Here is a 57,671-nt window from a genome sequence, read left to right as displayed (position 1 = left end):
AAAAATGCAAAAAAAAACCAGCCCCCTTTAACAGGGGCTGGCCGCGAGCGGTCAAGACCGACTCAAAGCTTGTTGAACAGGCTCAACTGGGAAACCTTGGCGAAGGCCAGTTGCGCGGCCTGCAGCATGGTTTGCTGCAAGGTCAGACGCGTCAGTACTTCCGCCGGGTCGGCGTTCTTGATCGAGTTAGCCGTCGATTCGTTGATCAGGCCGGCGCTGGAGTTCTGGTCCGTCTGCATGTCCATCACGTTACCCCGGGCACCGATCGCGCCACGCGCAAGGTCGACCTGATTCTTGCCGTTGTTCAGGTTGGCAATGGACGAAGCTACCGTGTTCTCCAGAAAACGTTGGGCGGTCGGGTTGCCCTGGGTCGGTGCTTCGAGCGCCGAACGCAGCTGACTGATGGTGTCGAGTACGTTCTGGGTCTGGTGCGTATTGACCGCGATATCGAACTGATCACCCGGATTGAGCACGCCGGGAGGCGTGCCGCCACTCAGGGTAAAGTCGACACCGGCCGCTGTCGCCACTCCAGCCACCACGGTCCCGGAGGTTACCGGCGTGCTGCCGCTGGTCAACGGACGGGCGTACAGGTCGAAGGTCCCGGGACCGGTGAACTTCAGGACCGCCCCGCCTTCGGGGAAAAAGCTGTTGTAATCAGCGGCATTGCTCACCGCTGCATTGCTCACGACAACCGTCGATACGTTGCTCGGGGCACGGTTGCTGACGAAGCTGTCCGGCTTGGCCGACAACTCAAAACTGTGAGTGGCGATGAAGCCATTGATGTTGGTGGCGTTATCGCCAGCCTGGGGGGTGATGTCCAGCTTGAACGTCACGCCGCGGAAGTTGATGTCGGAGCCGCCCTTGGCATCCGGGTCGAACACCCCGCCGCCAGTCGCCTCGGCGGTCCTGTCGGCGCCGGTGGCATCGGTGATCACGAACTGGGTGCTGCTGGTGAACTGCAACTTGTAAGGCTCGCCGCCGCGAAAGTTCGCATCGAAGGCCGGACCGGAGTTCACCAGGCCTGGCGACAGCCTGACGCGCCCGTCATCGACGGGCGGCGTGAGCATGGTGGTCGAGCTGCGAGCAGCGTTGATCGCCTGCTGGAAAACGTCCCAGCCGGTATCGTTAAGGCCCAGCGACATCGAGTCACCGATCTTCAGCTCCAACTGAGTCTGGTCACCCTGATAGCTATAGGTGCCGTCACTGTTGCGCACAAACGGCTGGGTATTGTTGCTGGCGCCAGAGAAGATGTACTTGCCGTTGGCGTCCTTGCTGTTCATCAAGCTCAGCAATTGCTCTTCGGACTGCTTGAGTTCTGCGGCAATGGATTTACGGTCATCGTCATTCAACGAACCGCCACCGGCACGTATCGCCAACTCGCTGACTTTTTGCAGTACGTTGTTGACGCTGTCCAGCACGCCCTCTTCTTGCGCTTGAGCCGTGTTCAACGAATTGATGTTGGTGGTGTACTGACCCAACATGGCTTTTTGCTGCTCAAGTTGCAGAAGGCGGGCCGCGCCGACCGGATCATCCGCTGCGGTCTCAAGCTTGACGCCGCTGCTGGCCTGCTCGGCGGTCTTCATCACGTTATTGAGGTTGCGAGAGTAGTTGGCAGCCGTCGTGGCGTAATACTGTGCTGTAGAAATGCGCATGTTCTACGGCTCCTTAAAGGGCATTGATCAGAGTGCTGAAAATTTCCTGCGCAGTCTTGATGATCTGCGAAGACGCCGTGTAGTACTGCTGATACTTGGTCAGGTTACCGGCCTCTTCATCGAGATCGACCCCCGACAGCGAGTCACGGGCGTTTCGCGCCCCGGTCAGGATGGTGTCAGTGGCGGTGCCGTCCAGTTGAGCCTGCTTGGTCTGGGAGCCGACGCTCGACACCAGGCCACCATAAGCCTCGGTAAAACTCACACCTGGGCTCGTGGCAGTGGCCCCCACCGTTGCCTTGGTTTGCAGACCGAGCAAGGCCGAAGCATTGCGGTTGTCGGTGCTGCCGGCCGCGGTCATGGAAATATTGAAACTGTCACCCGAAGCCAGGCTGCCGCTGACGGTCATCCCCACGCTGAAGGTTTTGGCATTGCCACCGGCATCGGTGTAAGGCACGGCAATGTTCAGGTCGTTGTTCTGGCCTGGCACGATGTTGCCGGTACCGACGCTGTTGCCCTTGGCGTCGAACACCTCGTAGGCCGTGGCGCTGGTCATGAGCATGCGAACCGGCATCGATGCCTTGACCGCCGTCTGCATTTCCAGGCGCTGGACCGGATCGTAGATATCCAGGGCAGTGTTCAGTGTCGGCTGACTGACAGCACCGGTACCGTCATTGCCCGAGGCCTTGGAAGAGCTTAGCGGAGCGGCCGTGGCCAGGGTTTTGGCGTCGGTCATGACCGTGGTCATGTCCGCGGCGGAGCTGCGCGTCGGGGTAATCTTGAAGCTGTCGCCGGCGGTGACCGAGCCTGCGTTCAGGCTCAGGCTGAAGCCATCGATGACCGGCTCGGCAGCAGGAGGTGTAGCGAAAGCGAAGTTGCCCATGTCGGTGTTATCCGACAAGCGACGCACGTTGTAGCCCGTGGCCGTGATGGTCACCTGATAGTCACTGGCCTGCAGCTTGCTGGTGTCCTTGATGGTGACGTTCAGGTTGCCGGAGGCCGGGTCGTTGTTCGCATTGGCGATGCTGCGCTGACTGATGGCCGCCGCGCTGTTGATGTTGTTGAACAGTGCGGCGCCGAAGTTGCCGTTCTGGTCCAGGCCCTGACCCAACTGCTTGTTGACCTGATCCGCCACAACCATGGCGATGCGGCCCAGGCTATTGACCGCCGGCGTCAGCACTTCAGAGCGATAGCGCAACAGTCCACCCATCTGGCCGCCGCTCATCACACCCGTGATGTCGATCGACGAACTGCCACGATCCATGATGATCGAGGAACGGGTCGGGTCGGTCGGGTCTGCCGCCATACGCAATTTATTGACCGTGTCGCCTACAACCAACGGCTGGCCGCTACCCAGGTAGACATCCAGTCGGCCTTCGGTTTCGGTGACCTGAGTGCCGACCAGCTCGTTGAGCTGGCGAATGGTTTCGTTGCGCTGGTCCAGCAGTTCGTTGGGCGTGCCACTCGAACTGCTGACTTCACTGATTCTCTTGTTGTACGCCGCGACAGTCGACGCCAGCTTGTTGACCTGTTCGGCCATCGAACCCAACTGATCGTTGATGTAGGTGTTCTGCTGCGTCAACTGCTGGGACATGGCATTGAAGCGGCTGCTCAAACCCTGGGCATTGGTCAACAGCGCCTGGCGTGCAGCGTTGTCGTTGGAGTTCGCGGACAGCGTCTGCAACGACGAGAAGAAGGACTGCAGTGTCTTGGTGATGCCGGTGCCACTGTCGGACAGCAGTTTGTCCACCTGAGTGGCCTGCCCCAGATAAGCTTGCGCATCACCGTTGAGCGAGGTGGTGGTCTGCAACTGTGCATCGAGGTAGCTGTTGTACACCCGACGCACATCGGCCAGCGTCGTGCCGGTGCCGATGAACACATTGCCGTACTGAATAGAGCCTTTGGTGCCCTGTACAGTTTGTTGGCGCGAGTACCCGACGGTATCGACGTTGGAAATGTTGTTACCGGTAGTCACCAGCGAAGCGTGGCTAGCAGAGAGCCCCGACATCCCGATATTGAGCAAACTCATGGTTCAGACCTTATTCCTTGTGCCTATAAAGGCGTAGTGGAAACGCCCGCCGCAGCGTAGTTCTGGTAACTCGTCATCTGCTTGGCTATCTGCGAAATCTTGCTCGCGTAGTCCGGGTCGGTTGCGTAACCGGCCTTCTGCAACTCGCGTACAAACTGTTCCGGGTTATCGGCCGACTTCACGACATCTTGATAGCGATTATTGGTCTGCAGCAAAGTCACAAGGTCATGGAAACTGTCCTTGTAGGAGTCGTAGGAACGGAACTCGGCCGTCTCCTTGACCATCTGCCCGTTCCGGAATTCGCTGGTGATCGCCCGCGCCGAATTCCCCTGCCAACTGTTGCCGGCCTTGATGCCGAACAGGTTGTGGCTGCTGCTGCCATCCTGCTGGCACATGACCGATTTACCCCAACCGGTTTCCAGCGCCGCCTGGGCCACCAGGTAACGCGGATCGACACCAATCCGCGCCGCCGCCTCCTTGGCCATCGGCAACATGGTGTTGACGAACTGGTCGGCGGAACTGAAGGCTTTCTTCGGGGGCGCCAACGGAATCTGCGCCATGGCGCGACCGTAGATCTGCATGCCGCCCGAGGAGGATTGCTGCGCAGTCGCCAGCCAGTCGCCGTTGTACAGCGGTCCCGTGCCGGTGCTTGTCGCGCGCTCAGGCAACGGTGTCTTGTTGATCGTCGTGGCAGCGGGCGTCGCCGAAGGCACCAGCCCGGCCAACAGACGATCAGCCAGCTTCGGCAGCAATGCCAGGCGTCGCTGATTGATCAGCGCCATGTCATTGCGATGACCACCCTCACCCGCCTCTTGAGGGGCGTGGACCGAGCGCGAAGCCCACAACGGACGCTGGCCATTGACCCGCGACAGCGGTCCGTTGATTGCCGTCGTGCCGGCTGCCACCGGCGTTTGCACGGCGGCTTTCGCGGCCTCTTGCCTGGCCAGAGACGCTGCGGCGGCTTCACCCGGCGCCAGCGGTTTGTCCTTCGACATCTGGCGCATCAGCACATCAGCCAGGCCGATACCACCGCCCTCGCGGGACATGGAAACGGCCAGTTGCTGGTCGTACATTTCCTGATATTGCTTGGCCGCCGGGGTGTTCATCGGATTGTCCTGGCCCAGCGCTTCGGTGGCCGAACGCATGGACTTGAGCATTTCCCCGAGGAACAGCGACTCAAACTCCTGCGCCACCTTGCGCAGGTTGCCGTCGCTGTTCTTGTCGCCGACCTTGAGCTGATTCAGACGATTGAGGTCCGAGTAGGAACCCGAATCGCTGCTGCTGACCAGACCGCTCTTGCGCATATCCACGATGGCCGTCCTCAGATCACGATCAGGTCGGCTTGTAGGGCGCCGGCCTGCTTCAGCGCTTCGAGGATGGCCATCAGGTCACCCGGTGCCGCGCCGACCTGGTTCACCGCCCGCACGATCTCGTCGAGGGTGGTGCCAGGGCCGAACTTGAACATCGGCTTGGCTTCCTGCTGGGCATTGACCTTCGAACGCGGCACCACCGCCGTCGTACCATTGGACAGAGGGCCGGGCTGGCTGACGATCGGGTCTTCGGTGATGGTCACGGTCAGGCTGCCGTGGGTCACGGCGGCCGGGGAAACCTTGACGTTCTGGCCGATCACGATGGTGCCGGTACGGGAGTTGATGATGACTTTCGCCACCGCCTGGCCCGGATCGATCTCGAGGTTTTCCAGGATCGACAGGTAGTCGACCCGCTGGCTTGGATCGAGCGGCGCGGTGACGCGAACCGATCCGCCGTCGATGGCCTGGGCCACGCCAGGGCCGAGCATGTTGTTGATCTTGTCGACGATGCGCTTGGCCGTGGTGAAGTCGGAACGGTTGAGGTTCAGCGTCAGGCTGTTGCCCTGGTTGAAACCGCTCGGCACCGCGCGCTCCACCGAGGCACCACCGGGGATGCGCCCAGCCGATGGAACGTTGACGGTGATCTTCGAGCCGTCGCGCCCTTCCGCATCGAAACCGCCGACCACCAGGTTGCCCTGGGCCACCGCATAGACGTTGCCGTCGATCCCCTTGAGCGGCGTCAGCAGCAAGGTGCCACCGCGCAAGCTCTTGGAGTTGCCGATGGACGAAACAGTGATGTCGACCTGCTGACCCGGCTTGGCGAACGCCGGCAGGTCGGCGCTGATCGACACGGCCGCCACGTTCTTCAATTGCACGTTGCCCGAACCCGGCGGCACCTTGATGCCGAACTGCGAGAGCATGTTGTTGAAGGTCTGCAGGGTGAACGGGGTCTGCGTCGTCTGGTCGCCGGTGCCGTTAAGCCCGACCACCAGGCCGTAGCCGATCAACTGGTTGGAACGCACGCCGGAAATGCTGGCGATGTCCTTCAGGCGCTCGGCTTGAGCATTGAAGGCTGCCGACAGCATCAGGGCGGCCACCATAAGGTGTTTGAAGTTCAACATGCTCAACTGGAAAGCCACCTAGAAAGGGAACAGCGGGCTGAGGAAGAAACGGTCGAACCAGCCTGGCTGACTCGCATCGGCAAACGAGCCGGTGCCCGAGTAGGTGATGCGTGCATCGGCGACACGGGTCGACGACACGGTGTTGTCGGTCGAGATGTCATCGGCGCGAACCAGGCCGGCGATCCGCACCAGCTCATCGCCGGTGTTGAGCGTCATCCATTTCTCGCCGCGCACTGCGATGATGCCGTTGGGCAAGACATCGGCAACGGTCACGGTGATCGAACCGGTCAGGGTGTTGCCCTGCGCCGCCTTGCTGTCGCCCTTGGTCGCGCGGTCACCTTCGTAGCTGGCACTCAGGCTCAGGTCGCCATCGCCGAACGGGTTGTTGGTGGTGGCGCTGCTGCCGAACAGCGAACTCAAGCCGATGTTGGCCTTGCTGTTCTTGCCGATTTGCGAGTTGGCGTTTTTGCTGGCCTGGGTCCTTTCGTTCAGGGTGATGGTGATGATGTCACCGACCCGGAACGCCTTGCGGTCGCTGTAGAGGTTCTGTTCGAAACCGGCCTGATAGATCGAGCCGTTGTTCGCGGCCGCCGGCAACGGCGTGCGTGGCAACACCGGAGCGTAGTAAGGGTCATTGGGCTTGGGCGTCGAAGGGACGCAGCCAGCGAGCGCGGTGATCCCACTCAGTGCCAGAACAGATACATAGCGATTCATGACCCTACCTCACGGTGTTGCAGGCAGCCTCATGGCCGCCCCATAGACTTGATTACAGATTCTGCGTTACGAACGAGAGCATCTGGTCGGCGGTGGAGATCACCTTGGAGTTCATCTCGTAGGCACGCTGGGTGGTGATCATGTTGACCATCTCCTCAACGGTGCTGACGTTGGACGTTTCCAGGGTGTTCTGCAGCGTGGTGCCGAAACCGTTCAGGCCCGGTGTGCCGACTTGCGGCGCGCCACTGGCGGCGGTTTCCAGGAACAGGTTGTTGCCCACTGCCTGCAGGCCGGCCGGGTTGATGAAGTCGGCGGTCTGCAGGTTGCCGATCACCTGGGCAGCCGGGTTGCCGGCAACGGTGATGGACACGGTGCCGTCGCGGCCGACGGTGAAGGTCTGCGCGTCGTTCGGAATGACAATCGCCGGCTCCAGGGCAAAGCCGCTGGCGTTGACGATCTGGCCGTTGGAGTCCAGGTGGAAGGTACCGTCACGGGTGTAGGACGTGGTGCCGTCCGGTTGCAGGATCTGGAAGAAACCGCGACCGTCGATGGCCATGTCCAGTGGCTGCTCGGTGGTTTGCAGGCTGCCGGCGGTGAAGTTCTTCTGGGTGCCGACGATGCGCACACCGGTACCCAGTTGCAGGCCCGACGGCAGTTCGCTGTCCTGGGTCGACTGAGCGCCTGGCTGACGCTTGATCTGGTAGAGCAGGTCCTGGAACTCGGCGCGGTCACGTTTGAAACCCGTGGTCGACACGTTCGCCAGGTTGTTGGAAATGGTGGTCAGGTTGGTGTCCTGGGCGGACAGGCCTGTTTTGGCAACCCATAGAGCCGGAAGCATTCGATTCTCCTCGTGCGCCTGTTTTACGGCGCGACGTTCTGGTGATTAGCTGATCTGCAAGACCCGAGCCATGGCCTGGTCATCGTCTTTGGCGGTGTTCATCATCTTGATGTGCAGCTCGAACTGCTTGGACAAGGCCAGTACCGAGGTCATCTCTTCCACGGCATTGACGTTGCTCGACTCGAGGAACCCGGACACCAGCTTGACGCCGGCATCGGCCTGCGCCGGCTGGCCGTCCTTGGTGTGGATCGAACCATCCAGGCCCTTGGTCATGTTCTTCAGGTCCGGGTTGACCAGCTTGATGCGGTCCACTTCAGCCATCACCCGCGGACCTTCGCCCATCGCGCGGATGCTGATGGTGCCGTCTTCGCCGACTTCGATCTGCTGCTCCGGCGGCACGGCAATCGGCCCGCCATTGCCCATGACCGGCATGCCGTTGCCGGCACGCAGCACGCCCAGGGCGTCAACATTGAGACTACCGGTGCGCACGTAGCTTTCACCGCCATCGGGATTCTGTACGGCAATCCAGCCGCCGCCTTGCACGGCCACGTCGAGGTCGCGGCCGGTTTCCACCAGTGAGCCCGGGGAGAAATCCGTGGCCGGGCGTTCGGACATGGCAAACGCACGCGCCGGAAAGCTGTCACCGAACACCGGCATCGAACGGGCCTGCTCCAGGTCTTTCTGGAAGCCGTTGGTGGAGATGTTCGCGAGGTTGTTGGCATGCGCCTTTTGCGCCAGTGCATTCTGGCTGGCGCCGGTCATAGCCACATAAAGGTACTTGTCCACACTCTTTCCTCTGCCTGCCGGACGTTTGCCGCCCACTGCTGTGTTGCTGAGCCATAAGCAATTTGCAGACCAACTTGTTTTTGGCGGCGCGAGGCCCGGCAAACAGGGGACTTTGAGGAGATCAGAGAGGATTCTTGAATTGTGTCAAAGACGAAAAACCGGCGGTGTCATGCCGCTTCGCGGCAATGGATCAAAAGATCGCAGCCTGCGGCAGCTCCTACATCGATCTTTGTAGGAGCTGCCGCAGGCTGCGATCTTTTGATCTCAAGTGCTGCTGTCCTTGCCCACCTCATAATCGCGCAACTTGTTGGCAATGGTCGTATGCGAAACCCCCAACCGCTTGCCCAGTTGCCGACTGCTCGGATGCTCGGAATACAGCCGTTCCAGCACCGCCTTCTCGAAACGCCCGACAATCTCGTCCAGCCCACCCTCCAGCGAAAAATCGCCAAGGGGCTGACGCACGCCATAATCCGGCAGGCGAATATGCTCGGCCTTGACCGTGCCACCGTCGCACAGGGAAACCGCCTGGAACAGCACGTTCTCCAGTTGCCGCACGTTACCCGGCCAATGGTAATGACTGAGCCGCTCCATGGCCGCCGGAGCGAGTTTGGGCAATGGGCATCCGATCTGCCGGCTGGCCTGATCGAGGAAGTGCTCCACCAGCGGCGTCAAACCGTCGAGGCATTCGCGCAGTGGAGGGATGTGCAGCGACAACACATTCAAGCGGTGATAGAGGTCCTGGCGGAACTCGCCGCGCGCGCACAATTCGGACAGGTCGACCTGGGTCGCGCAGATCACTCGCACGTCGAGATAGACCTCCTCGTCGCTGCCCACACGACGGAAGCAGCCGTCTTGCAAAAAGCGCAGCAGTTTCACCTGCAAGCGCGGACTCATTTCCCCGACGCCATCGAGAAACAGCGTACCGCCCGCCGTCAGTTCCAACAGCCCGAGCTTGCCTTCGGCCCGCGCCCCTTCAAAGGCACCGGGGCCATAACCGAACAATTCCGTCTCGGCCATGGACTCCGGCAGCCCGGCGCAATTGAGCGCCATCAACGGCGACTGTCCACGCGGACTGGCCAGGTGGCAGGCTCGCGCCAACAACTCTTTGCCGGTGCCGGTTTCGCCTTCTATCAATAGCGGAGCATCCAGCGGTGCCATGCGCCGCGCTTCGCGCACCACCGCGGCCATCACTTTCGAACTCTGGAAGATGCTGTCGAAGCCACGCAACTCCTGCTTGCGCACGTTATAGATGCGCTCACCCACCCGGTCGGCGCGGTGCAGCGTCAGCACAGCACCGGCCATGGCCTCGCTGTCGTCGTGCTCCGACTGCAAGGGCGCGATGTCGGCCAGGAACACGTCACCCTTGACCTTGACCCGCAGCCCGTTGATTCGCGATTTGTTGGCGCGCACCAGTTCCGGCAAATCGAAGTCTTCGGCGTAACGCGACAGGGGAATACCCGGCACCTCGTCGACCCGCACCCCCAGCAACTGCGCTGCTGCCCGGTTGGCCGCTACGATGGAACCGCCCATGTCGATCGACAGCACCGGAAACTCCAGCGCACCGAGCAGGGCATTGAGTTCCATGTGCCGACGCTCGCTGGGCATCAGCCCTACACGCTTGACACCGAAGACCCCGGCAATCGCTTCGAATTTCGGACGCAAGGCCTGGAACTGAATGTTGATCAGGTTCGGGCAATGCAGGTAGATGGCGTTGCCATGCTCACCCCCCACCTCGCCGCGGGCCACGTTGATCCCGTACTCCACCAGCAGGTTGAGAATGTCGCGCAGGATGCCGATGCGGTTCTGGCAGTGGACTTTGATACGCATATAAAAGGCCTGAAATGCAATGCGGTGAATAAAGTTGGTATCAACGCAATCCCTGTGGGAGCGAGCTTGCTCGCGATAGCAGATTCACATTCAACATCTATGTTGGCTGGTCTACCGCTATCGCGAGCAAGCTCGCTCCCACAGGGGGGTATTGCGGTGGGCGCTCGATCGCGCGGTGGGCGCTCGATCGCATTTTTCTTTCGAGGCGCTCAGATAGTCGTCAAGATTATGTGACACTCAACGCGCTTTTCAAACCTGCAAATCCCACAACCTGCGCGACAGCAACCAATCCGTAACGAAAATTTTACGATTCTTGGGGATTTTTCCTACCCGATGCGCCGATCACCTGCTGCACTGCCGCAATCCTTGGGGTATTTCTAGGTCCATAGCAGTACATAACAAGAACGAAATCCCCTAGCAGGAGAGCAGTATGAAGCAGACGCAATACGTGGCTCGCGAGCCCGATGCGCAAGGTTTTATCGACTACCCCGCCGAAGAACACGCGGTGTGGAACACGCTGATCACTCGCCAACTGAAAGTGATCGAAGGGCGTGCGTGCCAGGAGTACCTGGACGGTATCGAAAAACTCGGTCTGCCCCACGACCGCATTCCTCAACTCGGTGAAATCAACAAAGTCCTCGGTGAAACCACCGGCTGGCAGGTTGCCCGGGTTCCCGCACTGATCCCCTTCCAGACCTTTTTCGAATTGCTGGCCAGCAAACAGTTTCCGGTGGCGACCTTTATTCGTACCCGCGAAGAACTGGACTACCTGCAAGAGCCGGACATTTTCCACGAGATCTTCGGTCACTGCCCGCTGCTGACCAACCCCTGGTTCGCCGAATTCACCCACACCTACGGCAAGCTCGGCCTCAAGGCGTCCAAGGAAGAACGCGTGTACCTGGCGCGCCTGTACTGGATGACCATCGAGTTCGGCCTGGTCGATACCCCGCAAGGCCAGCGCATCTACGGCGGCGGCATCCTGTCCTCACCGAAAGAGACCGTCTACTGCCTGTCGAACGAGCCTGAACACCAAGCCTTCGACCCGCTGGAATGCATGCGCACGCCGTACCGCATCGACATCCTGCAACCCCTGTATTTCGCTCTGCCGAACCTCAAGCGCCTGTTCGACCTGGCCCACGAAGACATCATGGGCATGGTCAAGCAAGCGATGCAGATGGGTCTGCACACGCCGAAATTTCCGCCAAAACCAAAAGCTGCGTGAACCGCGACTTTTGCTGACAAGTGAGTCTGTCAGTCACCGTCGCTTTGGTTTAGCGTGACGGCACTGTCGACCGATATAAAAAACACTCGATTACAGGAAACACACCATGTCCACTCTGAACCAAGCCCATTGCGAAGCCTGCCGCGCCGACGCCCCACAAGTCAGCGACGAAGAACTGCCGATCCTGATCAAGCAGATCCCGGACTGGAACATCGAAGTTCGCGACAGCATCATGCAGCTGGAAAAGGTCTTCCTGTTCAAGAACTTCAAGCACGCCCTGGCGTTCACCAACGCCGTTGGCGAAATCTCCGAGGCTGAAGGCCATCACCCGGGCCTGCTGACCGAGTGGGGCAAAGTGACCGTGACCTGGTGGAGCCACTCGATCAAGGGCCTGCACCGCAACGACTTCATCATGGCCGCTCGCACTGACGAAGTAGCGAAGGACGCTGAGGGGCGCAAGTAATGCACTTCGACGCCATCGGCCGAGTGCCCGGCGACCCGATTCTGGGCCTGATGGAGGCCTACGCGCAGGACCCGAACCCGCGCAAATTCGATCTGGGCGTGGGTGTCTACAAGGACGCCCAGGGCCTGACGCCGATTCTCCAGTCGGTGAAACTTGCCGAGCAGCGCCTGGTGGACGGCCAGTCCACCAAGACTTACATCGGTGGTCACGGCGAACCGGCGTTCGGCAAGGCGATCAATGAGCTGGTGCTGGGCGCCGACTCGAAGCTGATCAGCACACAACGCGCCGGCGCCACCCAGACTCCGGGCGGCACCGGGGCCTTGCGCCTGAGTGCTGACTTCATCGCCCAGTGCCTGCCGGGGCGCGGCGTCTGGTTGAGCAACCCGACCTGGCCGATCCACGAAAGCATTTTCGCGGCCGCCAAGGTCAAGGTCAGCCATTACCCCTACGTCGGCAGTGACAACCGTCTGGATGTCGACGGCATGCTGGCAGTGCTCAACGAAGCGCCCAAGGGTGACGTGGTATTGCTGCACGCCTGCTGCCACAACCCCACCGGTTTCGATCTGTCCCACGACGACTGGCACCGGGTGCTGGACGTGGTACGCCGTCGCGAGCTGCTGCCACTGATCGACTTTGCCTACCAGGGCTTCGGCGATGGCCTGGAGCAGGATGCCTGGTCGACCCGGCTGTTCGCCGCCGAGTTGCCGGAACTGCTGATCACCAGCTCTTGCTCGAAGAATTTCGGCCTGTACCGCGATCGCACCGGCGCGCTGATTGTCTGCGCGAAAAGCGCCGACAAGCTCACCGATATCCGCAGCCAGCTGGCCAACATCGCCCGCAACCTGTGGTCGACGCCGCCGGATCACGGTGCGGCGGTGGTCGCGACCATCCTTGGCGACCCGGAGTTGAAAAACCTCTGGGCTGACGAAGTGGAAGGCATGCGCCTGCGTATCGCCCAACTGCGCAGCGGTCTGGTGGAAGCACTGGAGCCTCACGGTTTGCGCGAGCGCTTTGCGCACATTGGCGTGCAACGCGGGATGTTTTCCTACACCGGTTTGACGCCGGATCAGGTCAAGCAACTGCGCGAGCACCACAGCGTGTACATGGTCAACTCCGGCCGGGCCAACGTCGCAGGCATCGATGCCACACGCCTGGATCTGCTGGCCGAAGCAATCGCCAAAGTCTGCAAATAACACCACCAAACCCTGTGGGAGCGAGCTTGCTCGCGATGAGGCCATAACATTCAACATCTCTGTTGACTGCCAGGCCGCTATCGCGAGCAAGCTCGCTCCCACATTTGCTCTGCGTCGCTGTTACCGACCTGTATAGACAATCCCATCCGTCGAAACAAATGGATATAAAAGTCTGTTTGTCATTTTCAGTGCTGTATCCTGCCCAGGCTTTTTCAAAGCGCGGATCTACCAGATCTATCAACAGACTTAGCGAGGAGCGCAACCATGCACGAGATTCCTAATCTCCCCTTCCCAAGCCTGCACGAACCTGAGCAGACGACCACGCAACAAGCCGGTGCCCAACAGCCCGAGCCGAAAGAAGCCACTGACCGCCGCCAGGCTGACAGCGAAGACTGAAACACCCGCCGTACAGACCGTGTGGAAAGCGCTAACATGCGCTTTCCACACTGCCTGAAACGCGAGCCCGCACCATGACCGATGAACTCAGCGAAACCTTTGATGAAAAGCAGGCCAGCGTCCTGATCGGCACCGCCGAGAAAATGATCGAGATCTGGAATCGCCTCACCCCCGAGAAACAAGCCGCCCTGCTCGCCCGCTTCGGCACCCAGGAAAATGCGCTGGCCGCCCTGGTCACTACGCAACTGGTTGCTCCCGTCAAAGCTGAATGACGCCGCCCGGCAAATAGTTTTACTTTTTCACAACCAACGACCGTCCACACCGCTATCATAAGCAGCCTATCTATCCTGCTTTACCGTGGACCCTTTACCCATGCCTGAAAACCAGCGCCCCTTGGCGGTCACGCTGCAAGTCGTTTCCATCGTCCTTTTCACCTTCATCGGCTACCTGAACATCGGCATCCCCCTGGCCGTATTGCCTGGTTACGTCCACAGCGACCTGGGCTTCGGCGCGGTGGTCGCGGGCCTGGTGATCAGCGTGCAATACCTGGCCACCCTGCTCAGCCGCCCCTATGCCGGGAAGATCATCGACAACAAGGGCAGCAAACTGGCGGTGATGTATGGCCTGGCCGGTTGCGGCCTGAGCGGCGTGTTCATGTTGATCTCGGCCTGGACCCAAAGCCTGCCGACATTGAGCCTGATCAGCCTGTTGATCGGCCGCCTGGTTCTCGGCAGCGCGGAAAGCCTGGTGGGCTCGGGCTCGATTGGCTGGGGCATCGGCCGGGTCGGCGCGGCGAACACGGCCAAGGTCATTTCCTGGAACGGGATCGCCAGCTACGGCGCACTGGCCGTCGGCGCGCCCTTGGGTGTGTTGATCGTCCATCAACTGGGTTTGTGGAGCATGGGCGTGAGTATTGTGCTGCTGGCCGTGCTCGGCCTGCTGCTGGCCTGGCCGAAAACCGCCGCACCGATCGTTGCCGGTGAGCGCCTGCCGTTCATGCATGTGCTGGGGCGTGTCTTTCCCCACGGCTGCGGCCTGGCCCTGGGCTCCATCGGCTTTGGCACCATCGCCACTTTCATCACCCTGTATTACGCCACGCAACACTGGGACAACGCGGTGCTGTGCCTGAGCCTGTTTGGCGCCAGCTTCATCGGCGCGCGCTTGCTGTTCGGCAACCTGATCAACCGTCTCGGCGGCTTTCGCGTTGCCATTGCCTGCCTGTCGGTGGAAACCCTGGGCTTGCTGTTGCTGTGGCTGGCACCGGATGCGCATTGGGCGCTAGCAGGCGCGGCGCTGAGCGGCTTCGGCTTTTCGCTGGTGTTTCCGGCGCTGGGTGTGGAAGCGGTGAATCTGGTGCCGGCCTCCAGCCGTGGCGCAGCCGTCGGCGCCTATTCGCTGTTCATCGACTTGTCGCTGGGGATCACCGGGCCGCTGGCCGGAGCCATAGCGGCGGGCTTTGGTTTCGCTTCGATCTTCCTGTTTGCCGCCCTCGCCGCCTTGAGCGGATTGATACTGAGCCTTTACCTGTATCGGCAGGCACCGAAGCAACGCGAGGCGCGGGACGCCCGCTAGAAGTCGACCTTGCCGCGCCCGGCCTTGATGTTGCCGCGCTTGGTCTTGGATTCGAGGCGACGGGTTTTCGAGCCGAGGGTAGGTTTGGTTGGACGGCGCTTTTTCTCGACCTTGATGGCACTCTGGATCAACTCGGTCAGGCGCAACAGCGCATCGGCGCGGTTCTGCTCCTGCGTCCGGTACTGCTGGGCCTTGATGATCAACACACCGTCGCTGGTGATGCGGCTGTCGCGCAGCGCCAGCAGCCGCTCCTTGTAGAACTCGGGCAAGGACGACGCCGGAATGTCGAAGCGCAGGTGCACCGCACTGGAGACCTTGTTGACGTTCTGCCCACCGGCACCCTGGGCGCGAATGGCCGTCAACTCGATCTCGGCATCCGGCAGATGCACGTTGTTGGAAATCACCAGCATGGAAAAGCGTCCGTATTCAGAACGTGCAGGATACCTTGAATAGACTGGGCAGACGCGGTCCTTGCTCGCGAAGAGGGAGTGTCAGTCACCATTTACTTAGCTGACACACCGCATTCGCGAGCAAGCCCGCTCCCACCGGGGATTTGTGTGAGCCTGAAAACAACAAACCCGGCGCATGGCCGGGTTTGTCGTTTCTGCGGGGAGTTACTTCACTGCCGCCTGCAACGCATGGTGTGCACTGCGCTTGTTCTTGATGCCGTAGCAGACCCACATGAACACGAGCCATACCGGAATCGCGTACACCGATGTCTGAATCCCCGGGATCAACAGCATCACACCGAGAATGAACAGCACGAACGCCAGGCAGATGTAGTTGCCGTACGGGTACCACAGGGCCTTGAACAGCGGCGTCTGCTTGGTCTTGTTCATGTGCTGGCGAAACTTGAAGTGCGAGTAGCTGATCATCGCCCAGTTGATCACCAGGGTGGCAACAACCAGCGACATCAGCAATTCCAGCGCGTTTTGCGGGATCAGGTAGTTCAGCAGCACCGCGATCAGGGTCACGGCGGCCGAGGCCAGGATCGAACGCACCGGCACGCCGCGCTTGTCGATCTTCGCCAGGCCTTTCGGCGCATCACCCTGTTCGGCCATGCCCAGCAGCATGCGGCTGTTGCAGTAGGTGCCGCTGTTGTACACCGACAACGCCGCAGTCAGGACCACGAAGTTGAGGATGTGTGCTGCGGTGTTGCTGCCCAGCATCGAGAACACTTGCACGAACGGGCTGCCGCTGTAGGAATCACCGGAGGCGTTCAGGGTGGTCAGCAAGCTGTCCCACGGGGTCAACGACAGCAGGATCACCAGGGCACCGATGTAGAAAATCAGGATCCGGTAGATCACCTGGTTGATCGCTTTCGGGATCACGGTTTTCGGCTTGTCGGCTTCGGCAGCAGTGAAGCCGAGCATTTCCAGGCCACCGAAGGAAAACATGATGAAAGCCATGGCCATCACCAGACCGCTGACACCGTTCGGGAAGAAGCCACCGTGGGACCACAGGTTACTCACCGCCGCTTGCGGGCCGCCATTGCCGCTGACCAGCAGGTAGCTGCCCAGGGCAATCATGCCGACGATCGCCACGACCTTGATGATCGCAAACCAGAACTCGGCCTCGCCAAACACTTTGACGTTGGCCAGGTTGATGGCGTTGATCAGCACGAAGAAGCCCGCTGCGGAGACCCAGGTCGGGATGTCCGGGGCCCAGTAGTGGATGTACTTGCCGACCGCGGTCAGCTCCGACATGCCCACCAGGATGTACAGAATCCAGCAGTTCCAGCCCGACAGGAAACCGGCAAAGCCGCCCCAGTACTTGTGGGCGAAGTGACTGAAGGAGCCGGCCACTGGATCTTCGACGATCATTTCGCCCAGTTGGCGCATGATCATGAAAGCAATGAAGCCGCAGATGGCGTAGCCGAGGATCATCGACGGGCCGGCAGACTTGAGTACCCCGGCCGAGCCGAGGAACAGACCGGTACCGATCGCGCCACCTAAGGCAATCAATTGAATGTGGCGATTTTTCAGGCCGCGTTTCAGCTCGCCTGATTGCGGGTTTTGTCCACTCATGAAAAGGGTCTCACGCAAGGTTTGATGATGTTCAGTAGACGTTGCTGCTCAAGAAAGGCGTTAAGCGGCACCGATCAAACCCCAGCGCAGGCACCAGGAGTTCAGCGTATTTACAACGGTCATGCGTCACCTGTTTGTTTTTATCTGTGACGAAATCGAACCCGACACGCTCGTGACGCGGCGGAGTGAACAAGGCGGATAGCCTTGAGGGTTGCGCAAATGCGCAGGAGGTCACAGGTAAAACGCGGCGCATTGTACACCTGTAACCCCCTGCTGCCAGACCCGCTGGACAAGCGTGTCTATGGCCGGGATTGCCTGTGTCCGCCCCGGGAGGCCCGGGCGGCTGCAAAAAATGGGTCAGATCCTTGCGGATCATCGACGGGAAAGGCAGGAAAACCGCCCCTCGCAGAGAGATGGAAATGGAATACGGCGTTCATTGCGCCTCCTTTTTGTTATGCACCTGCACGACAGGCATGGCGCGCATGACACCCTGCATGGAGCGGTGAAACAAGCGGGCTAGAGCGCGGGGAGAAGGCCACAAGGCAATAGCGCGTAAGTATTTTCTTACGACATTCGAGAAATGGCGATTTCACGGGGTTAATCCGTGTATTTCGTCAGCATTTCTTTACAGCGCGTAAACCCGGGTTTCCATATTGGAGTGCTCAGTGCGGCGACTGACGCCATCGCGAGCAAGCTCGCTCCCACAGGGAAATGAGTTTGCTCGGAGAATCGCGATCAAAATGTGGGAGCGAGCTTGCTCGCGATGGCGTACTCAAAAACGATACGGACATGAATCCAGACGAAAAAAAACGCCAACCCGAAGGTTGGCGTTTTTAACTTGTCGCTTGAAGCTTACCGCTGCCTCACTCCGGCTTACGACGACCAAAGCCCGGACGCTGGCCGGAACCGGCCGGTGCGCCACGGCGCTTGCCCGATGGCGTGTCACCGTCGACCAGCTTGATCCCCGGACGCTTCGGCGCCGGCTTGGCCGGGCGCTTGGTGTCGGCGGGGCGATCGGCTACCGGCGTACCACGACCTTCGCCACGCTCGGTACGGCCATTGGCCGGACGTGGCGTGCGTGGACCGCGTTCGCCGTCCGGGCGCGCAGCAGGCTTGCGCCCTGGACGCTCGCCTTCGATCTGCGGCTCGCGGCTGGCACGTGGCGCGGCGGGGGCGGCAGTGGCTGGACGCAGGGTACGCACACGCTCGGTCTTGGCCATCGGCCGCGACGACTTGCGCTGCATACGGTCAAGCTTGTCTTTGCTCTTGGCGTTCATCTGCGGCATCGCGACCGGCGTCAGGCCGACCTCGGCACTCAGAATGTCGACTTCGTACTGGCTCATTTCGCGCCAGCGGCCCATCGGCAAGTCGGAGTTGAGGAACACCGGACCGAAACGCACGCGCTTCAGACGGCTGACCACCAGGCCCTGGGATTCCCACAGGCGACGAACTTCGCGGTTACGACCTTCCATCACCACGCAGTGGTACCAGTGGTTGAAACCTTCACCGCCTGGCGCCTGCTTGATATCGGTGAACTTGGCCGGGCCATCTTCAAGGACAACGCCCGCCTTCAGACGCTCGATCATCTCGTCATCGACTTCGCCACGCACACGTACCGCGTATTCACGGTCCATTTCGTAGGAAGGGTGCATCAGGCGGTTGGCCAGCTCACCGTCGGTGGTGAACATCAGCAGACCGGTGGTGTTGATGTCCAGGCGACCGATGTTGATCCAGCGACCTTCTTTCGGACGCGGCATCTTGTCGAACACGGTCGGGCGGCCTTCCGGATCGACACGGGTGCAGATTTCGCCGTCGGGTTTGTTGTACATGATCACGCGGCGCACCGATTCGGCGGCCTCTTCACGCTTGATCACCTTGCCATCAATGGTGATGGCGTCGTGCATGTCGACGCGCTGGCCAAGGGTAGCGTCTTTGCCGTTGACCTTGATGCGGCCGTGGCTGATCCAGGCTTCCACGTCACGGCGCGAGCCGACGCCGATACGGGCGAGGACTTTCTGCAGTTTTTCGCCTGCTGGGCCGATTGGCTGGTCGTCTTGCTGGTCTTTGATACTCATCTGGGCACCTCCCGGTGTGGTCTGAAATCTGGGTACTTTGGCGAAGGGATCGCCGAAGGGTCGCGAATCATACGCGCATGCGGCCGTTTGCGCATCACAGACTAGCTCATCACGGCAAGGTTATTGGTTTTTCCGCTGACCGGTGACCCGCAACTTGCTTGCGAACTCATCCCCCCTGTGGGAGCGAGCTTGCTCGCGATGACGGAGGCACATCCGACATCGAAGCGACTGACCTGCCGCCATCGCGAGCAAGCTCGCTCCCACAGTGAATCTCCATTGCTCATGAGACTCACATCAGTCCTCGAACTGGCGGCGTTCTGCTTCGATAGCTTGAGCCAGAGCCAGGGCTTCGGCCTCTTCGTCCGACAGTTCAGGCTCGGGCTTCGGCTGTTCAAGCGCAGCAACCGCAGCCAGCAGTTTTTCCCGGGCTTCGGCAACGCCGAGGATGTCGTCTTCCTGCTCCGGTTCCATTTCCGGCTCAGGCTCAGGCTCGATGTCGGGCTGTTCCGAATCAATCTCAGTCACCGCGCCATCACGCAACAGATCATCGAAGTCAGTCTTGATCCCCTCTTCCATGCTGTCCAGCTCCAGCAACAGCGTGTGGAAACTGGTTTCTTCCTTCGGTTCTGCCGGTTCCGCGCTGGCGTCGGCCAGCTCTTGCAACCCGGCGGGTACAGGCGCGTCGTCGAAATCGAGCACCGGGTCCGGTTCCAGCTCGCGCAGCTCCGCCAAGGGTGGCAAGTCGTCTAGGTTTTTCAGGTTGAAGTGATCGAGGAACGCCTTGGTGGTGGCGAACATCGCCGGTTTGCCGGGGACGTCGCGGTAGCCGACGATGCGGATCCATTCGCGCTCCATCAAGGTCTTGACGATGTTGCTGTTGACCGCCACCCCCCGCACGTCTTCGATTTCGCCGCGGGTGATCGGCTGGCGATAGGCGATCAGGGCCATGGTTTCGAGCATGGCGCGGGAGTAACGCTGCGGGCGCTCCTCCCACAGACGCCCGACCCACGGCGCAAATTTCTCGCGAATTTGCAGGCGATACCCCGAGGCCACCTCCTTGAGTTCAAACGCGCGGCCATCGCATGACTTGGCGAGAATCGTCAGGGCCTTCTTGAAGACCGGTGGCTCCGGGCGCTCGCCCTCCTCGAAGAGTTCGAACAGGCTTTCCAGGGATTGCGGCTTTCCCGAGGCCAACAGAAAGGCTTCAAGCAAGGGTGCCAGGTCACGGGGTTCAGTCAGGTTCATGTTTCGACTCGTTATTCGGCTCGGGCTCGCACGTGGATCGCGGCAAATGGCTCATTCTGCACCAGCTCGACCAGCGATTCCTTGACCAGTTCAAGGATCGCCATAAAGGTCACCACCACGCCAAGGCGCCCTTCTTCAGCGGTGAACAGCTCGACAAACGGCACGAAACCGCCGCCCTTGAGGCGCTCCAGCACATCGCTCATGCGCTCCCGGGTAGACAGCGCCTCGCGGCTGACCTGATGGCTTTCGAACATGTCGCCACGGCGCAATACCTCGGCCATGGACAACAGCAACTCGGACAGGCGCACGTCCGGCAACAACTTGCGTGCCCGGGCTTCCGGGGCGTCGAGTTTGGGCACCACCACGTCGCGACCGACGCGACTCAAGCCATCGATGCCTTCGGCGGCGGCCTTGAAACGCTCGTATTCCTGCAAGCGGCGGATCAGTTCGGCGCGCGGGTCATCCTCTTCGTCTTCGATGGTTTCGGCCCGCGGCAGCAGCATCCGCGACTTGATCTCGGCCAGCATCGCGGCCATCACCAGATACTCGGCGGCCAGCTCCAGGCGCACCGACTGCATCAACTCGACGTAGCCCATGTACTGGCGGGTGATTTCCGCCACCGGGATGTCGAGGATGTTGATGTTCTGTTTGCGGATCAGGTACAGCAGCAGGTCGAGGGGGCCTTCGAAGGCTTCGAGGAAGACCTCGAGGGCATCCGGCGGGATGTACAGGTCCAGCGGCATTTCCATGACCGCCTGGCCATAGACCATGGCGAAGGGCAGTTCCTGTTGGGCTCCGGCCTGACTGTCGACGGGTTCTACTGCGGACATCTAGGCCTCGACCATGAACGGCGCAGGGTCGCCGCAACCGACGCGGATGACTTCCGGTTCGCCGTCGGCGAGGTTGATCACGGTGGACGCCTTGATCCCGCCAAAGCCACCATCGATGATCAGGTCGACCTGGTGCTCGAGCAACTGGCGCATTTCATGGGGGTCATACATCGGGTCGGTTTCACCGGGCATGATCAGACTCACGCTCATCAACGGCTCGCCGAGCTGCTCCAGCAATGCCAGGGCAATCGGATGGCTCGGCACCCGCAGGCCAATGGTGCGTTTTTTCGGGTGCAGCAACAGTCGCGGCACTTCGCGGGTGGCGTTGAGAATGAAGGTGTAGGGCCCCGGCAAGTGGGCCTTGAGCAGGCGGAAAGTGCCGGTGTCGATCTTGGCGAACAGGCCCAGTTGCGACAGATCACAGCAAATCAGCGCGAAGTTGTGCTTTTCATCCAGCCCGCGCAAACGTCGCACGCGCTCCACAGCCACCTTGTCGCCGATCTGGCAACCAATGGCGTAGGAAGAGTCTGTAGGATAAATCACCACCCCGCCCTTGCGGATGATCTCGACTGCCTGCTTGATCAGGCGCGCTTGCGGGTTTTCCGGATGAATCTGGAAAAATTGACTCACATTCTCTACCTGTTCAGACGGCGGCAATAACTGGGTCATGTTTGAATCGACACCATAGCGGTGGCAGATCCTCCGGGAGTGGCCGGTATTCACCGATCTCCGACCAGCCTCCGGGGCCATGAAAATCACTGCCGGCGCTGACCAGCAGACCGAACTCGCGGGCCAGAATGGCCAGACTGCCCACTTGTTCGGCAGGCTGGTAACCATTGACCACTTCGATGGCGTGGCCCCCTGCTTGAATATAGTCGGCAATCAGGCGACGTCGCTTGCTTCGCGTGAATTCGTAGTGCCAGGGGTGTGCCAGGCTGACCCAGGCCTGGGCCGCGCGCAGGGTTTCGACGGTCTCTTCCAGGGTCGGCCAGTGTTGCTTGACGTCGCCCAACTTGCCGGCGCCCAGCCATTTGCGGAACGCCTCGGCGCGATCCTTGACGAAACCTTCTCGCACCATCCAGTCGGCGAAATGCGGGCGGGCTGGCGCGTTGCCGCTGTCGCCCAGTTCCTGCTGGATCTTGCGGGCGCCTTCAAGCGCCCCCGGCATGCCTTTCAACGCCAGTTTGCGGCTGATTTCCTCGGAGCGCAGCCAGCGGCCATCACGTAATTTGGCGATGGCCTCGACCAGCGGCGCGGCATTCACGTCAAAACCGTAGCCCAATACATGAATGGTCGCGCCGCCCCAGGTGCAAGACAATTCGACGCCGTTGACCAGTTGCATCCCCAGCGCGGCAGCCGCGTGCCGGGCCTCGTCGAGGCCCTCAAGGGTGTCGTGATCGGTCAAGGCCAGGACTCGCACGCCTTTCTCGAACGCCCGCGCCACCAGAACCGCAGGCGCCAGGGCGCCATCGGAGGCCGTGCTATGGCAGTGCAAATCAACATTCACAGGGCTTTGTAACCTCAAATCAGCTGGCGCTATCGCGCGCCCATATGTTTGTTATTATGCCGCCACATCCTGCTTCTGGCTGCCACTGTGAAACAATTCATCGATTTCATCCCGCTCCTGCTGTTTTTCATCGTCTTCAAAATCGATCCACGGGTCGTCGACATTGCCGGCCATGAGGTCACTGTAGGCGGTATTTACAGCGCCACCGCGATGCTGATCGTCAGTTCTCTGGTGGTCTACGGCACGCTGTTCATCAAGCAGCGCAAGCTGGAGAAGAGCCAGTGGCTGACCCTCATCGCCTGCCTGGTATTCGGCAGCCTGACCCTGGCCTTTCACAGCGAGACGTTCCTCAAGTGGAAAGCCCCGGTGGTCAACTGGCTGTTCGCCCTGGCGTTCATCGGCAGCCACTTCGTCGGTGACAGCCTGCTGATCAAACGCATCATGGGCCACGCGCTGACCTTGCCGGAGCCGGTCTGGACGCGCCTGAACATCGCCTGGATCGCCTTCTTCCTGTTTTGCGGTGCCGCCAACCTGTTTGTCGCGTTCACCTTCCAGAGCTACTGGGTCGACTTCAAGGTCTTCGGCAGCCTGGGCATGACTTTGCTGTTCCTGGTCGGCCAGGGCATTTACCTGTCCCGCCATCTGCACGATGCCGACACCACTACGCCAAAAACCGAGGACTGACATGCTTTACGCAATCATTGCCACAGACGTCGCCAACTCCCTGGAAGCCCGCCTGGCCGCACGGCCTGCGCACCTCGAGCGCCTGCAAGTGCTCAAGGGCGAAGGTCGCATCGTATTGGCCGGCCCACACCCGGCCGTCGACAGCAATGATCCGGGCGCGGCGGGTTTCACCGGCAGCCTGATCGTCGCCGAATTCGATTCCCTGGGCGCCGCCCAGGCCTGGGCCGACGCCGATCCGTACATCGCCGCAGGCGTCTACGCCAACGTTCTGGTCAAGCCGTTCAAGCAAGTCCTGCCGTAACAAATCCCCCACGCGATGAACCTTGTCGGTTCATCGCGTTCTCAATCGCTCATTATTCCTGTTTATCGGCCGACAACTTGCCCAATACTCGTATTGGAATCAGGAGTCGCGATGCGCAAGGGTCCGTTGTGTCTGATGTTGGTCACGTTGTCGATCGTGGCGCCCGCCCACGGCGAAGAATACGCCGAGGGTGGAAACTCGACGCCGCTTTCCTTGAGCGCCGGCAGCCAGATCACTGAGTTGCAGCAACGCTTGAAAGAAAGCGAACGGCAACGGGAAGAACTGAGCAAACAATTGCAAACTGCCGATGGCGAACGCGAAAGCCCGCTGCTGGCCCGGTTGCGCCAGGAGAACCAGCGCTTGAAGCTGCAACTCAAGGAAGCCCAGGCCAGCAGTCCGCTGCCGCGCCTGCTGACCGACCAGCAACAATGGTTTGTCGTTGGCGCCGGGGTAGCGCTATTGGCGCTGCTCTGCGGTATCTTCGCCAGTGGAGCAAGTCGAAAACGTCGACAATGGCTAAATTGAGTGAGTCATGAGCGAGCTGTTACTGATTGATGATGACCAGGAGCTGTGTGAGCTCCTGAGCAGTTGGCTAAGCCAGGAAGGGTTTCAGGTACGAGCCTGTCACGACGGCCAGAGCGCTCGCCGTGCGCTGGCCGAAACCGCTCCGGCGGCCGTGGTACTGGATGTGATGCTGCCCGATGGCAGCGGCCTGGAGCTGCTCAAGCAGTTGCGCAGCGATCACCCGGATTTGCCGGTGCTGATGCTCTCGGCCCGGGGCGAGCCCCTGGACCGTATCCTCGGCCTGGAACTGGGCGCCGACGATTACCTGGCCAAACCCTGCGATCCACGGGAACTGACCGCCCGCCTGCGCGCCGTCCTGCGCCGCAGCCACCCGGCTGCGGTGTCCAGCCAGCTGGAACTGGGCGACCTGTGTTTCAGCCCGGTGCGCGGCGTGGTCAGCATCGACGAGCAGGAGTTCACCCTCACCGTTTCCGAAAGCCGCCTGCTGGAAGCCCTGCTCAAGCAGCCCGGCGAACCCCTGGACAAACAGGAACTGGCGCAGATTGCCCTCGGCCGCAAGCTGACCCTGTACGACCGCAGCCTGGACATGCACGTCAGCAACCTGCGCAAGAAGATCGGCCCTCACCCCGATGGTCGTCCGCGCATCGTGGCCCTGCGCAGCCGCGGCTACTACTACAGCCTCTGACCCTGACAACATACGGTCCCTGTAGGAGCTGCCGCAGGCTGCGATCTTTTGATCTTGCTTTTTGGTCAAAATCAAAAGATCGCAGCCTGCGGCAGCTCCTACAGGGGAATCGGGAGTTTTGTCAGGCCGGCGGGAAATCGTCTTTACCCAAGCTTTACCCTCCGCTGACCGCCGCTGACCTTGATCTGCGTAATCTGCACTCATCCGGAACGTACCGGGAACGAGACAAGGAGATTCACCATGCGCAAGACTCTTATCGCTCTGATGTTCGCTGCTGCCCTGCCGACCGTTGCCATGGCCATGCCTGAAGGTACCGGCCCCATGGATGGGCCGATGGACGGTTCGCGCCACGGCGGTCAGATGCACGGCATGCACGGCAAAGGCCCGTACAGTGAACTGGACCTGAGCCGCGAACAGCGCGAGCAGATCCGCAAGATCATGGGCGAGCAAATGCACGAGCGTAAGCAACTGGTCGATAAGTACCTGGAGAAACTCTCGCCAGCCGACCAGAAAGCCATGAAAGACGAAATGACCGCCAACCACAAAAAAGCCGAAGCCGATGTGCGTGCGGTGCTGAAACCGGATCAACAGAAGAAATTCGACGAGATCCAGAAAAAACAGGCTGAACGTCGCGCAGAGTGGGCCGAGTTCAAAGCCTGGAAGGCGCAACAACCGCAAAAAACGCAATAATGCGTTAACCCCGGACCCGACGGCTGAACACCGTTGGGTCTGATGCTTTTAATCTACTGTAGGAGCGAGCCTGCTCGCGATGGACGTCAACGATAACGCGCGGCATCAGGCAGCCCGTGTTGTCTATGCGTTTTTCGCGAGCAGGCTCGCTCCTACATGGGATTCTGTGCTTGTTCGAGGATTTCCTGTGCGTTCATTGTTCTGGCGTATCCTGGCCAGCTTCTGGCTGGCCATCGCTCTTGTTGCAGGGCTTTCCATCCTGCTCGGGCACATGCTCAACCAGGACGCCTGGATTCTCAGCCGCCACCCGGGCCTCAACACGCTGGCCGAACAGTGGACGCAGACTTACGAAAGTCAGGGCGAAGACGCCGCCCAAGACATTCTCCAGCAACGCAAACGCCAGTATCACATCGACGTTCAGGTGCTTAACGAGAGCGGCGATCCGGTGGTGCGCGGCACCTTCCCCAGACGTGCGGCGGCCTTTGAGGCGCGCCAGAACAATGATGACCGGCGCCTGCCATGGCGGCGTCTGACCGATGAGTTCACCAGCGAAAAAACCGGTGACACCTTCCTGTTCATCTACCGCATTCCACACCCGGAACTGGACGCCTGGCACCGCGAGAGCCTGCTCTGGCCGCTCAGTGCCCTGGGAATCGCCCTGGTGGTGCTGACCCTGTTCAGCCTGCTGGTGACCTTTTCCATCACTCGTCCGCTCAGCCGTCTGCGCGGAGCGGTGCATGACCTGGGACAAACCACGTATCAACAGAACAGCCTGGTCAAGCTGGCCAACCGTCGCGATGAGTTTGGCGTCCTGGCCAATGACTTCAACCGCATGGGTGCGCGCCTGCAGAGTCTGATTGGCAGCCAGCGGCAACTGCTGCGCGATGTCTCCCACGAACTGCGCTCGCCTCTGGCCCGTCTGCGTATCGCGCTGGCGCTCGCCGAACGGGCCGGGCCGCAGGAACGGGAACAGCTATGGCCGCGCCTGACCCGGGAATGCGACCGACTGGAAGCGCTGATCAGCGAAATCCTGGTGCTGGCGCGGGTCGACTCCGATAACGCCAGTGCCGAAGAGGTGGATCTGAATGCCTTGCTCAATACCTTGCACAAGGATGCTCAACTCGCTTCACCCGAGCAGCTGGTACACCTCGAAGCCGAGTCGCAACTGAATCTGAAGGGCTGGCCGACCATGATCGAACGGGCCGTCGACAATTTGCTGCGCAACGCCCAGCGTTTCAATCCGGTGGGTGGCCTGCCGATCGAAATGCAGGCCCTGCGCCAGGGTGAGCGAATCGTCGTGACCGTGCGCGATCACGGGCCCGGGGTCAGTGCCGAATATTTGAGCCAGCTCGGTGAGCCGTTCTATCGAGCACCGGGGCAGACAGCGGCCGGACACGGCCTGGGCCTGGCCATCGCCCGGCGAGCGGCGGAACGCCATGGCGGCAGCCTGGTGCTGGCCAATCACCCTGAAGGCGGGTTCATGGCCAGCCTGGAATTGCCGTTGGTGCCGGGGGCTGTTGTACAACCCTGAGGTTATCCCCCCCAACTATCTGAATGACACAGATCTACTGTGGGAGCGAGCTTGCTCGCGATGGCGGTTTTTCAGTCACGTCAATGTTAAATGTACTGCCGCTATCGCGAGCAAGCTCGCTCCCACAGGGGCTGCGGTGTCAGACCTTCCCGGGCCAGGCGCTGACAAACTCGGCCAGGTCGACCTTCTCGGCCACCCGAGGTTCTTTCTGCGGTGTGCCCAGGTAAAGGAAAGCAATCACCTCTTCCCCCTCCGCCAGGCCCAAACCCTTGGCCACATGCGGCGAGTACGCCAGGTCACCGGTACGCCACACCGCGCCAATGCCCTGCGCATAGGCCGCCAGCAAGATCCCGTGGGCCGCACAGCCCGCCGCCAGCAACTGCTCGGACTTCGGATACTTGACGTGATCCTGCAACCGCGCAATCACCACCACCACCAACGGCGCCCGCAGCGGATTATTGCGCGCCTTGTCGATGGCTGCTTCGCTGACTTCGCCGTCCTGCAATTTCGCCGCTTCGACCAGCAGCTCGCCCATTTGCTCACGTGCCGCGCCTTCCACCGTCAGGAAGCGCCAAGGTTGCAAGTGACCGTGATCCGGGGCGCGCATGGCGGCACCGAACAGCACCTCGCGCTGCTCGGCAGTGGGTGCAGGGTCAATCAGTCGCGGAACGGAAACACGGTTGAGCAAAGCGTCGAGAGCCTGCATCGGCCACCTCCTGAAAAATTTGTGCGGCTATTCTAGCTGTAACTGCCGCAGCAGTGCCGGTTTACATGCCCTGCCTCACGGGTAGAATGGCGCCCTTTCCTCTATCAGCCGAGCGGACCTCATGGCGTTGCCGACCTTACGGATCATTGGTTTCATCATCGGCATCTTCCTGATCACGCTGGCGATCTCCATGGTCATCCCCATGGCCACGCTGGTCATTTTCGACCGCACCGGCGATCTGCCGTCGTTCCTCTGGGCCAGCATGATCACCTTTGTCGCCGGGTTGGCGCTGGTGATTCCCGGGCGCCCCGAACACATTCACCTGCGCCCCCGGGACATGTACCTGCTGACCGTCAGCAGCTGGCTGGTGGTGTGCATCTTCGCCGCGCTGCCGTTCCTGCTGACCCAAAACATCAGCTACACCGACTCGTTCTTCGAAAGCATGTCCGGCATCACCGCCACTGGCGCAACCGTACTCAGCGGCCTGGACACCATGTCCCCCGGCATCCTGATGTGGCGCTCGTTGCTGCACTGGCTCGGCGGCATCGGCTTCATCGGCATGGCGGTGGCGATCCTGCCGCTGCTGCGCATCGGCGGCATGCGGCTGTTCCAGACCGAATCGTCGGACCGCTCGGAAAAAGTCATGCCCCGCTCGCACATGGTGGCGCGCCTGATCGTGGCGACCTACGTCGGCATTACCATTGTCGGCAGCCTCGCGTTCTGGTGGGCCGGGATGAGCCTGTTCGACGCGATCAACCACGCGATGTCGGCGATTTCCACCGGCGGCTTCTCGACCTCCGACCAGTCTTTGGCCAAGTGGCCGGAGCCTGCGGTGCATTGGGTCGCGATCGTCGTCATGATTCTCGGGGCCCTGCCGTTCACCCTGTATGTCGCCACATTGCGGGGCAACCGTCGGGCGCTGATCAAGGATGAACAGGTTCAAGGCCTGCTCGGCATGCTGCTGGTGACCTGGCTGGTGCTCGGCACCTGGTATTGGTGGACGACCCAGCTGCATTGGCTGGAGGCGTTGCGCCATGTGGCACTGAACGTGACGTCGGTGGTGACCACCACCGGTTTCGCGCTGGGGGACTACAGCCTCTGGGGCAATTTCTCGCTGATGCTGTTTTTCTATCTGGGGTTTGTCGGCGGTTGTTCCGGTTCGACCGCCGGCGGTATCAAGATTTTCCGCTTCCAGGTGGCCTATATCCTGCTCAAGGCCAACCTTAACCAGCTGATTCATCCGCGCGCGGTGATCAAGCAGAAGTACAACGGTCACCGCCTCGACGAAGAAATCGTGCGTTCGATCCTGACCTTTTCGTTCTTCTTTGCGATCACCATCTGCGTGATTGCGCTGCTGCTGTCGCTGCTCGGCGTGGACTGGATGACCGCCCTCACCGGCGCGGCCAGTACCGTGTCCGGTGTCGGCCCGGGACTCGGCGAGACCATCGGCCCGGCCGGTAACTTCGCGACCCTGCCCGATGCCGCCAAGTGGATTCTGTCGCTCGGCATGCTGCTCGGCCGACTGGAGATCATCACTGTGTTTGTTCTGTGTATTCCGGCATTTTGGCGTCATTGACCGCTTCAGGTGCCTGCATCAGCCGCATCCGGTACTCGCCGGGTGTGGCATCGAACCAGCGGCGGAAAGCGCGGAAGAAGTTGCTCGGATCGGCGAACCCCAGCAAGTAGGCGATTTCCAGCAAGGTCATGTTCGGTTGAGCCAGGTACTGCTCGGCCAGTTCGCGCCGGGTATCGTCCAGCAGCGCCTGAAAACTCGTGCCCTCTTCCTGCAAGCGCCGTTGCAAGGTGCGCTGGGAAAGATGCAGTGTCTGCGCCACGGTGTCGCGCTTGGGCTCGCCCTGGGGCAACAGGCGGCACAACACCTGCCGCGCCTTGTGCGTCACGTGGCTTTCGGAAAAGCGCGCCAGATACTCGCCGGCAAAGCGGTCATGCAGCAACGCCATGGCTTCATTGGCCGTCGGCAAGGGCGCTTCCATGTCCGAACGCTCGAAAATCAGCGCATCGTAAGGCGCGTTGAACACCAGCGGTGCATGGAAAGCCTGTTTATAGGGTTCCGGATTGGCCGGTTCGGCACCTTGCAGCAACACTTTGCGTGGTTGCAACGTACGCCCGGTCAACCAGCTGCACAGCGCCAGGGCGCAGGCCAGTGAAGCTTCGGCGCTCTGCCGGGTCGGCGGCAGATGGTCGCCATGCACCGTCAGAATCAGCGCATAGCCTTCATCCAGCAGTTGGAAACTCAGGTCGGCACTTTCGGCGATGATCCGCTGATAGCGCACCAGACGCTGAAAGCCTTCGGCCAGGGTCTGGCTGGACATCAAGGCGTAACCGGTCACATGGAACTGCGCCGGTCGCACCACCTTGCCCATGTTCAGGCCGATGGCCGGGTTCCCGGACAGATCGACCGCGCGTTGCCACAGCCGTGTCATGGAGTCTTGCGGAAAGCGAGCATCCGGATCATCCAGTGCCGCGTAGTCGAGCCCCAGCTGCTTGAACAGAACCCGGCAATCCAGGCCATCCATCTCCAGCGCTTTGACAATCCCCATCGCCCAGCTTGCAGAAGTCGTTCGTTCGCTCATGGCGTTTTTTCTTACATGGTGAGCCGCATGCGACGGCTATTGACCGAAGGATATTAAAGTGGCGCCTATTGTCACTGCCTGATGCCATTGATCACTCTAGACTCAAATAAGCTACCCGCAGAACAACTTGCAGTCAGAACAATAACCACAGAGATCGCAGTCGTGGAAAACATCAAACGATTCAACAGCTTTGCTGAGTTTTACCCTTACTACCTCAGCGAGCACAGCAACAGTACCTGCCGCCGATTGCATTTTATCGGCACGACGCTGGTTATCTTGATACTGGCGCTGACCGTTGGTCGCGGAGCCTGGATGCTGTTGTGGGCCCTGCCTGTGGCGGGTTACAGCTTTGCCTGGGTAGGGCATTTCTTCTTCGAGAAGAACCGCCCGGCAACGTTCCAACACCCCTTCTACAGCCTGCTCGGCGATTTTGTCATGTACCGGGACATGGTGCTGGGGCGCGTTCCGTTCTAGAGAACATCCGTCACAAGAGAGTTGCCTATGAATGCCAATGCCCGCTTCACCCACATGAAGGACGGCACGCAGGAAGACTGGGCGATCATCGCCGCAGACTTCACTGCCTACGCGCGACAACTGCCGACAAGGATTCTGGCGCACCTGAAGTTACTGGAGGGGGATTTTGGCGGGTTCCCGGTGGATCGCCTGACCCATTCCCTGCAAACCGCCACCCGCGCCTTTCGCGATGGTCGCGACGAGGAATACGTGGTCTGCGCCCTGCTCCACGACATCGGCGACACCCTGGGGTCCTACAACCACCCGGACATCGCCGCAGCGATCCTCAAGCCGTTCGTCAGCGCCGAGAACCTGTGGATGGTGGAGAAACACGGGATTTTCCAGGGCTACTACTTCTTTCATCACCTGGGCATGGATCGGCATCTGCGCGAGCAGTTCCAGGACCACCCGCAGTACCAGGCGACCGTCGAGTTCTGTGCCAAATACGATGCGGCGGCATTTGATCCGGCGTATGACACGCTGCCATTGAGCTTCTTCGAACCGATGATGGAGCGGTTGTTTGCCCGGCCGAGAAACTCGATCTACAAGGCGGCGATGGAAGAGCATTCGCCAGCCTGATGACCTATGGCGACCATTGTGGCGAGGGGGCTTGCCCCCGCTCGGTGGCGAAGCCGCCGTGAACCTATGAGTGCGATCTATCTGGTGTTCTGCGGTGAATGGCTTTAGGGCTGCTGCGCAGCCTAACGGGGGCAAGCCCCCTCGCCACAAAAATCAAATCAATCAGGCCAACTCTGCAACCTTGGACGCCTTCAACTGCGCCTCCCGCGCCTGGGCATCCGCCAACCTGTACAACTCGATCGAACCATCCCAATGCTCGATCAGCGCCGTGCACGACTCCACCCAGTCGCCGCAATTAAGGTAATCCACCTCGCCCACCTTGCGAATCTCGGCATGGTGAATGTGCCCGCACACCACACCGTGCAGCTCGCGTTTGACGCATTCATGGGCGATGGCTTCCTCGAAGTCGCTGATGAAGCTGACCGCGGTTTTCACCTTGTGCTTGAGGTAGGCCGACAGTGACCAGTAGCCGTAGCCATACCGCGCACGCCAATGATTGAGCCAGCGGTTGAGGGTCAGGGTGAATTCGTAGGCCGAGTCACCGAGAAAGGCCAGCCAGCGATGATAACGGGTGATCACATCGAACTGGTCGCCATGGATCACCAGCAGATGCCGGCCGTCGGCGGTGACGTGCACCGCTTCGTCCACCAACTGGATATTGCCCAGGATCAGCTTCGAATAGCGGCGCAGGAATTCATCGTGGTTGCCGGTGACGTAGATCACCTCGGTGCCACGTTTGCTCATGGTCAGCAGGCGACGAATCACGTTGGTGTGCGCCTGCGGCCAGTACATGCCGCCGCGCAGTTTCCAGCCGTCGATGATGTCGCCGACCAGGTAGATTCTGTCCGCGTGGTAGCTCTTAAGAAACTGCGACAGGTGTTCAGCCTGGCAATCCCGGGTGCCCAAATGCACGTCGGAAATCCATAAAGTCCGTACGCGTTGTTTACGGGTGGGTTTGGCGAGCTCGGCGCTGGTCATGGGCAACCCTCTGGACATGTTTTGTAAAGTTTGCGCTGGTCGAGTTAATGGTCCATGACAGCACCAAGTCAGTCGTGTGACAGCGCTTATCAGCCTGCCCGGGTGTAGACTGACGCCCTGAACCGGGAGACCCGCGATGAGACCGATCCTCACGCTCCGCCAATACAGCCACGACCTGATCGTCCACAGCCACGACCACGCGCAACTGGTGTTCGGGCTTTCGGGCGCTCTGGATTTCGAGGTTGACGGCCGTGGCAGCCAGGTGGTCCAGCAGAGTTTCGTGGTGGTGCCCTCCGGTGCGCATCATGCGTGTGGCAGCGCCAATGGCAGTCGCTGCCTGGTGCTGGATGTGCCCGGCGAACAATGGATTTCGCAGTCGTTGGGCGATCACGCCGAGTCCAGCCGACGCTTGCTCGACAACGCCGGCCGCCTGCCCCTGGACGCGGGACAAAGCCAATTGGTCAGTTGGCTGGCGAACAGTCCGGTCGATGACCCGCTGATCGCACAACAAGGTGCGGTGCTGTTGCTGGCCAGCCTGAACAACGCCAGGCCCGATGCCGTCGGCGGTCGGCGCCTGCCCTATGCCGCGCTGAATGCACACATCGACCAGTACGCGGCGTATCCGCTGCAGGTGGCCGACCTGGCCCGGGTGGCCGGCCTCTCCAGTGCCCGTTTGCATGCGCGGTTCGTGGCTGAATGCGGACAGACGCCGATGGACTACATCCGCAGCCGACGCCTGCATATCGCGGTGGGCATGCTGCGCAACTCGGCACTGCCCATCGGCGAGGTTGCCAGCCGCGTCGGCTACAGCTCCCAGAGTGCCTTCGCGGCGGCGGTGCTGCGCGAGTTCGGGGCGTCGCCCGGGAAACTGCGGCGCGAGGCTGGCGACAAAAAACGCTAGTCTGCCGACAGACTTGACGGGCCATTACGCGCTTCAATGAGGCCCCTGTTCGTTTGTCATCAAGGATTGCAATGACTCCCCGTACCGCACTTGGCGCCTTGCATATCGGCGCATTGATGTTCGGCCTGACCGGCGTGTTCGGCAAACTGGCTGCCGCATCACCGGCGATCATCGTGTTCGGCCGTGCCGCTTTTGCCGTGCTCGCACTGGCATTTTTTGCACGGTTCGCCAGCCAGACGCGCTGGCAGAAACTCGAGGCCGTGGACTGGCGTCGGCTGCTGCTCAGCGGCTTGTTGCTCGCCGGACACTGGGTGAGTTTCTTCATTGCGGTGAAAGTCGCAGGCGTGGCGATTGCAACGCTCGGCTTCGCCAGTTTCCCGGCCTTTACCGTGATCCTCGAAGGGTTGATCTTCCGCGAGCGCATTCGCGCCAATGAGATTGTGCTGGTTCTGCTTGTGAGTGTGGGGCTGGTGCTGGTCACGCCTGATTTTGACCTGGCCAGCAGCGCTACCACTGGCCTGCTGTGGGCCGTGGGTTCCGGCTTGTTGTTCGCCCTGCTGTCGCTGACCAACCGTGCCAGCTCTGGGCGCGTCCCGCCCGTGCAGGCGGCGCTGTGCCAGAACGTGGTGGTTGCCCTGTGCCTGCTGCCGGTGGCGGCGCCTCAATTGAGCGAAGTACGCGCCATCGACTGGCTGTGGATCGGCCTGCTCGGTGTGTTCTGTACCGGTGTCGCCCACAGTCTGTTCGTCGCCAGCCTGGCGGTGATCAAGGCACGCACCGCCGCGGTGGTGTTCGCCCTGGAGCCGGTCTATGGCATCACCGTCGCCTGGCTGCTGTTCAACGAAAACCCGACTCTGCGCATGTTGCTGGGAGGTGCGTTGATCATTGTGGCAATCGTGGTGTCCAGCAGGCTCTCAGGCAGTTCGAGCAAGAAGGCCGTTACCGCCGAGGCGGCGTCTCACTGAGTGCGGTCGTTGTGTCCCAGATCGCGGTCCGGGTCGATCCGGTCGCGGACCCGCTGCTTGAGCACTTTGGCTTCAGGGAAGCCGCCGTCCGCCTTGCGCTCCCAGATCTGCACGGCGTCACAGAACACATGAAAGACCCCGCCGGTGCCCGGCACCAGGGAGACTTTGCCCAGGTCGTCACCAAAGGTGCTGAGCAGTTCCTGGGCCAGCCAGGCCGCTCGCAACAGCCACTGGCATTGCGTGCAATAGGTGATGACGATTTCCGGTTTGTGGGCGGTCATGATGGGGCTTGACTCCAGAGTTTGACGACGCCGCTATGATAGCCCGGCCGGTGACTGTCGAGTCGGCTGATCAGGTGGTGCCTCCAACCCGAACGCAGGCTCGATCATGGCCAGCGCCACCGGCTGTCTGGTTTCGCCTGGGCTGATCACGTCCCAATTCGACGCCATGGACAGCTCCTCCAGGTTGAGCCGGTACTCATCGTCAATGGCAGATTCGCCGGACATCGCCAAACCCGGAACCGCCACGGCAGCAGCGACCGGGATGGCGTGACGGTTATCGACCCACTCAAGTTCATCATTGGCTGGCACCCCGTCGCTCTGCGCAGTGGGCGATTGCGTGACGGGCGGCCAGATCACTGGCTCGGTAAAAAACTCGGCCGACGGCTCATGTGGCGACGGCAGCGCCTCTGAAGCCGTGGCCTGAGGCTGCTGGCGCCGGCGGCGAACAAACCAGCCCAGCGCCAGCAACGCCATCAGCGCTGACACGCCGGCAATCTGCAACCAGCCAACCCCGGGAGGCTCAGCAATGGCGGGGGCCGGTTCCACTGCATCAGAAACCATGGGTTGCGCCTTAACCTTCTTGAGCTCAGCCAGTTGGGTTTGCAGCTCGGCCAACTGCTGTTTCTGGCCGTCGATCAGCTCATACTGACTTTGCAGCTTCGCATTGAGGTCATCGACAGTGGATTGAAGCTGGTGGTTTTGCAGGGTGCTGGCAGCCAGTTGTTCCACGGCGGGATCGACCAAGGAGACGTCAGTTGCTGGCGTCGTCCTTGCCACGGGGGACGGCGTTTCGACTGGTTGAACCCTGGGGAATGCAGACGCCGGGGAACGGGAAACCGGTTCATCGGGGGCGGCAACAATGCCTGGCGACCCCGGTGGATCGATCAGCACCGTGTACTCGCGCAATAAGCGCGCGCCGGGTTGATTGAGCTGCACGAGGAAATTCAGGAAGGGTTCACTGACCGGTTTGCTGGATGTCACCTGGATCACGCTGCGCTTGCCGCGCAGGACCGGGGTGAATTTCAGATTATCGAGGAAAAAAACCCGGTCGACCCCGGCACGGCTGAACTCGTCTGCCGATGCCAGGCTTACCGACAGCTCGCCCTCCTCCAGGCCAGCCGCATCCACCAGGGCGATATCGGCACGCAGCGGTTGATTCAGCGCCGAATGCAGGGTGATTTCACCCAGGCCCAGCGCCGGAGCCCATGCCGAGTAAGTGACCGCCGCCCCGGCCAGCAACCCCTGTGAACAACCGCGCACAACCAACCGCCAACACTTGAGCATGAGCATCCTTGAGATCTACAAAAATTACCCGTACGCGTTCGTACATCCGTTACGAACACGATATTGCCGAGTAGTTCTTATAGTCTGCGCAATGCAGTCTCTCAAAAGCCTGGCAGTCGGTTATGCCTCAGGATTTTTCAAGGTTGCCCAGGATATGGCCGTGAACTCGCATGCACACCTTCAAATCCGCCTCATCGACGCCTTCGAACAGCTCGTGACGCAGTTGCGTGGCAATGGTTTCAATTTGTTCGATCAGCGGAAGCGCCGGGGCGCAGAGCACGATTTTCTTCGCACGACGGTCTTCCAGCACAGCCTGGCGTTGCACCAGACCCTGGCTTTCCAGACTGTCGAGCAAACGGGCCAGGGTCGGCCCTTCTACGCCAACGCTTTGTGCCAGCTCCCGCTGGGTCGGAGCCTCTTCGAAACGGGCCAGGTGCAGCAGCACCAGCCAGCGCGCCTGGGACAAGCCCATGCCCGCCAGTCGGCGGTCCAGTTCGGCACGCCAGCCACGGGACATCTGGGCCAATTGCATGCCAAAGCGGTGTTGATCGGTTAACGGCATAAAACACTCATGATTAGACTGAAATAAATAAAAACTAATTATTAGTCAGCTAAGCATGAGCCTCGATCCGAGGCAAGGCTTGATCTGTACTGAATCGTTACATCAGCACTACGGATGTCTCAAATCTCGAATTCCGACTGCAAGGCAGCGCGAACACAGTACAAAACCCCTTCCGGTACCCGGCCCGCGAACAGCGCGGCGATCTCGGAAACCGGCGGCAATTCACCTTCGCCGTCGAGGAAGGCGTCCTGGACTTCGCCCATCAGGTCCTCAGGCAGATCCAGCGCCTGCTCCAGCGACAACTGCTGCTTGCCGATCGCTTCGGCCAGCATGGTGTAGACGTTCTTTTCCGAGCACTGCAACTGACCGGCGATCTGCACGGGTGTCATACCGGCCCGCGCCAGCGTGATCAGTTCGTGACGTACGTCGGCCACCGGTTTCGGCGCCTCGACCTGGCCGCCGAGGACTTCGAGGAAGGCCTCGCCGTAACGCTCCAGCTTGCGCGCGCCGACGCCGCTGACCGTGGCCATTTCGGCCAGCGAGGTCGGCTGACTGCGCAGCATTTCCAGCAAGGTCGAGTCGGGGAAGATGACATACGGCGGCACGCCATGTTCTTCGGCGAGCTTACGCCGCAGGGCGCGCAAGGCTTCCCACTGTTCGCGCTCCTCGCCCCGAACCAGTTGGCTCGCCTGGCTCTTGCTGCTTTTCGCCACGGTTTGCGCCTTGAGGTCGCGACGCAGCTCCAGGGTCACTTCACCCTTGAGCAGCGGCCGGCAACTGTCGCTCAGGCGCAGCCCACCGTAGCCTTCGAGGTCGATGTCGGCCAGACCTCGGGCCACCAGTTGGCGGAACAACGAGCGCCACTCGCCCTCCGCCATCGCCTTGCCAACACCAAACACCGAAAGATGCTGATGCCCGAAGTTACGGACCTTTTCATTGTCCTTGCCCAGCAATACATCCACCAGGTGTCCGACGCCGTAGCGCTGACCGGTGCGGAAGATCGCCGAAAGCGCCTGCCGTGCGGGCTCGGTGGCATCCCAGGTCTGCACGCCGTCGACGCAGTTGTCGCAATGACCGCAAGGCTGGGGCATGTCCTCGTCGAAGTAGGCCAGCAGCGTTTGCCGACGGCAGCGGGTTTCTTCACACAGGGAAAGCATGGCGTCGAGTTTGTGCTGCTCCAGGCGTTTGTGGCGCTCGTCGCCTTCGGAGTTCTGCAGCATCTGCTTGAGCATCACCACGTCTTGCAGGCCGTAGGCCATCCAGGCGTCAGCCGGCAGGCCGTCACGGCCGCCACGACCGGTTTCCTGGTAGTAGGCCTCCAGGGATTTCGGCAAATCGAGGTGCGCGACAAAACGCACGTTGGGCTTGTCGATGCCCATGCCGAACGCCACGGTGGCAACCATGATCAGGCCTTCTTCGTTGAGGAAGCGCTTCTGATGGTAAGCCCGCAAATCGTTGGGCAGACCGGCGTGGTACGGCAGCGCCGGAAAACCCTGCTCGCTGAGGAACGCGGCGACTTCCTCGACTTTCTTGCGCGACAGGCAATACACGATGCCGGCATCGCTGCGCCGTTCGGCAAGGAACGCCAGCAACTGCTTGCGCGGTTGCTCCTTGGGCACGATGCGATAAAAGATGTTCGGTCGGTCGAAGCTCGACAGGAAGCGCTCGGCGTCTTGCAGGTGCAGCCGGGTGACGATTTCTTCCCGGGTGCGTTTGTCGGCAGTGGCGGTCAGTGCGATGCGCGGCACGTCGGGGAACATCTCCGCCAACTGGCCCAGTTGCAGGTATTCCGGACGGAAGTCATGCCCCCATTGCGATACGCAGTGGGCTTCGTCGATGGCGAACAGGGAAATGTTCAATCCCTGCAGAAATGACAGCATGCGCGGCTGGACCAGACGTTCCGGCGCCAGATAGAGCATCTTCACTTCACCCCGGCGGATGCGGGCGGCGAGGTCGCGCTGCTGCTCGGCGCTGAGGGTGGAGTTCAGCGCGGCGGCGGCCACGCCCAGCTCTTCGAGGGTGGCGACCTGGTCGTCCATCAGGGCGATCAGCGGCGAGACCACCACGGCCAGGCCTTCGCGCAGCAAAGCCGGGACCTGGAAACACAATGACTTGCCGCCACCGGTAGGCATCAGGACCAGGGCATCGCCACCGCTGGCCACGCGCTCAATAATTGCACCCTGGCGGCCACGGAAACTGTCGTAGCCGAAGATGTCCTTGAGGACGCGTTGAGCCTGTTCGAGCATAGAAACTCCAAAAATCACCGAAACATCCCTGCAAGGCTGGTTCAGAACCCGCGACGCTGCACCGACAAATCGTAAGTGCGCATTGCATGACGCTTCACATTTCAGCCGTGACGCCAGCAGGGCATCACAAAACGCGCGAGTATACCCGAGCCCCGGCAGGCATTGGGCACCGCTGATAAGACACGCAATACAATCTGTGGGAGCGGGCTTGCTCGCGAAAGCGGCTTCAAATTCAACATTTACGTTGACTGACCCACTGCTTTCGCGAGCAAGCCCGCTCCCACATTTGCCGTGCGGCTGGCCCAAGCGCTCAAGAAGGCCTAGAATTCCCGCATCGAACATTCCCCAAGGTAGTCCTTTAATGTCCTTCGCTGAGCAACTAACCCGCCTGCAAGTCTTCCTCGACGCTGATGAACTGCATGACGAGGCGCTGGACTACGTGGCCGCCCACGGCTACCTCACTGCGCTGTCGATCTGTTCCGAAGTGGTCCCGGACCGTGAATGGATCGACGCACTGTTCGCCGAAGAGCCGCATTACAGTGGCGAAGCCCAGCGCGAAGAGATCGAAGCCACGCTGATCGGCCTCAAGGCCCACATCGCCCGTCAACTGGCCTCCGACGAGGAATTCGAGTTGCCGTGCGACCTGGACCTGGGCGACGACCCGGACGATTCCGAACTGCGCGGCTGGTGCATTGGGTTCATGGAGGGCGTGTTCCTGCGCGAAGAAGCCTGGTTTGAAACCGCGGAAGACGAAGTGAGCGAAATGCTGCTGCCGATCATGGTCGGTTCGGGCCTGTTCGACGAGCAACCGGAGTTCTCCGACATTGCCGCCGACGCCAACCTGATGGACGACATGATCGTGCAGATCCCGGAAGCCCTGACTGCGCTGTACCTGCTGTGCAACGCGCCAGACGAAAAACCGGCGATTCTCAAACCCCGTCACCACTAAGGCGCTGCCTATGGACAACCCCATAGGCAACCGCCCCCTGATGTTGCGCTACGTGCTGCTGGCCATCGGCTGGCTGAGCGTAGCGTTGGGGGTCATCGGAATTTTCCTGCCGGTATTGCCCACCACCCCCTTCCTGCTGCTGGCGGCCGCCTGTTTTGCCCGCAGTTCGCCGCGCTTCTATCAATGGCTGGTCGAGCATCCGCGGCTGGGTCCGTGGATTCGCGATTACCTCGACGGCAACGGCATTCCGCTCAAGGGCAAGGTTTACGCCATCGGCCTGATGTGGGCGAGCATCCTGTTCTCCTGCTATCTGGTGCCGCTGCCTTGGGCACGGGGGTTCATGCTGACCAGTGCGGTGCTGGTGACAATCTACATCCTCAGGCAAAAAACCCTGCGCAAATCCTGAAGTCTTGTGGCGAGGGAGCTTGTCGGATCGCCGCACCGTCCCGCTGGGTTGCGAAGCGACCCCCAAACCATTCGATCCAGGTTCCCCTGGTACACCGCGCTCACCTGTTCTGCGACTGCTGCGCAGCCGAGCGGGAGCAAGCTCCCTCGCCACAGGTGCTGTAGGCAACCCGACGACCTGCCCTCCCCCTGCACAATCTCCACCTAAACTCCACGAACCTACACTCGAGCAGCCAGACATGGCCCGCAGTCTGCGTAGTCCAGGATGGCCAGCGCTCCGACTTCGGCTCGGCGGCTGGTTGCTGCTGGCCGCTTTGCTACTGACCATTTTCAGTGGCGTCCGGGCCGACTGGGATTTTGCGCAGATCCTGCAAACCGTGGAAAAACGCTACGGCCCGCTGGGACCGGCACGCAACCGGATCGAGGCGTGGAGTCAGATGCTGCAAAGTGCACGCGGCGCGCCCGAACGTGAGCAGCTCAACGCGGTGAACCGCTTCTTCAATCAGCAGTTGAATTTCCAGGACGACACGCGCATCTGGCAACAGACCGATTACTGGGCCACGCCCGTCGAAGCCCTGATCAAGGGTGCCGCCGATTGCGAGGACTACGCGCTGGCTAAGTATTTCAGCCTGCGCCGGCTCGGGTTCCCCAGCGAAAAACTGCGCATCACCTACGTCAAGGCCCTGAGCCAGAACCAGGCGCACATGGTGCTGACGTTCTACAGCACCCCCACGGCCGATCCACTGGTGCTGGACAACCTGATTGGCGATATCCGCCCCGCCTCCCAACGCAAAGACTTGCTGCCGGTGTACGCCTTCAACGCCGAAGGCCTGTACCTGCCGGGCAAGAACGGCGGGCAACGCAGCAGCGACTCGAAGAAGCTGTCGCGCTGGCAGGACGTGTTGAAAAAGATGCAGAGCGAAGGGTTCGACATCGGCGACGGCTAACCGCCATGGCAAGGAGCGAGACATGACACTGCGTAAACAGCTGTTCCTGGCCATCTGCCTGTTCCTGCTGGTGGCGTTCAGCGGCAGTTTTTTTGCCAGCCTCGAAAGCTCCCGCGAACAAACGCTCGGTCAGCTGCGTGCCCACGCCCAGGACGCGGCCACCGCGCTGGGGCTGTCGCTGACGGCACAGGTCGATGACCCGGCAATGATGGAGCTGATGGTCAGTTCGATTTTCGACAGCGGCTATTTCAGCAGCATCCGCGTGATCAGGCTCAAGGATCAACAAACCCTGGTAGAGCGCAGCACTCCGACAAAAATCGACGGCGTGCCTGACTGGTTCGTCAACCTGGTCAACCTGCGCCCGGAAGGTGGCGACGCCTTGGTCATGCGTGGCTGGGAACAGCTGGCACGGGTCGAAGTGCTGAGCAATCCGCAATTCGCCCTGGCCAAGCTCTGGGACAGCACCCTCGGCAGTCTGATCTGGTTGCTGTTGTGCGGGCTGTTCAGTGCGGTGATTGGAGGATGGATGCTGCGCAGGCAGTTCCGCCCACTCGACAGCATGGTCCGACAAGCCGAAGCCATCAGTAAACGCGAGTTTCTCAGCCTGCCCAACCTGCCACGCACACCGGAGCTCAAACGGGTGGTGCTGGCCATGAACCAGATGGTCGAAAAACTCAAGGCGCTATTTATCGAAGAGGCTGCGCGCAGCGAAAAGCTGCGGGCCGAATCCTATCTGGACAGCCTTACCGGCCTGGCCAACCGTCGCCTGCTCGACGAACAACTGGCCGACCACTTGAGAGTCTGCGAACAGAGCCGCGATGGCCATCTGCTGATGTTGCGGATCAACGACCTGAACGGGCTCAACCAGCGATTGGGCGGCCAACGAACGGACGCACTGATCAGCGCCGCCGGCGAACTGCTCAGGCGCCTGACTCAATTGCCGGAACGTCGCACCTGGCTGGCGGCGCGCAATCGCGGTGGCGAATTCAGCCTGCTGACCCCGGGCCTGGACGCCGAAAGCGCCGCGCGCCTGGCCGCCGATGTCAGCATCAGCCTGGAGAACCTGCGCCTGACCGGTGCCAGTGATTGCATGCCCGTCGCCCACCTGGGCGTTGTCGCCTATCGCCCCGGAGAGCCGATCGGCAACGTACTGCTGCGCCTCGATCAGGCATTGACCGAATCCCGGCAGCGTCCCGAGCGACCCTGGGTCTACCTGGGCCAGCATGACACCGCGCCGAATCACTCCCAGCACGACTGGCGCACCTGGATCGACGACGCCTTGACCGAAGGCAAGATGCAGTTGTACTTCCAGCCCGTCGTGCAATGCGCCGACACCCGCCAGGTGCTGCATCACAAAGTGCTGGCACGCCTGCTCGACCCACAGGGCGAAGCGATTGCCGCCGGGCATTTCCTGCCGTGGATCGAGCGTCTCGGCTGGTCCGCACGCTTCGACCTGGCCATGCTCGAAGCCACGCTGGACGAGCTGGTGGTCAACCGCAGGCCCTTGGCACTGAGCCTGTACGGGAGCACCCTGCGCGATCCGGTGCAATGGCGAACAATCCTCGACCTGCTCGACTCCCTTCCGGAGCTGGCACCGCTGCTGACCCTGGAAATCGACGAGCGCCAGTTGCCCTCCCCCGAAGAACTGCAGCGTTTGAGCCACAGCCTGCTGAACACCGGTTATCGCATCGGCCTGCAACACTTCGGCGGGCGCTTCAGCCAGATCGGTAACCTCACTCAGTTGGGCTTGGCGTACCTGAAAATCGATGGGGCCTACATTCGCGGCATTGACGAACAGCCTGACAAGCGGCTGTTCATCGACGCGATCTTTCGCGCGACCCACAGCATTGATTTGCCGCTGATTGCGGAGCAGGTAGAAACCCAAGGGGAGTTGGAGGAGATCAGGTCACTGGGGGTATTTGGCGTCATGGGGCGATTGATCGGACCGCCGCAGCCGAAGTGAAATATTTGGGGATGTACCAATCAACGGAGCCATCCCCAAACGCATCAGTTACATGGATTGTGGTTCCAGAAAACAACGAATACGGGCCTGTGCGGAACTCCAATTTTTTTGAATCCTCAATGCAAACTCACCACGCGTATGTGACGGGCAGTGTACATTCCAGGCCATTTTTTCGACTGCATATTCAAAATCAGGCTTGCTAATGAATCGAGATCCTTCCAGCTCTCCACCGCCTTTTTCCCAGTACAAACGCACATAATAAAGTGATGGGCTGCCAGGCTTTGCAACGGCAGACAATTCTGATGATACACCGCCCTTGAACCGTGCTCCGTCAGCAGGAACTTCCACCCGATTTAGCCGGATCGTTACGTAGTCCAAAAGGTTTGAGGAGCGCCTGATGCAGTCAGAAACTATAAACGGCGTCATCCCTTGACCCGAAATGATGAGATCAAAATCTACCTCTCGGGCTTCCGTTACGCCGGTCACATCCCACTCATGATCCGTGGTTGGTGTCATCAGGAGTGGTTTGCTGGTCACCGGATCGGCCCCGGACTGTTTGGCTTGCACCTTCAACATCAGTGGAAAGCCTGCAATGGGGCTATCAGGTTTAGCACGAAAAATGACGGTTAGGCTTGTATCCGGCCAAAATTCTTTCACGCCTTCCGGCATTGGTATAACGCTGCCCCGCCATGTAGCGTATCCTTCATCAGACAGGTTGGACGACATTACCCAACACGGAAACTCATGAACCTGGTCAAACTCCCGACTCAAAAATACCAGCCGGACACGCCCACTTAAATTCTCCGGTGTCAGTGTCCATTCTGCTGTATCGCCCTCTTTCGGCGACCACTGACCGAATGCAGGCGAGGCTCCGATGACCAGTCCTGCGTCATTCACCAATCCCAGTTTGATTTGAACGCCATCCAGCCAGGGCGCCTGCACTGTCAACTTATTTGACTGCCCGCGACGAAGTGCGATGCCTGGCAAGTTCCACGGCACTGGCTCATCATTAATGCAAAAACTTGCCTCTTCCCAGGAAAAACTTTTAGTTATTGAAAACCCAGTTGCCGCCCTCATGATGCCACCTCTTAAAATTAATGCATTCAAAAGAAGAAACACCACTTTAAAAAGACATGCACATAAGCGCCACTGTCAAAAATACTAGTAAAGCCAGAACAAATCGCAATAAGAAAACACCTTTCCATGCCAGTAACGCCACCGACTTTCAAAAAACAACAAACGCCTAGTAATTATGACAGTAGCGAGCCGAAACACTTCGAGCCCTAATTGACTTCGTTTTCCTCAACAGCAAATGGAGTTATCAATATGACCTGCAAAACACCGAACACCTCGGAGCTATCCCTGGACACACTGGATGATCCAACGCCTGTAACTTTCGATGAAGTCCGCGATTCCAGCGATAAACTCGTTGAAGAAAACGCCACCACATACGATAAAACCCTGACGTTCATAGGCACGTGCGGGCGAAATATGCTGCTCAATTTACGCAATGACGAGAAAAATTTCACTGATACGACCGGCGATTCTTCGGGTGACTGGGTCAAGGAGTTCACGCTCTCAGACTTCAAGCGCTACACAATTGACGCTATCGCAGAGGAACCGCCGCAGAATGGTTCCAAGAAGAAAACCTTTGTCCTGGCGACCGAAACACCCATTATCAATCTCGTCACTGGCAAGGACGGTGAAATCAAAGACGGCGATACCTACGACGGCGACTCGGTAGACTTCATCGGCAATGCGACCCCCAACGTTGTAGTCGAAGCCTTCAATGACGAAACGACAACGGGCAAGAAAGCATTGGTTGATGCTGACGGGCTGTTCAAACTGCCCCTGAATGAGCTGAAAACAGGGCAATACCGCATCAAGATCAAGGCACCGAACAACAAAGAATCCACTGTGTTCATGTTTACAGTGGCCGCGGACATGCCGCTGAGTCTTGATGATGTGCTGGACGACACCGGGAGCAGCGTAGATGAGGGCGAAACCACCATCCAAACGACCCTGACCATCAAAGGCAAGGCACGGAAAAATGGTGAGCTGACATTGTTGGGTGGACCGGCGCCAGCGACAGTGACCGCGAAAGACTCCGGAGACTGGGAGCACACCTTCCGTGATTTGCCCGTGGCGCACTATAGCCTGACCGCTCGAACAAACTATAACCCTGTGGAAACGACTGCCCCTCGGACCTTCACCGTGGTACAGGACGTCGAACTCAGCCTTGACAAGGTTCTTGAATCCGAAGAGGGTCCCGAAGTCCCCGAAGGCGAAACCACCTACAAAGACCTGTTGATCATCAAGGGTCATGGCAGCCCCGGCAAGAGTATTCAGCTACTCAATGGTGACGATCCAATAGAAGGTGCCACCGAAACAACCGACCCCGAAGATGGCACCTGGACAATTGCGCTGAAAGTATCCGAAGGTGAATACCGCCTTAGAGCAAAAGCCAACTATGGCGAGGGTGCCGTCACCGCCCCATACACCTTCAAGGTGGAGTCGACCATCCAGCCGCACAGCACCCGTATCTACGATTCAAACGGCCTGATCGACGATGAAGGCAGCACCACGCAAAACTATGTTTTTGTCAGGGGCGTTGCTGCACCGTCAGAAGCGATCAAGCTCAAGATCAACGGAGTCGTTGATGAACAGGAAGAATACACAAACATTAAGGGAGACTGGGTCAAGCTCGTTTCTGAATTGATCCCTGGAACCAAGTATGTGGTGAGCGCAGTAGCCCAGTACGGCGGAAACGCAGAGTCTAATACATGGACCATTACCGTTGCGCCGGCCATGGACTCCACTGTGCGTTAATTAAAACTGAGTGCAAGCAACAGAAAAAAACCGCTCAAAGCGGTTTTTTTCTTTTAAATCAATGTACACCAGATACTCATGACACAAGCCATTGCCGCCCGACAGCCGTCCAATGCCTTCGTCAGCTTGAAAAGCTCGCCACTTCACAAGTTCCAATGCAACTCATGAACATCAACCGCTTATCGGAAATCGATGTAAGCCTGTTATTTATGACAGTAGTCAGCGATCAAATTAGCCTCCCTAATGACTCCGTTTCCTTTCAGAACCGGAGTTACCGTCATGACCAGTTTACCGACAGACCGCTCATCACTCTCGTCCGACCCAGCGATTGAAGACCTCGATCTACTGACTATCAGGCAAGTCCTCGATCCCAACGGCAATTCCATCGCTGGTACCACTACCTACTCAACATTTTTCAAGGTGATCGGGAACGGTGCAGAACCCGATAAAGTCGTCTGGATAATGAATGGCGCAGAGAAATTGGGTGAAGCGACCAGTAACGGCAGCGGCGCCTGGGAGACGCCGCTGCTCCCTGTGACGAAATTTGATTGCTTTTCGATAGTCGCCAGGGGCAAGTACGGCACTGAACCCGTCTCCATTCCGCCCAAAAAGTTCACTGTAGCGACCAAAACCCCAATCATCAGAGAAGTACTCGGAGAAGCAGGTCCCATTCTGGACCAGGGCGAGACCTATGAAAAATCAGTAACCCTCTACGTCGATGCGGTGCCCGATGAAGATGCCAGGGCATTCGATGGGGAGACTGAGCTTAAGTCCGGGTTGGCCAGTGGTTGCGGAAAACTCAGTATCAAACTCGTCGATCTGGAAGCAAAGAAATACATCATCAAGATCAAGTCTTCCGCTGATAAAGAGTCGAGCCCTTTCACCTTTACTGTGAAAGCAGCGGCTCCTCTGACCATCGACGAGGTGACCGACGACGAAGGCAATCCCGTTGACGATGGCGAAAGTACAATCAGAAGAGTGATCACCGTCAAGGGCGGCGCACTCGCCAATGGAAATCTCTCACTGATTGGAGGACGTCCGACCCCCGTTGCGGTGAAGGCCGATGACAAGGGTGTATGGAGCCACACATTTACAGCGTTGCCGGATGGCGAATACAAACTCAACGTCGAGGCTTCATACAATGATGATGTCGCCGGCCCGCGGACATTTATCGTAAGAAAGGCGGTCGCCGCCACCCTCGAAACCGTCACCGATAAAAAGGGCAAGCTCGTAGACAGGGATGACGTCACCTTCGAAACAGAGCTGGATGTTGAAGGCCAGGGTGAAGAGAACCAGTCCATCGAGATCTATGACGACAGCGAATTTTTAGGTGTCGCTACAGTTACAAGCGGACATTACAAGCTCCCTATCGGACCATTGGCGGAGAAAGGCTATTCCCTTGTCGCCAAGGCAAAGTATCCCGATGGCGGCGAGTCTGCCCCGTACCTGTTTACCGTGGAAGCCAACCACCAGGCACCGAAAAACACCAGGGTTCACAATCCTGACGGCACCGTGATCACCGACGGTGGTAACACCTTCTCCAGGCATGTATACGTCAGAGGTGAAACCAGGTCGCTGGCGTCGGTCAAGATCAAGATCAATGGTGTCACGGACCCGGACCCGGAGGACTCCAACGTCCAAGGAAAATGGGTGCGCCTCGTCAGCCAGCTGGAAGTCGGCACCACCCATGTCGTTAGCGCCGTCGACGCGGATAACCCCGACGCCGAGTCCAATACATGGACAATCACCGTTGTTGCTGAGCCTCAGCAGTAAAGCTCAGATCAATATCACAACCGACGTGATGAAAAAAAACCGCATGATGCGGTTTTTTTTCACGTCAACATTTACCACTGGTAATTCCAGCTGAGGCTGACCGCAATCGGCTGTTCAATATCGTTACCCTTGAAATAATCAACACCGGCGCCAAACCGCATCGCGTCAGACAGGGAAACCGCCACCCCCATGCCGAACTCGAGACCCGAGCCGGACAGATCGTTGTTGATGCGGTTGCCGTTGACCCGTACGTTATCGTCATTGCTGGCAAACTCGTGGACCACGGCCACACTGGCGTACGGCCGCACACGGGTGTCACGATCCAGCTTGATGCTTCGACCGGCGCTGATACCGAGCTTTGTCCGCAGTGAATCGATGTGATCGCCGTCAGCTTCCATGCCGTTGTCGAGTCGGTAGTCTGCGCCCTCGATCTTCGCCACCGACACCTGGGCTGAAGGTTTTGCAAACCAGTCGTTCCCCAGATTGACATGGCGCCCAACCTCTACCAGCGCGCTCACCCCTGAATTGCTGTAATCACCCTTTGCACGCGAGCCATCGCTCATGGTGACTTTGGAGTCATTACGGAAATGGTTGAACTTGAGCGCACCATCGACGTAATAACCATTGTCCGGATTCAGCCAGCCGAAGTAGGGACCAAAATAGTAGCTGTCGACCGTGGCAGAAGTGCCGCCATGCAGATCCAGGTCGGATTGACTGTAACCGGCCAGTACGCCGAGTCGCCATGGGCTGTCCCCCAATCGGGTATCGGCCCCCATGGAAAACCCTTGCTGTTGCTGACGATAACCCACACCCGAACCATCGTCGACGTTGTACTTGTTGCCATAAGGCCGTACCCAGACACCGTGAAGCCGGTCGTCCGCCTGCAATTCATTCATGCGGTTTTCCAGTGACTTGGTCTCGCCATAGGACACGGTCAGGGCCGTTTGATACAGCGCCACCACCGATTGGGCACCCGAGCTGAGCCGTGTGGTCGGGTTCAAATAGAAGTCGGTTCCGCCTGATGCGTTGGCCCTTTCGGCCAGATCGTATTCCCAGGTGCCCAAATCGACCCGGCCACCCTGCAACGCAAAGGTCGCCTGATTGCTGCCGACCTGAACCAGGGTCAATGCTTGCGCAGAAGCAGCATCTGTCCCCGAAGCGTTGACGGCCAGCTCAAAGCTGCCCGTCGCGGTTGCCGCCTTGAGCAAGTCACTTTCGCCGGTGGCGAAATTTCCCTGCATGGCAATGATGCCGCTGCCTTCCAGACTGCCGACCTCGAGTTGACGATAGCCACGTTGCTCGCCGGACGCACCGAAATTAACCGTGCCGTCATTCATTGATAAATGGTCGATGCTGTCATCGCCAACCATCGTCAGGCTCGACTGACTGTTGAGACTCAGGTTGCTGTTGTTCAGACGCCCGGTGAAGGACGATCCGTTGTTCAAACTGACTTGAGCAGACGAGCCGTCCTCGCGCACGATGTCACCCACCATCGAAGCCCCGTCGAAAGACAGATCGACGCTGCTGTTGCCCAGGACTTGCACATTGCCTTGCAAGTCACTGCCAACGACATTCATCGCGGCCGTGGAAGCGCCCTGTACTTTCAACAGGTTGCCATCCGCCGCACGCAAAACGGCATTGTTGCGCACCTCGATCGTCGCCCCCTTAACGCCCCCCTCCACCAGGATTGCCGGCCCGTTGCGACCTTCTACGGTGGAGTTGTCCAGCACCAGTGAATTGCTGCCGACGGTTGGGGAGTCATTGGTCATCCGCACACCTGCGCTGTCGCCGCTGATCAGCGTGCCCGCCAGTGCGCGCACATCGCCGCCGCGACTGTCCAGGCCCACGCTGCCGGCATTCACGCCTCGCAACTCGCTGTTGAGCAGCGTCAATGTACTCAGGCCCGTGACCAACGCCCCGCTCTCTCCACCCCGAAACTGACTATCGCTAGCGGTGACGGTCGAACCTTGAGTGGACGAGGGTGGCCGATTGACCCACAGCGCTCGACCGTCAGCGGTTACAACGGCCGACCGGATGGTGGCCTGGCTGCTATTCACTGAAATCCCGTGGTCGTCCTTGTTGCCGTTGATCACTGCGCCATCGATGTTCAAGGTCGAGCCGGTCCGAACTCTCAGGCTTTGGGTCGTTGCTCCCACCAGGTTGAGTACACCTCCCTTTTCCACTACATAGTCGCTAAGCGGATCGCTCGGCCCGACTGTTACATTCTCGCCAGCGCCAATAATGATTGCCGCCATCGCCGAAGTGTTCATCAAAAAAAATGCTGGCAATAGTGCCAGCACTCCGAAACCATTTGTGGACGATGGTTTAAATGAAGTTCGTTTATCACTATTCATAGGTGGGTCCTGTTTCGTTTTCTCGTCTTCCGAAGAGAACGGAAAACGTTGAGGGCTGCGGACTTTACAGACGCCTCCTACAAAAAAATGTAGGATTAATCCTTAAAGACGCATGAAAAATCCAACACAAAATTTAAACGCAACAAAGGGGTATCCGGCGCCTCGGTACCGGATACACCCATGGGCCTGGCAGGCAAGGATTCGCATGCCGATGCTCAAGTCAAACAGGAATGACCGGAGCCAGATCGCAGGTGCCCGTACCTCGACTCATGTTGACCCGGACCACTTCACCCTTGGTGAGAACAGCCTCACCGGCAATTTTGACCGCGTAGTCCGTTCGGCCATACGCGTTTTCCGTGGTTTGCAGATGGACATAGGGAACATACATATCAAAGCCGTTAGCGGCTTCCGTGTTGTTGGGAGTATGTGTTACCTTCTTATGGGTTCCTGGAATAAGAGTCGCTTCATCACCAGCATCCGTGGGATAACCACCGTAAATCAGTGTAACCTCATTGTTTGCCAGCCGCGTATCGGCAGGAATTCTAACGACACCGACAACATTACGATCTGGAAGCCTTCTCAACGAACTGCAAACAAAACCATTTAGTGGATTTGCATGCATATACTGGAACCCGGCTGCAGCCAAAACGATCGGCTGCATCTTGATCTCCGCAGAGTCCACCGGGGAAATTGCCAGGTTGTCATTGAGAGCATGTTCCACAACGCACTGAAGTTGTGCATCAACGTCATCTGCAATGGTGCCCAGCCAATCCCACTTGAACTCAAATTCTATTGGTTTTGATGGATCTTCGCTGCCATCGCCAGGGAAGGTCCAGACGCCACCCGGCGCAGGAGCATCATTCCCATTAATATAAAATGTTACCGTGTCCCCTAGTTTGAAAAGAGGATGAAAAGGCAGATAACCTTTGACGACGCCACCATTTTGTTTGTCTGCCAGCGTCAGTTTATTTCTTTCAGTACTGTAGGGTCCCTGGATCCATGGCTGCAACAACGTGACATCCGGCGGAGCCGGCTTGTCAGGGTCAAAGGGTGCAGCGGGTTTCCTCACATCAAGCCACACCCGTTTTTCAATCGGTTCCACTGGAAAATAAATATCACCGCGCTTGATTCTGTACCCCAACTTCACTTGTCGCCTGCCATGACCCGAATTGAGCAGCGCCAGGTTGTCCAGCGTGTTCAGAAACGGAATAGAGGTTATACGTTTTGGACTTTGCGCTACGTCATCAATGAAATACTCGATCTCATCCACCGCATTGTCGAAGTTTGCAAATAGGGTTTTAAGACCTGCACCGACGCCATCGACCAAGTGCTCTACTAAAAGCGTACTGGTCAGGTTGGGTGCCTGCGGAACGTTCAATTCCTCTTTGACCACTGGCCTGCGATTTTTGGATACCCACACTTTTGTATTGCCTGAAGGTGTGGCCGAGACACCCGAATAACTGACTGCCTCACAGAAAACAATGTACTCTCCATTGTAATTAGTGACGTTAGCAGCCGTTAAATTAAATACTAATGGATTGCTAAAATTACTTTCATCCAATGTAATGGAACCCACTTCCCTCCTAATCATGCTATCGGAACCGATATAACACTTGATCGTATCGCCCAACCTCTTGTTCGAGTAATCCGAATAGGTCAAAGGCACAGTTGCACCACCCTCAAAATCCTCCGGACCGATACCATAATCTTTCACGGACTGAGGCACAGTGATCAATTGATCAAGAACTGGCGGCTCAAAGTCCACCATATACTGCAGTTCCTCTACGTCTGCTTCATTTGGGCCAAACGAAAAGAAATAACTGATTTTACGCAGTCCGGTGGTATTCCTGCTTGCCAAGTGCAAGGTCATAGGAATAGGTGGCGGAGGGTTGAGAGGTGTCACCTTCTCATATTGATAATTAATGTCATCCTTGGTTCCATCTACCGTCATTCGGATAGTAACGAGTGTCGGCACAGTATCATCATGCCTGTCGAATGTCGGAATCATGAACTTGAGCGGCTGGATTCTATGAGAATACGGAAGATATTGTGGACCTGTCGCGGTCAAGGGCGGCAATAGTGGATTAGAAGCATCAGGCACAGGAGCTTCCAGATAATCACGACGCAGACTGGCACGATACGCCCGGTATTGCGCCCTGTTACCGCCGTTAACAGAAAAATCTTCGCTTTTAGACATTTCGCTACTCCTTGGTGTTGAGCTTATTGCTCATACTGGGTCGCCCAATGCCAGACGGGGAACGCCGGCACTGATTACTTGCCGCTCCTGAACGGGTACTTAGACGATTGCTTCTCATCCGAATGTCTTGATTTAACGGCAGACACGGGGGGCTGACCACTGTCAGAAATTACAGTTTTCGTTACCGTCGGTCGGACAGATACCTTTGGCGCAGACAACAAAAAACCCGCCATCCCTTGCGCAGGAATGGCGGGTTTTTCGTTCAGACTTTCAGGTCACACGGTATCCACCTTCAACGAATGATCGTTGAGCATGCCGTTGATGATGGTCGCTGTGTCATGCCCGCTCGCGACCACCCCACCCGCTCCCGGCGTGACACCGTATTGACTGGCGAGGTTGACGCCGGCCAGGTCGATGGTCTGGTTCGGTGCGGCGCCGGCCATGGCGCTGACGTCGATGCTGGTCACCGTCGACGCCCCGCTGCCGGTGACGGTGAAGTGCAGGTAGTCGTCCAGCGAAGCCGTGGTGCCGTTCTCCCCTTGCAGCAGTTGCGACAGGTCGAGCTTGTCGGTGCCGGGCGTGAAGTCGGTGATCACGTCATGGCCGCTGTTGTCCTTGAGCCACTGGAAGGTGTCGGCCCCCGCCCCGCCGCTGAGGGTGTTGTTGCCCAGGCCGCCAATCAGCAAGTCATCGCCGCCCCCGCCATTGAGGATGTCGTTGCCCAGGCCGCCGTTGATCACGTTGTTGCTGTTATTACCGGTCAGGGTGTCATTGAAGTTAGAGCCGGTGAGATTTTCGATACCAGTCAGGGTGTCCGTACCCGCGCCCAGGGTGTTCTGCGCAGCGAGCAGGCTGAGGTCGACCGTGACCCCGGCGGTGGCGTGAGCATAGCTGGCCGTGTCGATGCCCGTGCCGCCATCGAGGGTGTCATTGCCCAGTCCGCTGTAGAGCAAGTCATTGCCGGCGTCGCCGTGCAGTTCGTTGTTGCCGGAGCCTGCTGTGAGCACATCGTTGCCGTCGCCGGCATTGATGATGTTGTTGCCCGTGCCCGCCACCAGGATGTCATCTCCGCTGGTGCCGGTGAGGGTGTGGCCATCCTGATAGCTGATGGTCAGGTTGGCCGAGTCGCTGCCGCCATGGTTGTCGTTGGCGGTGTAGGTACCGTGGTAGTCCGTGGTGACTTCGTGTGCCCCGGCGTAGTTCACCGTCATGGTCAGTTCATAGTTTTCTTCCGAATTCTTATTGCTGCCACTGGTGTTGGCGATGTTGGTCACGTGGATCTGGTAAGTACCATCCGCGCCCGCGGTGATGGTGCCACCATCGGCGATGCTGACAAACGCCCCTCCGTTGAGCGAATACTCCATCGTGATGTGCCCAGGGTCCAGGTTGTGATCGAGGTTGAGCGTCTCTCCCTGTTTCAGTTTGACCGTGATGAGGTCTTCATTGTTGCCATTGGATTGGTTCGCGGCGCTGAGATAGCCACTGACCACCAGCACCGCCGTCATGGTCGTCGCGTTGGCCACAAAGGCGTTGCGCACGTTGGCCAGACTCTGGTTGGCGGGGTTGTTGTTTTCACCGGCGAAGCTGATCGCGCCGGTACCGGTGAAGTCCTCGCCTTTTAAGACCCAGCCGGTGTTGAACGAGGTTGGTGTCGCCGAAAGTTGGTCGCCATTGGGGTCGGTGTCGTTGGCCAGCAACAGTTCGCCCGGCACCACGATGTTGCTCGACGGCACGTTGGTGATGACGTGGTCATCGGCGGCCACTGGCGGTGCGTTCGGTATGACGTTGATCGTCAGGGTGGAGCTGGCCAGGTCGCCATCGTTGTCGCTGACGGTGAAGCCGATGTTTTCGGTGATCAACACCGAGGTGGTTTTCTGCGAAATGTAGGCGTATTCACCGGTGTCGAGATTGATCTGCAAGGTACCGCTGTTGTTGGTGGCAATGTTCAGTGTGTTGTCCACGGTGTTGAAAGTGCCATGGTTGAGCCCGCCGCTGAAGTTCAGGGATCCCTGATTGGTGTTGCCGCTCGGATCGTAGGTGTACGTGGTGCCGTCCACCGTGATGGTCTTGATGAAGCCGCCATCGGCGCCGAACGCACCGCTCTCGCCCAGCAGCGAACCGGTCACCGGTGCACCGCTCACCGTGCCGGACAGCACCGAGTTGAGCTGGTTGAGGTCGGTCACCACCACCGCATTGGTGTCGGTGTGGCTATTGCCGTCATAGGCCAGTGGATTGAGGTTCGCGTTGCTCACGCCACTGCCCAGGCCGATCGCGTAGTTCTTGATGTTGTTGGCATCGAGGAAGGCTTTCAGCGCGGTTTCGTCGGCGGTGCCGATTTCCTGGCCGGTGGTGGGCTTGCCGTCGGAGAAGAAGTAGCCGACGTTTTGTGCACCGGTCAGTTTGCCCAAGGTGTTGAACGCGGTCTGCATGGTCGCCACGGCCGCGTCATAGTTGGTGCCTCCGTTCGCGGTGAGGCCGGCAAGCAGGGTCTTGGCGGTGGCGACATCGACCCATACCGAAGTCATGTCGGTGGCGCTGCTGCTGAAGGTGACGAGTTGCACTTTCACATCGCCCAGGTCGTCGTATTTATCCAGCAAGGCACTGATGGCCTGCTTGGCCAGTTCCAGCCGCGACAGGTTCGAAACGCCGGAAGGATCGACCATGCTGCCGGAGACGTCGAGCACGATCAGCAGGTTGGAATCGATCTCCACCGCCGCCACCGAGCGATCCGATGCCACCGCCTTGGGCACGTCATCGACAATGTTGACCACGATGGTGCTGGTGCTGCTGTTGCCCGACGCATCGGTGGCCTTGTAGGTGAAGCTTTCACTCAGGCTGTTCGGACCGTCGTTGGCATTCGGCGAGGTTTTTGGCGCCGAGGTCAGGGTGTAGGTGTAGCTGCCGTCGGGGTTGAGCAGGATTTGCCCGTAGGTGCCGGTGGCGCTGCCGACCAGGGTGTAGGTGAGCGCGCCGCTGGCACCCGAGACGGATCCGACCAGGGTTCCTGACGCGGTTTCGCCGGTATTGCCCGGGTCGCTGCCGGTGACCGTACCGGCGGCCAGGTCCTGGCCGCCCTGGTTCAGGTCGAGGGCTTTTTCATAGACCGTCACGTCGCTATCGGGGTTGGCCTTGATAATGCTGTTGGCCACGTCGATGGTGATGGTGGTGGTGCTTTCATCGCCATCGGAGTCGCGCACCGTGTAGGTGAACGTATCCGTGGCCCCGGCAGCGCCGACCGAATCCGGGTTGCTGTGATACACCGCGTTGCCGTTGGCATCGAGCGTCAGGTAACCGTAGGTTCCGTTGATCGGGTTGCCCAGCCCACCGACGGCCGAGGTCGCGGTATTGCTGCCGGCGCGCACGCCGACCACCATCGCCGGACCATCGGCACCGTTGATGTCATTGCCCAGCACACTGATATTGACCGTGCCGCCCTCCGTTACCGACGACGAGTCAGGTTTGGCGTTCGGCAAGTCATCGACGATGTTGACATTGATCTGCCCGTTCGCGATGTCGCCATCGCTGTCGGTAGCGACGACGTCGAAGTTCTCGGTGAGGCTGTTGGCGCCGTTGGCCGCAGGATGGGCTTCGTTATCGTTCAGGGTGTAGCTGTAGCTGATCACGCCAGTCGCGGCGTTGAAGCCGGTGATGGTCAGCGTGCTGCCCAGCGGCGTGACGGCGGTTTGCGGGAAGCCGACGGCCACGCCAGCGCTGACGACAGTGATGCCGCCCACGGTCAGGGTTTGCAGGCCATCGAGGGCGGTCACCGTGAAGGTGCCGTTCTGGGTCAGGGCCAGTGTGTTGGGGGTGGTGCCGTCACTGAGGTTTTTCTCGTAGACCGTCAGTTCGCCGCCATATACATCGAGGCCGCCAAGGGTTACCGGGTCGTCATTGTTGTAGACATTCAGCACCAGGTTCGCAGTGCTGATGTCGCCGTCGGCGTCGGTGATGGTGTAGGTGAAGGTGTCCGTGCCGTCGCCACCGCCGTGCAACGCTTTGAAGTCGGCATCGCTGGTGTTGAGGGTGTAGGTGTAGGTGCCGTTGGCGTTGAGCACCAGGGTGCCGTAGGTGCCGGTGAAGGTACCCGCGGTCACCGGGCCGGCATTCAGGCCGATGGCGACTTTATCGGCACCGATCACGTCGTTGTTGAACACATTGCCGCTGAGGCTCGCCACCGTCTCCGAGGCGGTGCTGGCGTTGCTGTCGTTCAGCGCTTTTGGCATGTCATCGACAATGTCCACCACGATGGTGCTGGTAACGATATTGCCCAGCGAGTCGGTAGCCTGATAGCTGAAAGTCTCGTGCATCACGTTCGGGCCGTCATTGGCGTTCGGTGTGGTGCTCGGCGGGGTCGTCAGCGTGTAGGTGTAGGTGCCGTTGGCGTTGAGCTGAATCTGTCCGTAGGTCCCCACGTTGCTGCCAACCAGGGCGTAGGTGATCGCGCCGACGGCGTGAGTGACAGAGCCCACCAGTGTGCCGGAAGCGGTTTCGCCCGTGTTGGTCGGATCGCTGCCGACGACCGTACCGGCGGCCAGGTCCTGGCCGCCCTGGCTCAGGTCGATGGCTTTTTCGTAGACCGTCACATCGTTGTCGCTGACCGCTTTCAGGCAACTGTTGTAGACGTCGATGGTGATGGTGGTGGTGCTTTCGTCACCATCGGAATCACGCACGGTATAGGTGAACACATCCACCGCACCAGGGCCGCTCACCACGTTAGGCGTGCTGTGATACACGGCGTTGCCGTTGGCATCGAGGGTCAGGTAACCGTAGGTACCGTTGATCTGATTGCCCAGCCCGCCGATGGCCGAGGTTGAAGTATCGCTACCCGCGCGCACGCCGACCACGGCGCCAGTAGCAGCCGGACCATCGGCACCGCCGATGTCGTTGTCCAGCACATTGCCGCTGACGGTGCCGCCCTCCTGCACCGAGTCCGCATCGGCTTTGGCGGTCGGCAGGTCGTCGATGATGTTGACGTTGATCTGCCCGTTCGCGATATCGCCATCGGTGTCGGTAGCGACGACATCGAAGTTCTCGGTGAGGCTGTTGGCGCCGTTGGCGGTCGGATGGGCTTCGTTGTCGTTCAGGGTGTAGCTGTAGCTGATCACGCCGGTCGCGGCGTTGAAGCCGGTGATGGTCAACGTGCTGCCCAGCGGCGTGACGGCGGTTTGCGGGAAGCCGGCGGTTACACCACCGCTGACCACGGTGATGCCGCCCACGGTCAGGGTTTGCAGGCCATCGAGGGCGGTCACCGTGAAGGTGCCGCTTTGGGTCAGGGCTGGTGTGTTGGGGTCGGTGCCGTCACTGAGGTTTTTTTCGTAGACCGTCAGCTCGCCGCCGTACACGTTGAGGCCGTTGAGGGTTACCGGATCGTCGTTGTTGTGGATCTGCAGCACCAGGTTGGCAGTGCTGCTGTCGCCGTCCGCGT

General features: G+C 59.7%; 49 protein-coding genes. 23 read left to right on the top strand and 26 right to left on the bottom strand.

Annotated elements, in window-relative coordinates:
- Window positions 1-62: 62 nt before the first annotated feature.
- The 8 genes from PMI26_RS13330 to PMI26_RS13365 all read right to left on the bottom strand — a co-directional run bounded on the left by PMI26_RS13330 (window position 63) and on the right by PMI26_RS13365 (window position 10,274).
- Window positions 63-1,652: a flagellar hook-associated protein 3 gene (locus PMI26_RS13330; RefSeq protein WP_007975322.1), complete on the bottom strand. Its 1,590-nt coding sequence runs from the start codon at window positions 1,650-1,652 to the stop codon at window positions 63-65.
- 13 nt (window positions 1,653-1,665) lie between these two features.
- Complete coding sequence (flgK, locus tag PMI26_RS13335) at window positions 1,666-3,678, bottom strand: flagellar hook-associated protein FlgK (protein ID WP_007975320.1); 2,013 nt, start codon at window positions 3,676-3,678, stop codon at window positions 1,666-1,668.
- 23 nt (window positions 3,679-3,701) lie between these two features.
- Window positions 3,702-4,988 carry a flagellar assembly peptidoglycan hydrolase FlgJ gene (gene flgJ / locus PMI26_RS13340; protein WP_007975319.1) on the bottom strand — a complete coding sequence of 429 codons (1,287 nt, stop codon included), beginning with the start codon at window positions 4,986-4,988 and terminating at the stop codon, window positions 3,702-3,704.
- 11 nt (window positions 4,989-4,999) lie between these two features.
- Window positions 5,000-6,109, bottom strand: a complete 1,110-nt coding sequence (locus PMI26_RS13345; RefSeq protein ID WP_007975318.1) for a flagellar basal body P-ring protein FlgI — start codon at window positions 6,107-6,109, stop codon at window positions 5,000-5,002.
- Between the two features lie 18 nt (window positions 6,110-6,127).
- A complete protein-coding gene (gene flgH / locus PMI26_RS13350; RefSeq protein WP_007975317.1) occupies window positions 6,128-6,823 on the bottom strand; it encodes a flagellar basal body L-ring protein FlgH in 696 nt (231 codons plus the stop codon).
- Window positions 6,824-6,875: 52 nt separating this feature from the next.
- A complete protein-coding gene (gene flgG / locus PMI26_RS13355; RefSeq protein ID WP_007975316.1) occupies window positions 6,876-7,661 on the bottom strand; it encodes a flagellar basal-body rod protein FlgG in 786 nt (261 codons plus the stop codon).
- Between the two features lie 45 nt (window positions 7,662-7,706).
- Entirely contained in the window at window positions 7,707-8,447 is a 741-nt protein-coding gene (locus PMI26_RS13360) for a flagellar basal body rod protein FlgF (protein ID WP_007975314.1), read from the bottom strand.
- 264 nt (window positions 8,448-8,711) lie between these two features.
- On the bottom strand, window positions 8,712-10,274 hold the full coding sequence (locus PMI26_RS13365; RefSeq protein ID WP_007975313.1) for a sigma-54-dependent phenylalanine hydroxylase transcriptional regulator PhhR: 1,563 nt from the start codon (window positions 10,272-10,274) through the stop codon (window positions 8,712-8,714).
- 430 nt (window positions 10,275-10,704) lie between these two features.
- Here PMI26_RS13365 and phhA point away from each other — a divergent pair, with 430 nt between their 5' ends.
- The 6 genes from phhA to PMI26_RS13390 all read left to right on the top strand — a co-directional run bounded on the left by phhA (window position 10,705) and on the right by PMI26_RS13390 (window position 15,120).
- Complete coding sequence (gene phhA, locus PMI26_RS13370; RefSeq protein ID WP_007975312.1) at window positions 10,705-11,496, top strand: phenylalanine 4-monooxygenase; 792 nt, start codon at window positions 10,705-10,707, stop codon at window positions 11,494-11,496.
- 106 nt (window positions 11,497-11,602) lie between these two features.
- Window positions 11,603-11,959 carry a 4a-hydroxytetrahydrobiopterin dehydratase gene (locus tag PMI26_RS13375; protein WP_007975310.1) on the top strand — a complete coding sequence of 119 codons (357 nt, stop codon included), beginning with the start codon at window positions 11,603-11,605 and terminating at the stop codon, window positions 11,957-11,959.
- Window positions 11,959-13,152, top strand: coding sequence for an amino acid aminotransferase (locus PMI26_RS13380; RefSeq protein WP_007975309.1), 1,194 nt, complete (start codon window positions 11,959-11,961; stop codon window positions 13,150-13,152). Before PMI26_RS13375 ends, PMI26_RS13380 begins: the two co-directional genes overlap by 1 nt.
- Window positions 13,153-13,416: 264 nt before the next feature.
- The gene (locus tag PMI26_RS32115; RefSeq protein ID WP_007975308.1) at window positions 13,417-13,548 is read left to right on the top strand and encodes a hypothetical protein; all 132 of its coding nucleotides are present in this window, start codon (window positions 13,417-13,419) and stop codon (window positions 13,546-13,548) included.
- A gap of 74 nt (window positions 13,549-13,622) precedes the next feature.
- Window positions 13,623-13,820 carry a hypothetical protein gene (locus tag PMI26_RS13385; protein WP_007975307.1) on the top strand — a complete coding sequence of 66 codons (198 nt, stop codon included), beginning with the start codon at window positions 13,623-13,625 and terminating at the stop codon, window positions 13,818-13,820.
- Window positions 13,821-13,920: 100 nt separating this feature from the next.
- The gene (locus tag PMI26_RS13390; RefSeq protein WP_007975306.1) at window positions 13,921-15,120 is read left to right on the top strand and encodes an MFS transporter; all 1,200 of its coding nucleotides are present in this window, start codon (window positions 13,921-13,923) and stop codon (window positions 15,118-15,120) included.
- Here the strand turns inward: PMI26_RS13390 and arfB are convergent.
- The 7 genes from arfB to PMI26_RS13425 all read right to left on the bottom strand — a co-directional run bounded on the left by arfB (window position 15,117) and on the right by PMI26_RS13425 (window position 22,804).
- Window positions 15,117-15,530: an alternative ribosome rescue aminoacyl-tRNA hydrolase ArfB gene (arfB, locus tag PMI26_RS13395; RefSeq protein ID WP_007975305.1), complete on the bottom strand. Its 414-nt coding sequence runs from the start codon at window positions 15,528-15,530 to the stop codon at window positions 15,117-15,119. The two genes, PMI26_RS13390 and arfB, sit on opposite strands and share 4 nt — an antisense overlap.
- 204 nt (window positions 15,531-15,734) lie before the next feature.
- Window positions 15,735-17,147 carry an amino acid permease gene (locus PMI26_RS13400; protein WP_007975304.1) on the bottom strand — a complete coding sequence of 471 codons (1,413 nt, stop codon included), beginning with the start codon at window positions 17,145-17,147 and terminating at the stop codon, window positions 15,735-15,737.
- Window positions 17,148-18,010: 863 nt separating this feature from the next.
- Window positions 18,011-19,222: a 23S rRNA pseudouridine(2605) synthase RluB gene (gene rluB, locus PMI26_RS13405; protein ID WP_007975303.1), complete on the bottom strand. Its 1,212-nt coding sequence runs from the start codon at window positions 19,220-19,222 to the stop codon at window positions 18,011-18,013.
- Between the two features lie 294 nt (window positions 19,223-19,516).
- Window positions 19,517-20,467 (bottom strand): SMC-Scp complex subunit ScpB, encoded by a 951-nt coding sequence (scpB, locus tag PMI26_RS13410; RefSeq protein ID WP_007975302.1) that lies wholly within the window; start codon window positions 20,465-20,467, stop codon window positions 19,517-19,519.
- A gap of 11 nt (window positions 20,468-20,478) precedes the next feature.
- Entirely contained in the window at window positions 20,479-21,237 is a 759-nt protein-coding gene (locus PMI26_RS13415; RefSeq protein WP_172435665.1) for a segregation and condensation protein A, read from the bottom strand.
- Between the two features lie 60 nt (window positions 21,238-21,297).
- Complete coding sequence (locus PMI26_RS13420; RefSeq protein WP_033047950.1) at window positions 21,298-21,927, bottom strand: L-threonylcarbamoyladenylate synthase; 630 nt, start codon at window positions 21,925-21,927, stop codon at window positions 21,298-21,300.
- A gap of 13 nt (window positions 21,928-21,940) precedes the next feature.
- Complete coding sequence (locus tag PMI26_RS13425) at window positions 21,941-22,804, bottom strand: PHP domain-containing protein (protein ID WP_007975299.1); 864 nt, start codon at window positions 22,802-22,804, stop codon at window positions 21,941-21,943.
- Between the two features lie 87 nt (window positions 22,805-22,891).
- Between PMI26_RS13425 and PMI26_RS13430 the strand changes: the two genes are divergently transcribed.
- The 6 genes from PMI26_RS13430 (at window position 22,892) to PMI26_RS13455 (ending at window position 27,220) form a co-directional block, all read left to right on the top strand.
- Window positions 22,892-23,488 (top strand): septation protein A, encoded by a 597-nt coding sequence (locus PMI26_RS13430; protein WP_007975298.1) that lies wholly within the window; start codon window positions 22,892-22,894, stop codon window positions 23,486-23,488.
- 1 nt (window position 23,489) lies between these two features.
- Window positions 23,490-23,789, top strand: a complete 300-nt coding sequence (locus tag PMI26_RS13435) for a YciI family protein (RefSeq protein WP_007975297.1) — start codon at window positions 23,490-23,492, stop codon at window positions 23,787-23,789.
- Window positions 23,790-23,900: 111 nt separating this feature from the next.
- Window positions 23,901-24,314 (top strand): hypothetical protein, encoded by a 414-nt coding sequence (locus tag PMI26_RS13440; protein WP_007975296.1) that lies wholly within the window; start codon window positions 23,901-23,903, stop codon window positions 24,312-24,314.
- 7 nt (window positions 24,315-24,321) lie between these two features.
- Entirely contained in the window at window positions 24,322-24,999 is a 678-nt protein-coding gene (locus PMI26_RS13445; RefSeq protein WP_007975295.1) for a response regulator transcription factor, read from the top strand.
- A 240-nt stretch (window positions 25,000-25,239) separates the two neighbouring features.
- On the top strand, window positions 25,240-25,689 hold the full coding sequence (locus tag PMI26_RS13450) for a Spy/CpxP family protein refolding chaperone (protein ID WP_007975294.1): 450 nt from the start codon (window positions 25,240-25,242) through the stop codon (window positions 25,687-25,689).
- 187 nt (window positions 25,690-25,876) lie between these two features.
- The gene (locus tag PMI26_RS13455; protein WP_033047946.1) at window positions 25,877-27,220 is read left to right on the top strand and encodes a sensor histidine kinase; all 1,344 of its coding nucleotides are present in this window, start codon (window positions 25,877-25,879) and stop codon (window positions 27,218-27,220) included.
- 139 nt (window positions 27,221-27,359) lie between these two features.
- Here the strand turns inward: PMI26_RS13455 and PMI26_RS13460 are convergent, their stop codons facing one another.
- Window positions 27,360-27,926: an NAD(P)H nitroreductase gene (locus PMI26_RS13460; protein WP_007975290.1), complete on the bottom strand. Its 567-nt coding sequence runs from the start codon at window positions 27,924-27,926 to the stop codon at window positions 27,360-27,362.
- Window positions 27,927-28,047: 121 nt separating this feature from the next.
- Between PMI26_RS13460 and PMI26_RS13465 the strand changes: the two genes are divergently transcribed.
- A complete protein-coding gene (locus PMI26_RS13465) occupies window positions 28,048-29,502 on the top strand; it encodes a TrkH family potassium uptake protein (RefSeq protein ID WP_007975289.1) in 1,455 nt (484 codons plus the stop codon).
- Here PMI26_RS13465 and PMI26_RS13470 read toward each other — a convergent pair.
- Entirely contained in the window at window positions 29,459-30,520 is a 1,062-nt protein-coding gene (locus PMI26_RS13470) for an AraC family transcriptional regulator (protein ID WP_081500978.1), read from the bottom strand. The two genes, PMI26_RS13465 and PMI26_RS13470, sit on opposite strands and share 44 nt — an antisense overlap.
- A 162-nt stretch (window positions 30,521-30,682) precedes the next feature.
- On the opposite strand from PMI26_RS13470, the gene PMI26_RS13475 reads away from it, so the two are divergent.
- Together PMI26_RS13475 and PMI26_RS13480 are read left to right on the top strand one after the other, a co-directional pair.
- Window positions 30,683-30,994 carry a DUF962 domain-containing protein gene (locus tag PMI26_RS13475; RefSeq protein WP_007975287.1) on the top strand — a complete coding sequence of 104 codons (312 nt, stop codon included), beginning with the start codon at window positions 30,683-30,685 and terminating at the stop codon, window positions 30,992-30,994.
- 27 nt (window positions 30,995-31,021) lie between these two features.
- Window positions 31,022-31,612, top strand: coding sequence for an HD domain-containing protein (locus PMI26_RS13480; RefSeq protein WP_007975285.1), 591 nt, complete (start codon window positions 31,022-31,024; stop codon window positions 31,610-31,612).
- A 162-nt stretch (window positions 31,613-31,774) separates the two neighbouring features.
- Here the strand turns inward: PMI26_RS13480 and PMI26_RS13485 are convergent, their stop codons facing one another.
- Window positions 31,775-32,590, bottom strand: coding sequence for a UDP-2,3-diacylglucosamine diphosphatase (locus tag PMI26_RS13485; protein WP_007975284.1), 816 nt, complete (start codon window positions 32,588-32,590; stop codon window positions 31,775-31,777).
- A gap of 136 nt (window positions 32,591-32,726) precedes the next feature.
- Here PMI26_RS13485 and PMI26_RS13490 point away from each other — a divergent pair, with 136 nt between their 5' ends.
- Together PMI26_RS13490 and PMI26_RS13495 are read left to right on the top strand one after the other, a co-directional pair.
- The gene (locus PMI26_RS13490) at window positions 32,727-33,491 is read left to right on the top strand and encodes a helix-turn-helix transcriptional regulator (protein ID WP_007975283.1); all 765 of its coding nucleotides are present in this window, start codon (window positions 32,727-32,729) and stop codon (window positions 33,489-33,491) included.
- 71 nt (window positions 33,492-33,562) lie between these two features.
- Window positions 33,563-34,456 carry a DMT family transporter gene (locus tag PMI26_RS13495; protein WP_007975282.1) on the top strand — a complete coding sequence of 298 codons (894 nt, stop codon included), beginning with the start codon at window positions 33,563-33,565 and terminating at the stop codon, window positions 34,454-34,456.
- Here the strand turns inward: PMI26_RS13495 and PMI26_RS13500 are convergent.
- The 4 genes from PMI26_RS13500 to recQ all read right to left on the bottom strand — a co-directional run bounded on the left by PMI26_RS13500 (window position 34,450) and on the right by recQ (window position 38,829).
- Window positions 34,450-34,737, bottom strand: a complete 288-nt coding sequence (locus tag PMI26_RS13500) for a SelT/SelW/SelH family protein (RefSeq protein ID WP_007975281.1) — start codon at window positions 34,735-34,737, stop codon at window positions 34,450-34,452. The two genes, PMI26_RS13495 and PMI26_RS13500, sit on opposite strands and share 7 nt — an antisense overlap.
- A 33-nt stretch (window positions 34,738-34,770) precedes the next feature.
- A complete protein-coding gene (locus tag PMI26_RS13505) occupies window positions 34,771-36,021 on the bottom strand; it encodes a FimV/HubP-related protein (RefSeq protein ID WP_007975280.1) in 1,251 nt (416 codons plus the stop codon).
- A gap of 127 nt (window positions 36,022-36,148) precedes the next feature.
- The gene (locus PMI26_RS13510) at window positions 36,149-36,583 is read right to left on the bottom strand and encodes a MarR family transcriptional regulator (RefSeq protein WP_007975279.1); all 435 of its coding nucleotides are present in this window, start codon (window positions 36,581-36,583) and stop codon (window positions 36,149-36,151) included.
- A gap of 119 nt (window positions 36,584-36,702) precedes the next feature.
- Window positions 36,703-38,829 (bottom strand): DNA helicase RecQ, encoded by a 2,127-nt coding sequence (gene recQ, locus PMI26_RS13515; protein ID WP_007975278.1) that lies wholly within the window; start codon window positions 38,827-38,829, stop codon window positions 36,703-36,705.
- 361 nt (window positions 38,830-39,190) lie between these two features.
- Here recQ and PMI26_RS13520 point away from each other — a divergent pair, with 361 nt between their 5' ends.
- The 4 genes from PMI26_RS13520 to lapD all read left to right on the top strand — a co-directional run bounded on the left by PMI26_RS13520 (window position 39,191) and on the right by lapD (window position 43,093).
- Window positions 39,191-39,778, top strand: a complete 588-nt coding sequence (locus PMI26_RS13520) for a UPF0149 family protein (RefSeq protein ID WP_007975277.1) — start codon at window positions 39,191-39,193, stop codon at window positions 39,776-39,778.
- 10 nt (window positions 39,779-39,788) lie between these two features.
- A complete protein-coding gene (locus PMI26_RS13525) occupies window positions 39,789-40,184 on the top strand; it encodes a YbaN family protein (protein WP_007975274.1) in 396 nt (131 codons plus the stop codon).
- A 238-nt stretch (window positions 40,185-40,422) separates the two neighbouring features.
- On the top strand, window positions 40,423-41,130 hold the full coding sequence (gene lapG / locus PMI26_RS13530) for a cysteine protease LapG (RefSeq protein ID WP_007975273.1): 708 nt from the start codon (window positions 40,423-40,425) through the stop codon (window positions 41,128-41,130).
- A 22-nt stretch (window positions 41,131-41,152) separates the two neighbouring features.
- Window positions 41,153-43,093 (top strand): cyclic di-GMP receptor LapD, encoded by a 1,941-nt coding sequence (gene lapD / locus PMI26_RS13535; RefSeq protein ID WP_007975272.1) that lies wholly within the window; start codon window positions 41,153-41,155, stop codon window positions 43,091-43,093.
- Between the two features lie 48 nt (window positions 43,094-43,141).
- Here the strand turns inward: lapD and PMI26_RS31425 are convergent, their stop codons facing one another.
- The gene (locus PMI26_RS31425; RefSeq protein WP_157222272.1) at window positions 43,142-44,200 is read right to left on the bottom strand and encodes a hypothetical protein; all 1,059 of its coding nucleotides are present in this window, start codon (window positions 44,198-44,200) and stop codon (window positions 43,142-43,144) included.
- 219 nt (window positions 44,201-44,419) lie between these two features.
- Between PMI26_RS31425 and PMI26_RS13540 the strand changes: the two genes are divergently transcribed.
- Both PMI26_RS13540 and PMI26_RS13545 read left to right on the top strand, forming a co-directional pair.
- A complete protein-coding gene (locus tag PMI26_RS13540; protein WP_007975270.1) occupies window positions 44,420-45,922 on the top strand; it encodes a carboxypeptidase-like regulatory domain-containing protein in 1,503 nt (500 codons plus the stop codon).
- Window positions 45,923-46,201: 279 nt separating this feature from the next.
- On the top strand, window positions 46,202-47,695 hold the full coding sequence (locus PMI26_RS13545) for a hypothetical protein (RefSeq protein WP_007975269.1): 1,494 nt from the start codon (window positions 46,202-46,204) through the stop codon (window positions 47,693-47,695).
- Window positions 47,696-47,766: 71 nt separating this feature from the next.
- Here the strand turns inward: PMI26_RS13545 and PMI26_RS13550 are convergent, their stop codons facing one another.
- From PMI26_RS13550 to PMI26_RS13560, 3 genes are all read right to left on the bottom strand, one after another.
- On the bottom strand, window positions 47,767-49,965 hold the full coding sequence (locus PMI26_RS13550; RefSeq protein ID WP_238540822.1) for an autotransporter outer membrane beta-barrel domain-containing protein: 2,199 nt from the start codon (window positions 49,963-49,965) through the stop codon (window positions 47,767-47,769).
- A 304-nt stretch (window positions 49,966-50,269) separates the two neighbouring features.
- Entirely contained in the window at window positions 50,270-52,246 is a 1,977-nt protein-coding gene (locus PMI26_RS13555; protein WP_007975266.1) for a hypothetical protein, read from the bottom strand.
- Window positions 52,247-52,521: 275 nt separating this feature from the next.
- A partial coding sequence (locus PMI26_RS13560) for a beta strand repeat-containing protein (protein ID WP_007975265.1) occupies window positions 52,522-57,671 on the bottom strand: 5,150 nt, incomplete at its 5' end.

Origin of the sequence: Pseudomonas sp. GM33 (assembly GCF_000282295.1) — a bacterium.
GTDB classification, from domain to species: domain Bacteria; phylum Pseudomonadota; class Gammaproteobacteria; order Pseudomonadales; family Pseudomonadaceae; genus Aquipseudomonas; species Aquipseudomonas laurylsulfatiphila.
This window is presented reverse-complemented; position numbering and strand designations above follow the sequence as displayed.

Bases quoted from the DNA above. Each gene is read 5' to 3' on its own strand.
- PMI26_RS13545 (WP_007975269.1), top strand. From the start codon at position 46,202: ATGACCAGTTTACCGACAGACCGCTCATCACTCTCGTCCGACCCAGCG.
- PMI26_RS13465 (WP_007975289.1), top strand. From the start codon at position 28,048: ATGGCGTTGCCGACCTTACGGATCATTGGTTTCATCATCGGCATCTTC.
- scpB (WP_007975302.1), bottom strand. From the start codon at position 20,467: ATGAACCTGACTGAACCCCGTGACCTGGCACCCTTGCTTGAAGCCTTT.
- PMI26_RS32115 (WP_007975308.1), top strand. From the start codon at position 13,417: ATGCACGAGATTCCTAATCTCCCCTTCCCAAGCCTGCACGAACCTGAG.
- PMI26_RS13490 (WP_007975283.1), top strand. From the start codon at position 32,727: ATGAGACCGATCCTCACGCTCCGCCAATACAGCCACGACCTGATCGTC.
- PMI26_RS13480 (WP_007975285.1), top strand. From the start codon at position 31,022: ATGAATGCCAATGCCCGCTTCACCCACATGAAGGACGGCACGCAGGAA.
- rluB (WP_007975303.1), bottom strand. From the start codon at position 19,222: ATGAGTATCAAAGACCAGCAAGACGACCAGCCAATCGGCCCAGCAGGC.
- recQ (WP_007975278.1), bottom strand. From the start codon at position 38,829: ATGCTCGAACAGGCTCAACGCGTCCTCAAGGACATCTTCGGCTACGAC.
- PMI26_RS13440 (WP_007975296.1), top strand. From the start codon at position 23,901: ATGCGCAAGGGTCCGTTGTGTCTGATGTTGGTCACGTTGTCGATCGTG.
- PMI26_RS13540 (WP_007975270.1), top strand. From the start codon at position 44,420: ATGACCTGCAAAACACCGAACACCTCGGAGCTATCCCTGGACACACTG.
- PMI26_RS13385 (WP_007975307.1), top strand. From the start codon at position 13,623: ATGACCGATGAACTCAGCGAAACCTTTGATGAAAAGCAGGCCAGCGTC.
- lapD (WP_007975272.1), top strand. From the start codon at position 41,153: ATGACACTGCGTAAACAGCTGTTCCTGGCCATCTGCCTGTTCCTGCTG.
- PMI26_RS13460 (WP_007975290.1), bottom strand. From the start codon at position 27,926: ATGCAGGCTCTCGACGCTTTGCTCAACCGTGTTTCCGTTCCGCGACTG.
- PMI26_RS13400 (WP_007975304.1), bottom strand. From the start codon at position 17,147: ATGAGTGGACAAAACCCGCAATCAGGCGAGCTGAAACGCGGCCTGAAA.
- flgG (WP_007975316.1), bottom strand. From the start codon at position 7,661: ATGCTTCCGGCTCTATGGGTTGCCAAAACAGGCCTGTCCGCCCAGGAC.
- PMI26_RS13415 (WP_172435665.1), bottom strand. From the start codon at position 21,237: ATGGTCTATGGCCAGGCGGTCATGGAAATGCCGCTGGACCTGTACATC.
- PMI26_RS13330 (WP_007975322.1), bottom strand. From the start codon at position 1,652: ATGCGCATTTCTACAGCACAGTATTACGCCACGACGGCTGCCAACTAC.
- PMI26_RS13500 (WP_007975281.1), bottom strand. From the start codon at position 34,737: ATGACCGCCCACAAACCGGAAATCGTCATCACCTATTGCACGCAATGC.
- PMI26_RS13380 (WP_007975309.1), top strand. From the start codon at position 11,959: ATGCACTTCGACGCCATCGGCCGAGTGCCCGGCGACCCGATTCTGGGC.
- PMI26_RS13375 (WP_007975310.1), top strand. From the start codon at position 11,603: ATGTCCACTCTGAACCAAGCCCATTGCGAAGCCTGCCGCGCCGACGCC.
- PMI26_RS13510 (WP_007975279.1), bottom strand. From the start codon at position 36,583: ATGCCGTTAACCGATCAACACCGCTTTGGCATGCAATTGGCCCAGATG.
- PMI26_RS13555 (WP_007975266.1), bottom strand. From the start codon at position 52,246: ATGTCTAAAAGCGAAGATTTTTCTGTTAACGGCGGTAACAGGGCGCAA.
- PMI26_RS13445 (WP_007975295.1), top strand. From the start codon at position 24,322: ATGAGCGAGCTGTTACTGATTGATGATGACCAGGAGCTGTGTGAGCTC.
- PMI26_RS13450 (WP_007975294.1), top strand. From the start codon at position 25,240: ATGCGCAAGACTCTTATCGCTCTGATGTTCGCTGCTGCCCTGCCGACC.
- arfB (WP_007975305.1), bottom strand. From the start codon at position 15,530: ATGCTGGTGATTTCCAACAACGTGCATCTGCCGGATGCCGAGATCGAG.
- PMI26_RS13485 (WP_007975284.1), bottom strand. From the start codon at position 32,590: ATGACCAGCGCCGAGCTCGCCAAACCCACCCGTAAACAACGCGTACGG.
- PMI26_RS13520 (WP_007975277.1), top strand. From the start codon at position 39,191: ATGTCCTTCGCTGAGCAACTAACCCGCCTGCAAGTCTTCCTCGACGCT.
- PMI26_RS13495 (WP_007975282.1), top strand. From the start codon at position 33,563: ATGACTCCCCGTACCGCACTTGGCGCCTTGCATATCGGCGCATTGATG.
- flgK (WP_007975320.1), bottom strand. From the start codon at position 3,678: ATGAGTTTGCTCAATATCGGGATGTCGGGGCTCTCTGCTAGCCACGCT.
- PMI26_RS13550 (WP_238540822.1), bottom strand. From the start codon at position 49,965: ATGAACACTTCGGCGATGGCGGCAATCATTATTGGCGCTGGCGAGAAT.
- PMI26_RS13525 (WP_007975274.1), top strand. From the start codon at position 39,789: ATGGACAACCCCATAGGCAACCGCCCCCTGATGTTGCGCTACGTGCTG.
- flgH (WP_007975317.1), bottom strand. From the start codon at position 6,823: ATGAATCGCTATGTATCTGTTCTGGCACTGAGTGGGATCACCGCGCTC.
- PMI26_RS13505 (WP_007975280.1), bottom strand. From the start codon at position 36,021: ATGCTCAAGTGTTGGCGGTTGGTTGTGCGCGGTTGTTCACAGGGGTTG.
- PMI26_RS13390 (WP_007975306.1), top strand. From the start codon at position 13,921: ATGCCTGAAAACCAGCGCCCCTTGGCGGTCACGCTGCAAGTCGTTTCC.
- PMI26_RS13345 (WP_007975318.1), bottom strand. From the start codon at position 6,109: ATGTTGAACTTCAAACACCTTATGGTGGCCGCCCTGATGCTGTCGGCA.
- PMI26_RS13470 (WP_081500978.1), bottom strand. From the start codon at position 30,520: ATGAGCGAACGAACGACTTCTGCAAGCTGGGCGATGGGGATTGTCAAA.
- phhA (WP_007975312.1), top strand. From the start codon at position 10,705: ATGAAGCAGACGCAATACGTGGCTCGCGAGCCCGATGCGCAAGGTTTT.
- lapG (WP_007975273.1), top strand. From the start codon at position 40,423: ATGGCCCGCAGTCTGCGTAGTCCAGGATGGCCAGCGCTCCGACTTCGG.
- PMI26_RS13365 (WP_007975313.1), bottom strand. From the start codon at position 10,274: ATGCGTATCAAAGTCCACTGCCAGAACCGCATCGGCATCCTGCGCGAC.
- PMI26_RS13435 (WP_007975297.1), top strand. From the start codon at position 23,490: ATGCTTTACGCAATCATTGCCACAGACGTCGCCAACTCCCTGGAAGCC.